Annotated in this window: 59 protein-coding genes (2 of these 59 cut by a window edge); 40 read left to right on the forward strand and 19 right to left on the reverse strand. The window is 60.8% G+C overall.

What is annotated here, in order from left to right:
* The 7 genes from PG897_RS05180 to deoD form a co-directional block, all read left to right on the forward strand.
* Positions 1-493 carry the 3' portion of a TatD family hydrolase gene (locus PG897_RS05180; RefSeq protein WP_043171437.1) on the forward strand. The gene continues 296 nt to the left of window position 1, outside the view, so only the last 493 of its 789 coding nucleotides appear in the window; its start codon lies beyond the left edge, outside the window; the stop codon is at positions 491-493.
* A gap of 213 nt (positions 494-706) precedes the next feature.
* Positions 707-1,981 carry a NupC/NupG family nucleoside CNT transporter gene (locus tag PG897_RS05185; RefSeq protein ID WP_005305106.1) on the forward strand — a complete coding sequence of 425 codons (1,275 nt, stop codon included), beginning with the start codon at positions 707-709 and terminating at the stop codon, positions 1,979-1,981.
* A gap of 125 nt (positions 1,982-2,106) precedes the next feature.
* Positions 2,107-2,277: a XapX domain-containing protein gene (locus PG897_RS05190; RefSeq protein ID WP_005305103.1), complete on the forward strand. Its 171-nt coding sequence runs from the start codon at positions 2,107-2,109 to the stop codon at positions 2,275-2,277.
* A gap of 390 nt (positions 2,278-2,667) precedes the next feature.
* The gene (deoC, locus tag PG897_RS05195; RefSeq protein ID WP_017783084.1) at positions 2,668-3,441 is read left to right on the forward strand and encodes a deoxyribose-phosphate aldolase; all 774 of its coding nucleotides are present in this window, start codon (positions 2,668-2,670) and stop codon (positions 3,439-3,441) included.
* A 109-nt stretch (positions 3,442-3,550) separates the two neighbouring features.
* Entirely contained in the window at positions 3,551-4,882 is a 1,332-nt protein-coding gene (gene deoA / locus PG897_RS05200; RefSeq protein WP_017787565.1) for a thymidine phosphorylase, read from the forward strand.
* Between the two features lie 14 nt (positions 4,883-4,896).
* Positions 4,897-6,105, forward strand: coding sequence for a phosphopentomutase (locus PG897_RS05205; protein WP_043171436.1), 1,209 nt, complete (start codon positions 4,897-4,899; stop codon positions 6,103-6,105).
* Between the two features lie 77 nt (positions 6,106-6,182).
* Positions 6,183-6,899 (forward strand): purine-nucleoside phosphorylase, encoded by a 717-nt coding sequence (gene deoD / locus PG897_RS05210; protein ID WP_005305092.1) that lies wholly within the window; start codon positions 6,183-6,185, stop codon positions 6,897-6,899.
* A 69-nt stretch (positions 6,900-6,968) separates the two neighbouring features.
* Here the strand turns inward: deoD and PG897_RS05215 are convergent, their stop codons facing one another.
* Together PG897_RS05215 and PG897_RS05220 are read right to left on the reverse strand one after the other, a co-directional pair.
* Complete coding sequence (locus tag PG897_RS05215; RefSeq protein WP_201880076.1) at positions 6,969-9,215, reverse strand: sensor domain-containing diguanylate cyclase; 2,247 nt, start codon at positions 9,213-9,215, stop codon at positions 6,969-6,971.
* A 60-nt stretch (positions 9,216-9,275) separates the two neighbouring features.
* A complete protein-coding gene (locus tag PG897_RS05220) occupies positions 9,276-9,884 on the reverse strand; it encodes an AhpA/YtjB family protein (RefSeq protein WP_005305087.1) in 609 nt (202 codons plus the stop codon).
* A gap of 120 nt (positions 9,885-10,004) precedes the next feature.
* Here PG897_RS05220 and serB point away from each other — a divergent pair, with 120 nt between their 5' ends.
* Both serB and PG897_RS05230 read left to right on the forward strand, forming a co-directional pair.
* Positions 10,005-11,015: a phosphoserine phosphatase SerB gene (gene serB, locus PG897_RS05225; protein WP_043171435.1), complete on the forward strand. Its 1,011-nt coding sequence runs from the start codon at positions 10,005-10,007 to the stop codon at positions 11,013-11,015.
* Between the two features lie 49 nt (positions 11,016-11,064).
* Positions 11,065-11,970: an alpha/beta hydrolase family protein gene (locus PG897_RS05230; RefSeq protein ID WP_043171433.1), complete on the forward strand. Its 906-nt coding sequence runs from the start codon at positions 11,065-11,067 to the stop codon at positions 11,968-11,970.
* A 115-nt stretch (positions 11,971-12,085) separates the two neighbouring features.
* Here the strand turns inward: PG897_RS05230 and PG897_RS05235 are convergent, their stop codons facing one another.
* Complete coding sequence (locus PG897_RS05235) at positions 12,086-14,464, reverse strand: PilZ domain-containing protein (RefSeq protein ID WP_005305078.1); 2,379 nt, start codon at positions 14,462-14,464, stop codon at positions 12,086-12,088.
* Between the two features lie 100 nt (positions 14,465-14,564).
* On the opposite strand from PG897_RS05235, the gene radA reads away from it, so the two are divergent.
* Complete coding sequence (gene radA, locus PG897_RS05240; RefSeq protein WP_005305075.1) at positions 14,565-15,929, forward strand: DNA repair protein RadA; 1,365 nt, start codon at positions 14,565-14,567, stop codon at positions 15,927-15,929.
* A 71-nt stretch (positions 15,930-16,000) separates the two neighbouring features.
* Here the strand turns inward: radA and PG897_RS05245 are convergent, their stop codons facing one another.
* Positions 16,001-16,381 carry a PilZ domain-containing protein gene (locus PG897_RS05245; RefSeq protein ID WP_005305070.1) on the reverse strand — a complete coding sequence of 127 codons (381 nt, stop codon included), beginning with the start codon at positions 16,379-16,381 and terminating at the stop codon, positions 16,001-16,003.
* Between the two features lie 101 nt (positions 16,382-16,482).
* Positions 16,483-16,968, reverse strand: coding sequence for an Rsd/AlgQ family anti-sigma factor (locus PG897_RS05250; protein ID WP_005305066.1), 486 nt, complete (start codon positions 16,966-16,968; stop codon positions 16,483-16,485).
* 97 nt (positions 16,969-17,065) lie between these two features.
* Between PG897_RS05250 and PG897_RS05255 the strand changes: the two genes are divergently transcribed.
* The 3 genes from PG897_RS05255 (at position 17,066) to PG897_RS05265 (ending at position 18,109) form a co-directional block, all read left to right on the forward strand.
* Positions 17,066-17,251 carry a hypothetical protein gene (locus tag PG897_RS05255; protein WP_128830359.1) on the forward strand — a complete coding sequence of 62 codons (186 nt, stop codon included), beginning with the start codon at positions 17,066-17,068 and terminating at the stop codon, positions 17,249-17,251.
* A 58-nt stretch (positions 17,252-17,309) separates the two neighbouring features.
* The gene (gene hupA, locus PG897_RS05260) at positions 17,310-17,582 is read left to right on the forward strand and encodes a nucleoid-associated protein HU-alpha (RefSeq protein WP_005305063.1); all 273 of its coding nucleotides are present in this window, start codon (positions 17,310-17,312) and stop codon (positions 17,580-17,582) included.
* Between the two features lie 101 nt (positions 17,583-17,683).
* Entirely contained in the window at positions 17,684-18,109 is a 426-nt protein-coding gene (locus tag PG897_RS05265; protein ID WP_010636148.1) for a hypothetical protein, read from the forward strand.
* 75 nt (positions 18,110-18,184) lie between these two features.
* Here the strand turns inward: PG897_RS05265 and PG897_RS05270 are convergent, their stop codons facing one another.
* Both PG897_RS05270 and dusA read right to left on the reverse strand, forming a co-directional pair.
* Positions 18,185-18,334 (reverse strand): hypothetical protein, encoded by a 150-nt coding sequence (locus PG897_RS05270; protein ID WP_010636149.1) that lies wholly within the window; start codon positions 18,332-18,334, stop codon positions 18,185-18,187.
* A gap of 2 nt (positions 18,335-18,336) precedes the next feature.
* Positions 18,337-19,323, reverse strand: a complete 987-nt coding sequence (gene dusA / locus PG897_RS05275; RefSeq protein ID WP_043171432.1) for a tRNA dihydrouridine(20/20a) synthase DusA — start codon at positions 19,321-19,323, stop codon at positions 18,337-18,339.
* A 138-nt stretch (positions 19,324-19,461) separates the two neighbouring features.
* Between dusA and zur the strand changes: the two genes are divergently transcribed.
* Genes zur through PG897_RS05290 form a run of 3 tightly spaced genes read left to right on the forward strand, consistent with a single transcriptional unit; the run spans position 19,462 to position 20,603 of the window.
* Entirely contained in the window at positions 19,462-19,920 is a 459-nt protein-coding gene (zur, locus tag PG897_RS05280; protein WP_005305041.1) for a zinc uptake transcriptional repressor Zur, read from the forward strand.
* Positions 19,910-20,371, forward strand: a complete 462-nt coding sequence (locus tag PG897_RS05285) for a chemotaxis protein CheX (RefSeq protein ID WP_005305039.1) — start codon at positions 19,910-19,912, stop codon at positions 20,369-20,371. The genes zur and PG897_RS05285 overlap by 11 nt, the downstream gene beginning before the upstream one ends.
* A 4-nt stretch (positions 20,372-20,375) precedes the next feature.
* On the forward strand, positions 20,376-20,603 hold the full coding sequence (locus PG897_RS05290) for a hypothetical protein (protein ID WP_005305036.1): 228 nt from the start codon (positions 20,376-20,378) through the stop codon (positions 20,601-20,603).
* A 64-nt stretch (positions 20,604-20,667) separates the two neighbouring features.
* On the opposite strand, the gene brnQ (PG897_RS05295) is transcribed toward PG897_RS05290, so the two are convergent.
* The 3 genes from brnQ (PG897_RS05295) to PG897_RS05305 form a co-directional block, all read right to left on the reverse strand.
* Complete coding sequence (gene brnQ / locus PG897_RS05295) at positions 20,668-21,945, reverse strand: branched-chain amino acid transport system II carrier protein (RefSeq protein ID WP_052248734.1); 1,278 nt, start codon at positions 21,943-21,945, stop codon at positions 20,668-20,670.
* Positions 21,946-22,338: 393 nt separating this feature from the next.
* Positions 22,339-23,646: a branched-chain amino acid transport system II carrier protein gene (gene brnQ, locus PG897_RS05300; RefSeq protein ID WP_005305030.1), complete on the reverse strand. Its 1,308-nt coding sequence runs from the start codon at positions 23,644-23,646 to the stop codon at positions 22,339-22,341.
* Between the two features lie 191 nt (positions 23,647-23,837).
* Positions 23,838-24,548 (reverse strand): tRNA1(Val) (adenine(37)-N6)-methyltransferase, encoded by a 711-nt coding sequence (locus PG897_RS05305; RefSeq protein WP_043171430.1) that lies wholly within the window; start codon positions 24,546-24,548, stop codon positions 23,838-23,840.
* 128 nt (positions 24,549-24,676) lie between these two features.
* On the opposite strand from PG897_RS05305, the gene srmB reads away from it, so the two are divergent.
* Positions 24,677-25,900, forward strand: a complete 1,224-nt coding sequence (srmB, locus tag PG897_RS05310; RefSeq protein ID WP_010636177.1) for an ATP-dependent RNA helicase SrmB — start codon at positions 24,677-24,679, stop codon at positions 25,898-25,900.
* Between the two features lie 176 nt (positions 25,901-26,076).
* On the opposite strand, the gene yaaA is transcribed toward srmB, so the two are convergent.
* The 3 genes from yaaA to tapT are packed head-to-tail and all read right to left on the reverse strand — an operon-like array spanning position 26,077 to position 29,054.
* A complete protein-coding gene (gene yaaA, locus PG897_RS05315) occupies positions 26,077-26,850 on the reverse strand; it encodes a peroxide stress protein YaaA (RefSeq protein ID WP_201880079.1) in 774 nt (257 codons plus the stop codon).
* Positions 26,851-26,881: 31 nt separating this feature from the next.
* Positions 26,882-27,991: a type IVa pilus ATPase TapU gene (gene tapU / locus PG897_RS05320; RefSeq protein WP_010636179.1), complete on the reverse strand. Its 1,110-nt coding sequence runs from the start codon at positions 27,989-27,991 to the stop codon at positions 26,882-26,884.
* A 28-nt stretch (positions 27,992-28,019) separates the two neighbouring features.
* Positions 28,020-29,054 (reverse strand): type IVa pilus ATPase TapT, encoded by a 1,035-nt coding sequence (gene tapT / locus PG897_RS05325; RefSeq protein ID WP_005305010.1) that lies wholly within the window; start codon positions 29,052-29,054, stop codon positions 28,020-28,022.
* A 39-nt stretch (positions 29,055-29,093) separates the two neighbouring features.
* Here tapT and PG897_RS05330 point away from each other — a divergent pair, with 39 nt between their 5' ends.
* From PG897_RS05330 to PG897_RS05350, 5 genes are read left to right on the forward strand one after another with little or no spacing between them, the layout of a single operon-like run.
* Positions 29,094-29,795, forward strand: coding sequence for a YggS family pyridoxal phosphate-dependent enzyme (locus PG897_RS05330; protein ID WP_201880082.1), 702 nt, complete (start codon positions 29,094-29,096; stop codon positions 29,793-29,795).
* A 60-nt stretch (positions 29,796-29,855) separates the two neighbouring features.
* Positions 29,856-30,680 carry a pyrroline-5-carboxylate reductase gene (proC, locus tag PG897_RS05335; RefSeq protein ID WP_017780457.1) on the forward strand — a complete coding sequence of 275 codons (825 nt, stop codon included), beginning with the start codon at positions 29,856-29,858 and terminating at the stop codon, positions 30,678-30,680.
* 40 nt (positions 30,681-30,720) lie between these two features.
* A complete protein-coding gene (locus tag PG897_RS05340; RefSeq protein ID WP_005305000.1) occupies positions 30,721-31,272 on the forward strand; it encodes a YggT family protein in 552 nt (183 codons plus the stop codon).
* Positions 31,272-31,571 (forward strand): DUF167 family protein YggU, encoded by a 300-nt coding sequence (gene yggU, locus PG897_RS05345; protein WP_005304998.1) that lies wholly within the window; start codon positions 31,272-31,274, stop codon positions 31,569-31,571. Before PG897_RS05340 ends, yggU begins: the two co-directional genes overlap by 1 nt.
* 18 nt (positions 31,572-31,589) lie before the next feature.
* Complete coding sequence (locus PG897_RS05350; RefSeq protein ID WP_005304995.1) at positions 31,590-32,009, forward strand: DUF4426 domain-containing protein; 420 nt, start codon at positions 31,590-31,592, stop codon at positions 32,007-32,009.
* Positions 32,010-32,072: 63 nt separating this feature from the next.
* Here PG897_RS05350 and PG897_RS05355 read toward each other — a convergent pair whose 3' ends face one another.
* Both PG897_RS05355 and PG897_RS05360 read right to left on the reverse strand, forming a co-directional pair.
* Complete coding sequence (locus tag PG897_RS05355) at positions 32,073-32,384, reverse strand: hypothetical protein (protein ID WP_017780459.1); 312 nt, start codon at positions 32,382-32,384, stop codon at positions 32,073-32,075.
* Between the two features lie 120 nt (positions 32,385-32,504).
* The gene (locus tag PG897_RS05360; RefSeq protein ID WP_201880085.1) at positions 32,505-34,109 is read right to left on the reverse strand and encodes a peptide ABC transporter substrate-binding protein; all 1,605 of its coding nucleotides are present in this window, start codon (positions 34,107-34,109) and stop codon (positions 32,505-32,507) included.
* 168 nt (positions 34,110-34,277) lie between these two features.
* Here PG897_RS05360 and PG897_RS05365 point away from each other — a divergent pair, with 168 nt between their 5' ends.
* Positions 34,278-34,985, forward strand: a complete 708-nt coding sequence (locus PG897_RS05365) for a ParB-like protein (RefSeq protein ID WP_201880089.1) — start codon at positions 34,278-34,280, stop codon at positions 34,983-34,985.
* 40 nt (positions 34,986-35,025) lie between these two features.
* Here PG897_RS05365 and PG897_RS05370 read toward each other — a convergent pair whose 3' ends face one another.
* Complete coding sequence (locus tag PG897_RS05370) at positions 35,026-35,685, reverse strand: CatB-related O-acetyltransferase (protein ID WP_201880092.1); 660 nt, start codon at positions 35,683-35,685, stop codon at positions 35,026-35,028.
* Between the two features lie 290 nt (positions 35,686-35,975).
* Here PG897_RS05370 and PG897_RS05375 point away from each other — a divergent pair, with 290 nt between their 5' ends.
* Positions 35,976-36,404 carry a DUF2753 family protein gene (locus tag PG897_RS05375; protein ID WP_005304979.1) on the forward strand — a complete coding sequence of 143 codons (429 nt, stop codon included), beginning with the start codon at positions 35,976-35,978 and terminating at the stop codon, positions 36,402-36,404.
* Between the two features lie 3 nt (positions 36,405-36,407).
* Here PG897_RS05375 and PG897_RS05380 read toward each other — a convergent pair whose 3' ends face one another.
* Positions 36,408-37,157 carry an enoyl-CoA hydratase-related protein gene (locus PG897_RS05380; protein WP_201880095.1) on the reverse strand — a complete coding sequence of 250 codons (750 nt, stop codon included), beginning with the start codon at positions 37,155-37,157 and terminating at the stop codon, positions 36,408-36,410.
* An 89-nt stretch (positions 37,158-37,246) separates the two neighbouring features.
* Here PG897_RS05380 and PG897_RS05385 point away from each other — a divergent pair, with 89 nt between their 5' ends.
* From PG897_RS05385 to PG897_RS05395, 3 genes are all read left to right on the forward strand, one after another.
* Positions 37,247-37,687, forward strand: coding sequence for a copper chaperone PCu(A)C (locus PG897_RS05385; RefSeq protein WP_201880098.1), 441 nt, complete (start codon positions 37,247-37,249; stop codon positions 37,685-37,687).
* A 93-nt stretch (positions 37,688-37,780) separates the two neighbouring features.
* A complete protein-coding gene (locus tag PG897_RS05390) occupies positions 37,781-38,410 on the forward strand; it encodes a TIGR04219 family outer membrane beta-barrel protein (protein WP_010636188.1) in 630 nt (209 codons plus the stop codon).
* A gap of 65 nt (positions 38,411-38,475) precedes the next feature.
* The gene (locus tag PG897_RS05395) at positions 38,476-39,156 is read left to right on the forward strand and encodes an SDR family oxidoreductase (RefSeq protein WP_005304962.1); all 681 of its coding nucleotides are present in this window, start codon (positions 38,476-38,478) and stop codon (positions 39,154-39,156) included.
* Between the two features lie 93 nt (positions 39,157-39,249).
* On the opposite strand, the gene PG897_RS05400 is transcribed toward PG897_RS05395, so the two are convergent.
* Both PG897_RS05400 and PG897_RS05405 read right to left on the reverse strand, forming a co-directional pair.
* Positions 39,250-40,974, reverse strand: coding sequence for a proline--tRNA ligase (locus PG897_RS05400; RefSeq protein WP_201880100.1), 1,725 nt, complete (start codon positions 40,972-40,974; stop codon positions 39,250-39,252).
* 135 nt (positions 40,975-41,109) lie between these two features.
* On the reverse strand, positions 41,110-43,119 hold the full coding sequence (locus PG897_RS05405) for a methyl-accepting chemotaxis protein (protein ID WP_201880104.1): 2,010 nt from the start codon (positions 43,117-43,119) through the stop codon (positions 41,110-41,112).
* A gap of 237 nt (positions 43,120-43,356) precedes the next feature.
* Between PG897_RS05405 and ruvA the strand changes: the two genes are divergently transcribed.
* The 13 genes from ruvA to ybgF all read left to right on the forward strand — a co-directional run.
* Entirely contained in the window at positions 43,357-43,971 is a 615-nt protein-coding gene (gene ruvA / locus PG897_RS05410; protein WP_005304953.1) for a Holliday junction branch migration protein RuvA, read from the forward strand.
* 8 nt (positions 43,972-43,979) lie between these two features.
* Positions 43,980-44,990: a Holliday junction branch migration DNA helicase RuvB gene (gene ruvB, locus PG897_RS05415; protein ID WP_005304949.1), complete on the forward strand. Its 1,011-nt coding sequence runs from the start codon at positions 43,980-43,982 to the stop codon at positions 44,988-44,990.
* A 935-nt stretch (positions 44,991-45,925) separates the two neighbouring features.
* The gene (gene cydA, locus PG897_RS05420) at positions 45,926-47,482 is read left to right on the forward strand and encodes a cytochrome ubiquinol oxidase subunit I (RefSeq protein ID WP_005304948.1); all 1,557 of its coding nucleotides are present in this window, start codon (positions 45,926-45,928) and stop codon (positions 47,480-47,482) included.
* A gap of 12 nt (positions 47,483-47,494) precedes the next feature.
* Positions 47,495-48,631 (forward strand): cytochrome d ubiquinol oxidase subunit II, encoded by a 1,137-nt coding sequence (gene cydB / locus PG897_RS05425; RefSeq protein ID WP_010636191.1) that lies wholly within the window; start codon positions 47,495-47,497, stop codon positions 48,629-48,631.
* 14 nt (positions 48,632-48,645) lie between these two features.
* Complete coding sequence (gene cydX, locus PG897_RS05430; protein ID WP_005304933.1) at positions 48,646-48,762, forward strand: cytochrome bd-I oxidase subunit CydX; 117 nt, start codon at positions 48,646-48,648, stop codon at positions 48,760-48,762.
* A complete protein-coding gene (locus tag PG897_RS05435; RefSeq protein ID WP_041203624.1) occupies positions 48,749-49,060 on the forward strand; it encodes a cyd operon YbgE family protein in 312 nt (103 codons plus the stop codon). The genes cydX and PG897_RS05435 overlap by 14 nt, the downstream gene beginning before the upstream one ends.
* 105 nt (positions 49,061-49,165) lie before the next feature.
* A complete protein-coding gene (gene ybgC / locus PG897_RS05440; protein WP_005304924.1) occupies positions 49,166-49,573 on the forward strand; it encodes a tol-pal system-associated acyl-CoA thioesterase in 408 nt (135 codons plus the stop codon).
* Positions 49,563-50,252, forward strand: a complete 690-nt coding sequence (gene tolQ / locus PG897_RS05445) for a protein TolQ (RefSeq protein WP_005304921.1) — start codon at positions 49,563-49,565, stop codon at positions 50,250-50,252. The genes ybgC and tolQ overlap by 11 nt, the downstream gene beginning before the upstream one ends.
* Positions 50,252-50,698 carry a protein TolR gene (gene tolR / locus PG897_RS05450; protein WP_005304918.1) on the forward strand — a complete coding sequence of 149 codons (447 nt, stop codon included), beginning with the start codon at positions 50,252-50,254 and terminating at the stop codon, positions 50,696-50,698. Before tolQ ends, tolR begins: the two co-directional genes overlap by 1 nt.
* A 5-nt stretch (positions 50,699-50,703) precedes the next feature.
* Positions 50,704-51,861 (forward strand): cell envelope integrity protein TolA, encoded by a 1,158-nt coding sequence (gene tolA / locus PG897_RS05455; RefSeq protein WP_017765796.1) that lies wholly within the window; start codon positions 50,704-50,706, stop codon positions 51,859-51,861.
* 94 nt (positions 51,862-51,955) lie between these two features.
* Positions 51,956-53,281: a Tol-Pal system beta propeller repeat protein TolB gene (tolB, locus tag PG897_RS05460; RefSeq protein ID WP_010636193.1), complete on the forward strand. Its 1,326-nt coding sequence runs from the start codon at positions 51,956-51,958 to the stop codon at positions 53,279-53,281.
* Positions 53,282-53,330: 49 nt separating this feature from the next.
* Positions 53,331-53,855 (forward strand): peptidoglycan-associated lipoprotein Pal, encoded by a 525-nt coding sequence (pal, locus tag PG897_RS05465; protein WP_005304908.1) that lies wholly within the window; start codon positions 53,331-53,333, stop codon positions 53,853-53,855.
* A 158-nt stretch (positions 53,856-54,013) separates the two neighbouring features.
* A protein-coding gene (gene ybgF / locus PG897_RS05470) for a tol-pal system protein YbgF (RefSeq protein ID WP_201880107.1) crosses the window boundary here: on the forward strand, positions 54,014-54,505 show its 5' portion. 318 nt of this gene lie beyond the right edge of the window; the window shows 492 of its 810 coding nt (coding positions 1-492); the start codon lies at positions 54,014-54,016; the stop codon falls past the right edge of the window.

Raw genomic sequence — 54,505 nt, forward strand, 5'->3', positions numbered from 1 at the left:
TCTACGCTCCCACGTGCCGCAGGAGGGACAGCTCGAGATGTTCGAGGCCCAGGTCGAACTGGCCAAGGAGCATGAGCTGCCCCTTATTGTCCATTCGGTGCGTGCCAACGACACGGTGGCCAAGATCCTCAGACGTCTGCGCCCGGCCTGCGGGGGCGTCATCCACGCCTTCAGCGGCTCCCTGCAGCAGGCAGAAGCGTTCTGGCAATTGGGATTTCGGCTCGGCATCGGCGGGGTCATCAGCTTTGAGCGGGCCAACAAGACCCGGGAGGCGGTGCGCGACATGCCGCTGGAGGCCCTGCTGCTGGAAACGGACGCCCCCGACATGCCGCTGCAGGGTCAGCAAGGGGCGCCCAACACCCCCGCCAATCTGCCAATAATTGCGCAACTGCTGGCCGATTTGCGGCAGCAGCCGCTGGCACATGTTGCCTCGGTGTTACATGAATCCACTCTGCGTACCTTCCAGTTGGGCAAGTCGAAAATTAACACCTGATTAACTGTTGCTAGCGACATGATAAAAAATGGGGGGAGTAAAAATCGTTTGCGGTCTAATTTGACGACCTCTAGCGCATTTCATGCTTATAAAATGTGACCAGCGTTCTACTTTGTCGCACCGTAATTAGTATAATGCGCACCCTTGATTGATGGCTTTGAGATACAAGTTGTTAACAAGCTGGAAGGTGCTACTAAAGAGGAAGTGTAAATAATGAATCTAATAATGGGTCTGGTAGGGATGGCAACGCTCGTCCTTATCGCGGTGCTGTTCTCCAGCAATCGCAAAGCAATAAGAGTGCGCACCGTTGCCGGTGCCTTTGCAATCCAAGCTGGCCTGGGTGCCTTCGTGCTGTACGTCCCGGTTGGTCGTGACATCCTGGTGGGTGTATCCGATGCTGTTTCCAGCGTCATCGGCTATGGCCAGAACGGCATCGAATTCCTGTTCGGTGGTCTGGTCAGCAACAAGATGTTCGAAGTGTTCGGTGGTGGCGGCTTCATCTTCGCCTTCCGCGTACTGCCGGTCATCATCTTCTTCTCCTCCCTGATCGCCGTTCTCTATTACCTGGGCATCATGCAGTGGGTCATCAAACTGCTGGGTGGTGGCCTGCAGAAAGTACTGGGCACTTCCCGTACCGAATCCCTCTCCGCCACTGCCAACATCTTCGTGGGTCAGACTGAAGCGCCGCTGGTTGTGCGTCCCTTCATCTCCAAGATGACCGACTCCGAGTTGTTCGCCGTCATGTGTGGTGGCCTGGCTTCCGTCGCCGGCTCCGTACTGGCCGGTTACGCCTCCATGGGCGTCAAGATGGAATACCTGATCGCCGCCTCCTTCATGGCTGCCCCGGGTGGTCTGCTGTTCGCCAAGCTGCTGGTGCCGGAAACCGAGACCCCGAGCTACGACGAGAGCAATGCCGATGGCGATCTGGAAGACAAGCCTGCCAACGTGATCGATGCCGCCGCTGCCGGTGCCTCTGCCGGTCTGCAACTGGCCCTGAACGTCGGCGCCATGCTGCTGGCCTTCATCGGTCTGATCGCCATGATCAACGGCATCTTCTCCGGTGTGGGTGGCTGGTTCGGTTATCCGCAACTCTCCCTGGAACTGCTGCTGGGCTGGATCTTCTCCCCGCTGGCCTTCCTGATCGGTGTGCCCTGGAGTGAAGCCGTCGTTGCCGGTTCCTTCATCGGCCAGAAGCTGGTGGTCAACGAGTTCGTGGCCTACCTGAACTTCGCCCCGTACCTGAAGGATGAAGTGCTGATCAATGGCGTGGCCATGTCCGACCACACCAAGGCCATCATCTCCTTCGCCCTGTGCGGTTTCGCCAACCTGTCCTCCGTCGCCATCCTGCTGGGTGGTCTGGGCTCCATGGCACCGAACCGTCGCGGCACCATTGCGAAATTTGGTCTGAAAGCCGTACTGGCCGGCTCTCTGTCCAACCTGATGTCCGCGACCATCGCAGGCTTCTTCCTGGCGCTGTCCGGCATGTAATATCAGCCTGACTGACAGGGTATAACCACGAACGCCACGGCATCTGCCGTGGCGTTCGTGTATGGAGCGGTGACAACCGTTTTCCTTTCTAAACTAATAATAAAATGAGTCAAATCGGAGGTTATATGAATGAAGTGCTACTGGCGATGGCAGCCGGCTTTATCGTTGGCTTGTTGTTTTCTTTCCTCAAATTGCCGATCCCGGCCCCGCCCGTACTGTCCGGGGTAATGGGGATCGTTGGAGTCTATCTGGGGGGCCTGGCATACTCCTGGATACTCACCCGTTTCTTCTCTTAACGCACTTTCCTGTACCGGATTTGCCAGATGTGAGGTACCTCTGAAAATGGCAAATCCGGCTTGCAAACAAGGGGTATCTCGGCTGAAATAGGCATTGCCAGCAGGGTGCTGGCATTGACTAATGCCCGATGAAATCGGGTGTTGGCGGTCAAATGGAATTGATTGGGAAGTCGGGTCAGACCTTGTCTGCCTTTCTCAAGTCTTCATGGAACCAAGTCCGCACTTTTGTAAGAAAGTGACAGGGCTCTTGCCTTATTTGCAGCCTATTGCCCGTGCAGTTGCGCTGCAATTCCATTCCCGTTTTTCCGGGAGTCGCGTCTTGCCGGTTGCGTTGCGACAGGCAGCACCATGCCCTGGAATTCGGACTACATCGAGACTTTGGAGAACAGAATGACTGATCTGAAACTGGCCGCCCAGCGCGCCCTGAATCTGATGGACCTGACCACCCTGAACGACGACGACACCGATCAGAAGGTGATCGACCTGTGCCGCAAGGCCAAGTCACCGGCCGGCCTGACCGCCGCCGTCTGCATCTACCCCCGTTTCATCCCCATCGCTCGCAAGACTCTGCGTGAGATCGGCGCTGCCGACGTGCGCATTGCGACCGTGACCAACTTCCCGCACGGCAACGACGACATCGAGATCGCCGTGGCCGAAACCCGCGCCGCCGTGGCCTACGGTGCCGACGAAGTGGACGTGGTGTTCCCGTACCGTGCCTTCATGGCCGGCAATGAACAGGTCGGCTTCGATCTGGTCAAAGCTTGTAAGGAAGCCTGTGGCGCCAACGTTCTGCTGAAAGTGATCATCGAGACCGGCGAGCTGAAAGAGGAAGCGCTGATCCGTCGCGCCTCCGAAATCTCCATCGACGCCGGTGCCGACTTCATCAAGACCTCCACCGGCAAGGTGCCGGTCAATGCGACCCCGATCGCTGCCCGCATCATGATGGAAGTGATCAAGGCCAAGAACCCGAAAGTCGGCTTCAAGCCGGCCGGTGGCGTGAAAGACGCCGCCGTGGCGGGTCAGTACCTGGCCATGGCCGAAGAGATCCTGGGCAAGGACTGGGTATCCGCCCGCACCTTCCGCTTTGGTGCATCCAGCCTGCTGGCCAGCCTGCTGGCCACACTGGGGCATGGCGACAAGCCGGCCAACACCAGCGGTTACTAATAGGTTGATGAGAGGGCGGACCTGGTCCGCCCTGTTTCGCCCCCACCATGCGGTGTGCGGGCAAGGATTCAGGCTTGTGTAACGCCAGCAATGGCGGAGGGAATGAAAGATGTTTTTGCCTCAAGAAATCATTCGCAAGAAGCGCAACGGTGAAGCGCTCAGTACCCAAGAGATTCAATTCTTCGTTCAGGGCATTACCAACAACACCATCGGCGAGGGCCAGATTGCGGCGCTGGCGATGGCGGTCTACTTCAAAGACATGACCATGGATGAGCGGGTTGCCCTGACCTGCGCCATGCGCGACTCCGGCATGGTACTGACCTGGGATCACCTCAATCTGGGTGGCCCCATCGTCGACAAGCACTCCACCGGTGGCGTGGGTGACGTCGTCTCCCTGATGCTTGGCCCGATGGTCGCCGCCTGCGGTGGTTTCGTGCCGATGATCTCCGGCCGTGGCCTGGGCCACACCGGCGGTACCCTCGACAAGCTGGATGCCATTCCTGGCTACCAGACCTCGGTCGACAACGATCGTTTCCTGAAAGTGGTGAAAGAGGCGGGTGTCGCCATCATCGGCCAGACCGGCGATCTCGCCCCGGCCGACAAGCGTATCTATGCGGTACGGGACATCACTGCCACCGTCGAATCCATCGCCATGATCACCGGCTCCATCCTCTCCAAGAAGCTCGCCTCCGGGCTGGAAGCGCTGGTGATGGACGTGAAAGTGGGCTCCGGTGCCTTCATGCCGACCTTTGAAGCATCCGAGGAGCTGGCCAAGAGCATAGTTGCGGTGGCCAACGGTGCCGGCTGCCGCACTTCAGCGCTCTTGACCGACATGAACCAGGTGCTGGCCTCCAGCGCCGGCAACGCGGTGGAAGTGCGCGAAGCGGTGCGCTACCTGACCGGTGAATACCGCAACCCGCGCATCCATGCCGTCACCATGGCGCTGTGCGCCGAGATGCTGATCTCCGCCGGCCTGGCCAGCGACGACAGCGAGGCCCGCCGCAAACTGCAGGCGGTGCTGGACAACGGCAAGGCGGCCGAGATCTTCGGTCGCATGGTGACCGGCCTCGGTGGCCCGAGCGACTTCATGGAGCGCTACGATCATCACCTGCCCAAAGCCGCCATCGTGCGCCCCGTCTATGCCGCCAACAGCGGTTTCGTGACCGCCATGGATACCCGCGAACTGGGTCTGGCCGTGGTCGCCATGGGCGGTGGCCGTCGCGCTGCCGGTGACAAGCTTGATTATGCGGTCGGTCTGACCGACTTTATCCGCCTGGGTCAAAGCGTTGAGGCAGACAAGCCGCTCGCCCTGATCCACGCTCAAACTGAAGAGCAATTTGCTCAGGCCGCCAGCATGGTGCAGGCTGCCGTCAAGATCGGTGATACCCAACCGGAGGCGCTGCCCGAGGTTTACCGTCGCATCGGTCTGGCTGATTTGTAACAAGGGGAAGTCCCATGAAACGTACCTTTATTCTGATGATGGACTCTTTCGGCATTGGCGCAGCCGCCGACGCCGACAAGTTCGGCGATGTGGGCGCCAATACCCTTGGCCATATCGCCAAGGCCTGTGCCGCCGGCGAACTCGAGGGCCGTGGCGCCCTCAATCTGCCGAACCTCAGCAAGCTGGGGCTGGGTCACGCGGGCGAACTCGCCAGCGGCACCTTCCCGGCCGGCCTGAACAAGGACGTCGAGGTAGTCGGTGCCTACGGCTTTGCCCAGGAGCTCTCCTCCGGCAAGGACACTCCGTCCGGTCACTGGGAGATCGCCGGTGTGCCCGTGCTGTTCGAGTGGGGTTACTTCCATGACCACCACAACAGCTTCCCGCAGGAGCTGCTGGACGCCATCGTCGAGAAGGCCGGTCTGCCGGGCTACCTCGGCAACTGCCACGCCTCCGGCACCCAGGTGCTGGATGATTTGGGCGAAGAGCACATGCGTACCGGCAAGCCGATCCTCTACACCTCTGCCGACTCCGTGTTCCAGATCGCTTGCCACGAAGAGACCTACGGCCTCGAGAAGCTCTATGAGCTGTGCCACATAGTGCGCGAGCTGCTGGAGCCCTACAACATCGGCCGCGTCATCGCGCGTCCGTTCGTGGGCAGCGGCAAGGGCAACTTCAAGCGCACCGGCAACCGTCACGACTACTCCGTGCTGCCGCCGGCGCCGACCGTGCTGGATTACATGAAGGAAGCGGGCGGCCAGGTGGTTTCCATCGGCAAGATCGCCGACATCTATGCCCAGCAAGGCATCACCAAGCAGGTGAAGGGCACAGGTCTGACCGAGCTGTGGGACAGAACCCTGGAAGAGGTGAAAGCGGCCGGTGACCAGACCATCGTCTTCACCAACTTCGTCGACTTCGACTCCTCCTACGGTCACCGTCGCGACGTGAAGGGCTACGCCGATGCGCTGGAGTACTTCGACTCCCGCCTGCCGGAGCTGTTCGAGCTGATGCAGGATGGCGACGTGGTGGTACTGACCGCCGACCACGGCTGTGACCCGACCTGGAGCGGCACCGACCACACCCGCGAGTACATCCCTGTGCTGTTCTACGGCAAGCCGGTCAAGGCCGGTTCCGTCGGCCGTCGCGAGACCTTTGCCGACATCGGCCAGAGCATCGCGGCGTACCACGGTCTGCCCAAACTGGCGTACGGTACCAGCTTCCTGTAAGTTACCCGCCCGTCGCCTCGGCGGCGGGCAACCAATAAAGACAATAAAACTCAACCTAGTGTGAAGGAATCAAGAGAATGGCAACTCCTCATATCAATGCGAAAGATGGCGCCTTTGCTGACACCGTGCTGATGCCGGGCGACCCCCTGCGCGCCAAGTACATCGCCGAAACCTTCCTGGAGAACGTCGAACAGGTGTGCGACGTGCGCAACATGTTCGGTTTCACCGGCACCTACAAGGGTCGTCGCATCTCCATCATGGGCCACGGCATGGGCATCCCGTCCTGCTCCATCTATGCAAAAGAGCTGATCACCGATTACGGCGTGAAGACCCTGATCCGCGTCGGCTCCTGCGGTGCCGTGCGTGAAGACGTGAAGCTGCGTGACGTGGTGATCGGCATGGGTGCCTGCACCGACTCCAAGGTGAACCGCCTGCGCTTCAAGGATCACGACTTCGCCGCCATCGCCGACTTCGATCTGGTTGCCAATGCCGTACAGGCCGCCAAGAACAAGGGCGTTGCCGTGCGCGTCGGTAACATCTTCTCCGCCGACCTGTTCTACACCCCGGACCCCTCCATGTTCGACGTCATGGAAAAATACGGCATCCTGGGTGTCGAGATGGAAGCCGCCGGCATCTACGGTGTGGCCGCAGAGTACGGTGCTCGCGCACTGACCATCTGCACCGTTTCCGACCATATCCGTACCGGTGAGCAGACCACTTCCGAAGAGCGTCAGCTGACCTTCAACGACATGATCGAAATCGCGCTGGATTCCGTCCTGCTGGGCGACAACTAATCCCCCTCGCGCATGAATAATGAAAACGGCGGCCCTCGGGCCGCCGTTTTGCATTTCAAGGATGGCAGATCAGAGGTCGAGGGCGAAGCGCCCCTTGCCGGCCTGTTTGGCCCGGTACATGGCGCTGTCGGCCCGGTGCAGCAGGTCGTCGATGTGACAATACTGGCCCGAATGGCAGATGGCTCCGCCGATGCTGCCGGCGAGGGGCAGCTGGTGGCCGGCCACGTCGGCCGGTACCGCCATGGCGGCCAGCAGACGTTCGCACAGGGCGGGCAGCTCCAGCTCCGGCTGGCGCAGGGCCGGCAGTATGATGGTGAACTCATCGCCGGCCAGGCGCGCCACCATGTCACCGGGGCGCACCTCGGCACTCAGCACGCCTGCGAAGCGCTGCAACAGGGCGTCGCCGACGTGGTGGCCGAGCTGATCGTTGATCCGCTTGAAGCCGTCGAGATCGAGAAACAGCAGCCCCAGGGTCTCGGCATTCTGACGCACTCGTTCCAGCTCCCGGGAGAGGCGCAGGGTGAAAGCGCGCCGGTTGGGCAGGCCGGTGAGGGGGTCGTGGGCCGCCTCGTGCTCCAGCTGGTTCTGCAGCGCCTTGAACTCGGTGATGTCGCTGCCGAGGATGTAGACCCCGGGCTCATCGCCCCGGCTCGGGATCATGGTGATCCTGAGATCCCGCGGGCCTATGGGCAGCTCGAAACGGTTCTCGAAGCTCACCTGCTCGCCGGCGAGGGCCCGCTCCAGATGGGCGATGGCCTGGCCATAGGCCGCCTCGCCGATCTCTTCCCGTACGCTCATCTCCCGTATCCGCTCGGGAGCCAGCCCGAAGTAGCGGCAGTAGGCCTGGTTGGCAAACAGGTAGCGCCCCTCGGGCGAGACCATGCTGATGGTGACCGGCAGGCCGTCGGTGATGGCCCGCAACCGGGCCCGCCCGCGCTCGATTTCCGCCAGCACCTGGCGGCGGGCGCTGATGTCGTGCAGGAACAGGGCGAGGCGCACCTTGCCGTCGAACTGGTAGCGCTCGGCGCTCACCTCGACCGGGATCTGGCGACCGCTACGGGTGCCGATGTCGCACTCCAGGCGGCGCTGTGCGCGCTCGGGATGGGTCAGCAGCGCCAGCAGAGGGTGAGCGCTGCCGAGCAGGGTGGGCAGGGTGCGTCCCAGCATCTCCTCGGGGTGCCAGCCGAGCAGGGTGGTGGAGGCCGGGTTCCAGCCGGTAATGACCAGCGCCTCGTCGAGCTCGAGGAAGGCGTTGCTGGTGTGCTCCAGCATGTGTTGCAGCCGGCGTTGCTCCTGCCAGAGGCGTTGCTGCACGGCACCGCGCTCGCGCATCTCGCCATGCAGTTGCTCCACCGTGCTCGACAGCTCACGGGTGCGCTCACGCACCTGCTGCTCGAGCCCCTGCTGCAGTTGCAGCAGCTCGGCCTCGACCTGCTTGCGCTCGGTGAGGTCGGCAAAGACGGCGATCATGTGGGGAGCCATGGTGCGGCTCTGGCACAGGGTCACACTGAGCTGGACCCAGCACAGGCTGCCGTCGGCGCGGATCATCCGCTTCTCCAGCCGGTAGTCCTGCCGCTGCCCCGCGAGCAGGGCGGTGAACAGGGCCAGCTCGCGCGGCAGATCCTCGGGGTGGGTCATGGCGTGCCAGGTTCGCGTCAGCATCTCCTGTTCGCTGTAGCCGAGCAGTCGCTCCAGCCCCGGGTTGGCCCGCAGCCAGCGTCCCTCGACCGACGAGAGGGCCATGCCCACCGACGACTGGTTGAAGGTGAGGGTGAACAGGTGCTCCTTGTCCTCCAGCACCTGGTTGAGGCTGCGTACCTGATGGCGCCTTTCCAGATCGTGCAGGGTGTTCTCCACCAGGCGGCCGAAGTCGTCGAGATCGCGACAGGCCTCCTCGTCGAGGTGGCGCGCTGCATGATCCACCAGACAGAGGGTGCCGAGCACCACGCCGTCCAGCGCCCGCAGTGGCCGGCCGGCATAGAAGACCACGTGGGGCTCGCCCGTCACCAGCGGGTTGTCGGCAAAGCGCGGGTCGTGCCTGGCATCCTGCACCTGCATGATGTCGGGGCGCAGGATGGCGTGGCCGCAAAAGGAGTGCTCCCGGCTGATCTCGCACAGGGTGACCCCGGTACGGGCGAGAAACCACTGCCGGTTCACGTCGGTCAGCGAGACCATGGCGATGGGCAGCGAGAAATGGCGGGTGATGAGCCGGGTCAGGCGATCCAGCTGGTCGATAGGCTCGCGGTCAAGCAAGCCCAGGATGCGGAGCCGTTCCAGTCGGCTCTCTTCATCCAAAGGAAGAGGGGGGGCAATCATACAGCGCTCCTGCTGGTGGCATTGCCTGGGTTGTATACAAGGCGATGAGGTCGCACCGTCTTATTGCGGTTCGACCGGTTTGCTTTTCTTCTTGTGCTTGCGCACCCGCATGTAGTTGCGGCGCACCCCGTAGGAGATGAGCAGCCCGGCCAGCAGGGCGACCAGCAGCATCAGCCGCTGTTTCTCCTGCACCACCTTGAGCCGGGTGTCCTTGTCCGCCAGCATCTGCTGCTCCTCCAGGGTAATGCGCAGATAGCCCAGCGTCTGCTCCCCATCCAGGATCTCCTGCACGAACTGGATGCGCCCCTTGCCCTGCTCGGGGACCGACTTGTTGTTGTCGCCGATGGGCAGCAGGCTGTCCAGCGGCACTGCATTGTCCGACTGGGCGAGGGGAATGCCGCGGGCATCGTAGAGGGTGACATCGAGGATCTCGGGCTCGGCGGCCAGATCCCGGGCCAGCCGCTCCAGCTCGCTGTTTTTCTCCTCCTTGATCCAGCGTTTCATGTCCCTGGCGGCATAGGCCACCAGTGCCTGGGCCCGGTTGCGCGCCTCGCTGTGCAGCGAGGCCTGGCTCTCGCCCTGCATATGAATGAGCACGGCGAGCACCCAGAGTCCGAGCAGGACACCGGCACCCAGACTGAGCACACGTTTGATGGGGAGATGACGCAAGCGTTGAGCCTTTTGCTGACAAGGAGTGGCGGGATCTTGGCGCTTGCCTGTACAAAAAGCAATACGCTACTCTGGGCCAGTTTTGTTAACCCCATGATCACCAAGGAAGGCGTTATCCCTATGTTGTTGTCCCAATTGCCCGCAGATATTTCAGAGTGGCCCGAGTGCCTGTCCGGCGCCCCCTGGTGGGAGGCGACGCCACAGGCGCTGCTGCCCGCCGCCAGTGCGCTGGATGGCGCCTGGCTGGTGCTGTTCGGTCGGACCCTTGGCGGCCACCATCTCGGCAGGCTGGCCGGGCTGCTGGCGCGGCACGGGCTGCAGGCACGACTCTATCCGCCCGCCATGCAGGCCGGGGTACCCCTGCTGCTGCTGGGCACGGATCGCTTCTCACCCGCTCTGGTACAGACGCTCAAGGGGGAGGAGTGGGATATCGATCTGTGTCATCTGCCGGCCCTGCCCAGTCTGGCTGAACCCGGCCTGCTGGTGATGGACATGGACTCTACCGCCATCCGCATCGAGTGCATCGACGAGATTGCCCGTTTGGCCGGGGTCGGCGAGCAGGTGGCGGCGGTCACTGCGGCCGCCATGCAGGGCAAGCTGGAGTTTTCCGACAGCCTGCGGGCCAGGGTCGCCCTGCTGGAGGGGGCACCGGTCACCATTCTCGACGAGGTGGCGGCCAACATGCCGTGGATGCCGGGCCTGCAACTGATGGTCGACACTCTCAAGCAGGCTGGCTGGAAGGTGGCGATCGCCTCCGGTGGTTTCACCCGTTTTGCCGGCCAGTTGCAGCGGGAGCTGGGGCTGGACGCCATCTTCGCCAACGAGCTGGCGGTGGTGGGGCCGCAGCTGACCGGCAAGGTGAGCGGGCGCATCGTCGATGCCACCGTCAAGGCCGAGGTGCTGCAGCAGCTGGCCGCGGAGTACGGCATCGCCACTGGCCAGACCGTGGCTGTCGGCGATGGTGCCAACGATCTCAAGATGATGGGGGTGGCCGGGCTCGGCATCGCCATCCACGCCAAACCGCTGGTGCGGGCCCAGGCGGCGGCCACCCTCAACCACCACGATCTGGAAGGGGTGATCTGCCTGCTTGGCGCCCTGACCTGCCGCCAGCAGCGCTGGGATCGGCGCTGAGCCCATCGGGCTGGACTCAACCCCACGTCACGGAGGACGTAGTCTCAAAATGGAACTGCAACAGCAATCCCTGTTTATTCCCTGCGGCGAACATAGGCTGCACGTTCGCCACATTCAGCCGCGGGTCGCGGTACATGGCGAGCCGATCCTGATGGTGCACGGCGCCATCGAGAACGGGCGCATCTTCTATACCGAGTCGGGCAAGGGGCTGGCCTGTTTTCTGGCCCGCCACGGCTATCAGGTCTATGTGGCCGATCTGCGCGGGCGGGGGCTTAGCACGCCGGCCATTGCCGAGCAGGCGGAACATGGCCAGCACGAGCTCATTACCGAGGACCTGCCGGCCCTGCACCGCTGGATTGCCGCCCGTCATGCCGGTTTCAAGCTGCACTGGATGGCCCACTCCTGGGGCGGCGTCATCATGGCATCGACCCTGGTGCGTTTTCCCGAGCTGGCGGAGCAGGTGGCCAGCCTGGTGTTCTTTGGTACCAAGCGCGGCGTGTCGGTACAAAATCCGGAGCGCTGGCTGAAGGTGGATCTGATCTGGAACCGGCTGGCCCCCTGGCTGGCCAGCCGCAACGGCTTCCTGGCTGCGCGCAGATTGAAGATAGGGGCGGATGACGAGCCGCTGCGCTACCTGCAGGAGACCATCCCCTGGGTCAAGTGTGGCCCCTGGCAGGATCCCAGCGACGGGTTCGCCTATGACGAGGCGGCCGCCCGGGTCAACTGGCCGCCGCTCTGGATGATCTCGGCCAAGGCGGACAAGGTGCTGGGTCACCCGACCGACGTGCGCCGCTTCAGTGCCGAGATGGGCTCGGCTGCACGCCATACCCGGCTCGGCCGGGACAACGGCAACCGGCTCGATTACGACCACATCAACATGCTGACTGCACCCCAGGCGCAGGAGGATCACTTCCCGCAGATCCTCGAATGGCTGCTCAACCCGCAGGCGGCCTGATGGGGGAACCCCCGGGGGGCTGGTAACCGCAATAATGCGAAAAAAAATGGCGGACCCAGGGTCCGCCATTGCTTGCTGCTTGGTGTAGCGCTGCCTCGAGTCGGCGCCCTCTTCTTTACTTGATGGGCGTCGTGATGCCGAGCCGGAACAGAGTTGCCTGGCTGGTATCGGTCAGCTCGCCAACCCCCACCACGCTCCACAGCTCCTCTTCCAGCTTCTTGGCCTTGTGAATGGCGAACTTGGCAATGTAGTCCAGCTCGTTGGCGATGAAGTTGGTATCGGGGCGGCCGGTACGGGAGATGCCGACCAGCACCGAGTAGAACTCCCCCTGGCGCAGCGCCTGCTCGATGAAGCTGCGCTTCTCCGCCACGTTCTGGAAGCTGCTGGCGAGCCGGCTGGTGAAGATGGGCAGGCCGGTCGCCGTCTGCAGACTGGCGATATAAACCTCCTCCTCCTGCGGCTGATCCTCGCGCTCGATGGCCCGCAGCGGGTTCATGATGAGCTGCTTGAGCAACTCCCCCTGGAACAGCGGGTAGAGGTTGTCCTGATCGCCCTGCTCGGCACAGGCCTTGAGCAGCCGCGACAGGCTGCGCGGCTGCGGCGCATGGCCGACCGAGGCCGGCTTGGGTGCACCCTTGAGCTTGTTGATGTAGACCGGGGTGCAGAAGACGTGGTGGGTATAGATGTTGCGCAGTGCCCGCGCCATGCCGCGATAACGGCGCTGCTCCTGGGCCGCTTTGAGCTTGTTCTGGTTGCTCTCGATCAGCAGCTTGAAGAACTGGCGGCCGGTGTGGCGCTCGGGATCCCCCTCGATGCACAGATGCAGCACGGTGCGGGTCAGGTTGATGCTGACCAGCCGGTAGGGGAGGCGTTGCAGATCCATGCTCTTGGAGAGTTCCTGCAGGCGCGGCAGGGCGATGGTGACTATGTCGTCCTTCGCTCCCTCGAACGGCTCTTCCAGCTCGATTTGCATGCCGTGGGCCGAGATGTCGCGGGTCCAGCCGAGCCAGGCCCGGCCATTGTGCTTGATGGCGACGGCGGTCTTGTGGATGTAGCGAGCCTCCTTGCGCAGCTGGACATAGTGCAGCGTCTCGATCTCGAAGGGGGCGGCACTGCTGTCGTGACCGAAGCGCTGCAGCTCGTTGGCGTTGTGCTGGCTGCTGGCGTCGAACTGGAACTCTTCCCGCTGGCTGTCGAGGCCGACTTGCTGCAGCAGGCCGACGTAGCTTATCTGCTTGAGCCGCTCCTGCAGCAGCATGTCCTGCAGCTGGGGACTCTCCTTGCCCTGCTGACTGGCCAGATCGGCCTCGTGCAGATCGCAGCGTTCCAGACTGAACTTGTAGACTCGCCAGCTGGGGCGACGGGCCCCGACCTGGAAGAAGAGCGACATCAGGCCGCTTTGCAGCAGCTCCTCCCGGGTGGCGGAGAAGAAGTAGAGGTGGCTGCGCACCGAGTGGGTAAAGCAGTAGATCAGGGTCTCTTTCAATTCTCCCTTCGCTGGCAACAGGGCTTGCATGCGGGTGGCCGAGAACAGGCTGGCGAGCATATCGCGGTTCTTGGCGTCGCGCCAATACTCCAGGATGTGCTGGTTGTTCTCGGTACGCAGGGCGATCTCGAGGCTGGGACTGTCGCCCGAGCCGAAGAACAGCGGCATGCCGGTCATGCGCGGCAGGTAGAACTGCTCATACCCCTTGATGATGGCGGCGGAGAGCAGGTAGTCGACGCTGACCCGGTAGCGGCTCTTGTTGCTCTCGATGAAATCGTTCAGAAACTGGTCGAAGGCCGGGTGCTCGCCAGTCTTGATCAGCCTGAGCCAGTATTTCCCCTCCTTGCTCTCTTCCCCGAGGATCTGGTAGCTGACCGAATGGTGCAGGACCGGGTTTGGGTGATCCCGCTCCAGCCCGGTGAAGAACACCTCGACCTGAGCGCCGGTCTGGTAGTTGGGCAGATAGGGCACCGAAACCCGGATCCCGCCTAGAGAGAGATCGGAACTCTTGGCGAACAGCTTGTCGCCATCGGCGAACTTGATCACCACGGGGGAGCTGAAGTGCATCCGCTCCTGGCGCCGGCCATAGTAGCTGGCAAAGGAGATGGGATTGACATCGTACTGGCGAAACGGGCTGACGGGGGGCTGGAGTTGGCCGTCGTTCTTGCCATGCTGGTATTTTTGCCAGTATTGCAGCGCTTCGTAGACCCCCAGGGTGTAGTCATCCTTGTAGAGGTAGCACTGGGACTGGAACAGGCCGATGGCCTCGGCCGGCATGAAATGGGTGATCCCTTCGAACTCGTGCACCAGGCACTCATCGCCCAGCTCGTCGCGCATGTCGATGACCCGGCGGCAGGGGGTGCATTTGCGTTTGAGCTCCATCTTGATCAGAAAACGGCTGTTGCTGTTCTCGTCCTGGGTCAGGCGATTGAAGATGTCATCGAAATCCTTTTCTCTGAGCAGAGGAATAAGTTGTTCAATCAGGTGCTGTTGTTGTTCTGATTCCATGTGTTCCTGCCACGGAAAGTCACTTTTCCGATTCTGGGTTTGATCTGTCGGTCGCAAACAAGTATATCAAGCAGGAATTCATCCTGTCCCCGAGTTATCCATGGCCAAAAACAAAACTGCCTATGTTTGTACCGAATGTGGCGCCGACTTCACACGCTGGCAGGGCCAGTGCAGTGAGTGCAAGGAGTGGAACACCATCAGCGAGGTGCGCCTCGGCTCGGTGACCCCGGGCAAGAGCGCCCGCTACAGCGGCTATGCCGGCGCCGTCGGCAGCCAGGTCCAGACGCTGGCGGAGATCGCCACCACCGAGATCCCCCGCTTCTCTTCCGGCTTCAAGGAGCTGGATCGGGTGCTTGGCGGCGGCGTGGTGCCGGGGTCGGCCATCCTGATCGGTGGCAACCCGGGGGCGGGCAAGTCGACCCTGTTGCTGCAGACCATGTGCGGCCTGGCCGAGCGAATGAAGACCCTGTACGTCACCGGTGAGGAGTCGTTGCAGCAGGTGGCGATGCGGGCATCGCGTCTCGGCCTGCCCACCGACAAGCTGCGCATGCTGTCGGAGACCTCGGTCGAGCAGATCTGCCTGATTGCCCAGCAGGAGCAGCCACAGATCATGGTCATCGACTCCATCCAGGTTATGCATGTGGCGGATGTGCAGTCGGCGCCGGGGTCCGTCTCCCAGGTGCGGGAAGCGGCGGCCCTGCTGACCCGCTATGCCAAGCAGAATCACGTCGCCATCTTCATGGTGGGCCACGTGACCAAGGATGGCACCCTGGCCGGTCCCAAGGTGCTGGAGCACTGCATCGACTGTTCCGTGCTGCTCGACGGCAGCCACGACTCCCGCTTTCGCACCCTGCGCTCCCACAAGAACCGCTTCGGGGCGGTCAACGAGCTGGGGGTCTTCGCTATGACGGGGCAGGGGATGCGGGAAGTGAGCAACCCTTCCGCCATCTTCCTCAGTCGCGGTGAGGAGCAGGCGCCCGGCTCCATCGTGATGGTGATCTGGGAGGGCACGCGTCCGCTGCTGGTGGAGTTGCAGGCGCTGGTGGACTACTCCCAGCTCTCCAATCCGCGTCGGGTGGCGGTGGGGATGGATCACAACCGGCTCGCCATGCTGCTGGCAGTGCTGCATCGCCACGGCGGGCTGCAGATGGCGGATCAGGATGTCTTCATCAACGTGGTCGGCGGGGTCAAGGTAGAGGAGACCAGTGCGGATCTGGCCCTGTTGCTGGCCATGGTCTCCAGTTTTCGCGATCACTCCCTGCCCAAGGATCTGGTGGTGTTCGGCGAGGTGGGGTTGTCCGGCGAGATCCGGCCCGTGCCGTCCGGCCAGGAGCGGCTGCAGGAGGCGGCCAAGCATGGCTTCCGCCGGGCCATAGTGCCGCACGCCAATGCCCCCAAGCATCCCATCGAGGGCATGGAAGTGGTGCCGGTCAAGAAGCTGGCCGATGCCCTGGAGGCCTTGTAATCGACATAGTGGCCGTAGGCAGGCAATAAAAAGGAGCGCAATGGCGCTCCTTTTTACATTGAATGTACCGCTCAGGGGTGAGGGTGTTCGAGATGTTCGCTCAGCAACTGTTCCAGCTCCCGGTGCAGCAACTCTTCATCGCCGACGTTGAGCTCGATCATCCGTTTGAGATGGGTGGCACTGTCGATGTCGATATGATGGCAGTAGAACCCAAGCTTCTTGCTGGCTTCATGGGTCAGCATGACCTGCATCTTGATCTCGATGTCACTGCCGCTCAGCACGAAGCTGAGTGAGTACTCTTTGTCGTCATTGCTTTCCCAGTCATCGGGCCGGATCAGCAGGGCGCCCTGCAGGGAAATATCGACCAGCTGGGTCCGCCATTTTTTATCGCCCTGGACGAGATCGGCCATGGTCAAGTAAAGGATCCGTGAAAAACGGCGACGCTCGGACATTCTCATCTCCTGTCAGCAATAGGTACGGGTGCTATAGGTCATGACATAGAGTGTAATGCACCTTGCACATCAGGATCTTGAACTGGCTCCGAAATTGGATATCAAACCTGTTGGGCGCTGAGTGACTCTACTACCTGCAGTGCCTTGATCAACCGATCTTCCTGCTTGAAACGATCTTCCAGCACGGGGCCAAGCTGGTTCAAGTCTTCATCCAGCAGCAGCATCTGGGCCTCGTCCGCGTTGCTGTACTTGTCGTTGAACTCCAGCGCGAACTCGGTGCAGGCGCGGATATGGGGGTAGATGCGCTTGGCCAGCTCCAGCTTGTCGCCGCTGGCCTGTTCGAAAGCGGTTACCACATGGTGGTAGATCTCGAAGTGGCCGGCGCTGACGTAGTCGACCAGCTGTTCGCAGAAACTTTGCAGTTCCACATGGCCCGGGAGCGAGCGCTGCTTGCTGTTGCGGGTGGGTTTCAAGCCGGCAAGCCGCATGTACTCGACCAGTAGTGCCTGTCTGGCGTCCAGCCAGTCATCGATAGCTCTGTGCTTTCCTGCCAATGCGCGTTTGGTTTGTTCCAGTTCAGTTAACATACTCCCTCCGTGGGGCATAGGCATGGAGTGCTATCGTGACAGGCCTCCGGCCTTTTTATGGACTGACGACACCTTCCTATAACTAGGGAAAATCCGGTTGACCGTCAATAGGGGCATGGGGATATTGTTACACCGGGTGGTGTTTTGGTTACAAGGCGCCATCATTTGCTCTCCTCTTCCCGTCAATTACGATCACGAAGGGGCGAGATATGTGACTATTTCCGCAGATCTTGATGAAAACCCCAGCATTCAAGCCAATCCGGCTGATAAAGCCTTTGCCTGAGTGTTTTTTTTTGAATAGAGTGGCCCGGTGCTAAATGCCCGATCATAAAGGAAATGTTATGAACAAAGCTCAACTTGTCGATGCAATTGCAGCCAAAGCAGATCTGAGCAAAGCTCAGGCCAAAGTTGCTCTGGAAGAGATCATCAATGGTATTACCCAGAGCCTGAAAGAAGGTGATGCTGTGCAGTTGGTGGGTTTTGGTACCTTCAAGGTGAACCATCGCGCTGGCCGTACCGGTCGCAATCCGCAAACTGGTAAAGAGATCCAGATTGCAGCCGCGAATGTGCCGTCCTTTGTGGCAGGCAAGGCGCTCAAAGACGCCGTCAAGTAATCCCCCAAAACCCGGCGCCAGCCGGGTTTTTTATTGCCATCGTCAGCGGAAATTGTTTCAGATACACTCAAGATATGGCGTGCGCTGTAGTGAGGTGGATGATGGAACAGAAAAATGCCATTCGGCAGGTTGCCGTGCCTTGGGCTCCGTCCCGCCAACTCCCCCCGGGCCTGGTTGTGGCCGAACTTCATCAGGATATCTGGAGCGATTCCCTTACCATCATGCTAGGCAGGGCTCGCAGCATCGATCTGCCGCCGCAGATCCTGTGCCGGGTCTATTTCCGGCATATCTTCGCGGTGCGGGTCATGGAGGATTGCGATCTGGCCGAGGGCAAGGATAGTCATGCCATCGAGGAGCAGATCCAGCTCATCACCCCGTCCCGGTTTGCCAGCTGGTTCCATCAGGAGTCGGACGGCCTGCACCTAGACGAGGATCTGCAGCACTATCGCATCTCGACCTGGGATTACTGCGCCGATGTGCTGACCTCCAGGGCGCCCGAGCTGCAGTTCGTGGACAAAGGCGATTAGCGAGGCTGAAGAGACAATAAAAAAACCGGCAACACTGAGTGTTGCCGGTTTTTTATTGGTCGATGCGGGGTGAGTTCAGCCGAGCAGCTGGTCCCGATGCAACCCCAGCACGATGAGCAGGCCGATGAAGTAGAAGGCGCTGATCTTGACGCCCAGGATGGCGAGCAGACCGGCGCAGAGTCGGACGATGGCCTTGTGCAGCCAGGAACCGGTGAAGCGGTACATGGTTACTCCGCCGCTTCGGTGGCGGCGAATTCCGGCACCTTGGCCATGGCATCCAGCACCACCTGGATATCTGCTCCTGGCTTGCAGGCATTTTCGCTCAGGTGACGGCGCCAGGCGCGAGCCCCCTGCATGTTCTGGAACAGCCCCAGCATGTGGCGGGTCATGTGGGAGAGATAGTTGCCCTTGGCCAGCTCCTGTTCGATATAGGGCAGCATCATCCGCACCACCTCGTGGCGACTCGGCACGGCGTTGTGCTGGCCGAATACTAGATTGTCCACCTGCGCCAGAATGTAGGGGTTCTGATAGGCCTCGCGCCCCATCATGACGCCATCCAGGTGCTGCAGGTGCTCGAGGGTCTGCTCCAGGGAGGTGACGCCGCCGTTGATGGCGATGGTGAGATCCGGGTAATCCTGTTTGACCCGGTAGACGCGGGGATAGTCGAGCGGCGGGATCTCGCGGTTCTCCTTGGGGCTCAGACCGCTCAGCCAGGCCTTGCGGGCATGGACGATGAAGGTATCGCAACCGGCGTCGCGCACCTGCTCGATGAAGGCCTGCAGAAATTCATATGAGTCCTGATCGTCGATGCCGATGCGGGTCTTCACCGTCACCGGAATGTCGACCAGGTCGCGCATCGCCTTGACGCAGTCGGCCACCAGTGCGGGCTCTCCCATCAGGCAGGCGCCGAAGCGGCCATTCTGTACCCGATCGGAGGGGCAGCCAACGTTGATATTCACCTCGTCATAGCCACGCTCCTCGGCCAGCTTGGCGCAGCGTGCGAGATCGGTCGGATTGCTGCCACCCAGTTGCAGGGAGATGGGATGTTCCTGCTCGCTGTACCCCAGGTAATCCCCCTTGCCGTGAATGATGGCGCCGGTGGTCACCATCTCGGTATAGAGCAAGGTCTGGCGAGTCATCAGACGATGGAAATAACGGCAATGCCGATCGGTCCAGTCCAGCATGGGGGCGATGGAAAAACGCTGCGCCTGCATAAAAATCATCCGGGTTGGCTAAACAAAGGGGGCGGATTTTACCACAACGTGAGGCAGCCCCAGAAAATGAATTTTGTCACCGCGCCAAAGGGGGCCCTGTGATAGTATCCGGCTAATAAAAAGGGTAATTGCGTGATCATGAATCAAGACCAACTTTTACAACGAGCCGAACGACTCTGCGAACAACGCGGGATCCGCTTCACCCCTACCCGACGTCAGGTGTTCAGGCTGCTGGCTGCCCATGGCAATGCCATCAGCGCCTATGATTTGTTGGCCCAGTTGCAGCAGACAGAGGCCCACGCCAAGCCGCCGACCGTTTATCGGGCGCTCGATTTTCTGCTCGAACAGGGTTTTGCCCACAAGGTGGAGTCGCTCAACGCCTTCATATTCTGCTGTCACTTCGACCATGCCCACCCGATGCAGTTGCTCATCTGTGACCAGTGCGGCGAGGTGGTCGAGCTGCATGATCCGGCGATCGATGGCGCGTTTTCCGAGCAAGCCAAGTTGCATGGCTTTACTATTACCAATAAGACGATTGAGGCACATGGCCAATGTGCTCGCTGTACGCCCACTGTAGGAAGTCAACATGAAGGCTGATTTTGTAAACCCGTTCCTGCTCTCCCTGCTCAATGTGCTCTCCACCATGGCACAGCTTGAGCTCAAGCCGGGCAAACCCAAGCGCAAGATGGACGAGCTGGCGCGCGGTGATGTCTCCGGCCTCATCGGCATGGTCGGCCCGCAGACCCGGGGATCCCTCTCCATCAGCTTCGAGAAGGGGCTGGCACTGGAGATCATGCGCCGCATGCTGGGCGAGGCGCCGGCCACCATCAATGAAGAGGTGACCGACATGGTGGGCGAGATCACCAACATGGTGACCGGCGGTGCCAAGCGCATGCTGGGGGAGAAGGGGTATGAATTCGACATGGCGACTCCCATCATCGTCTCCGGTCTCAACCACACCATCACCCATCGTGCCGACGGCACCAAGATCATGATGCCGTTTGAATCAGATTACGGTCGGGCAACCATCGAAATCTGCTTCGAGTAACCCTATGTGGAAAGCGCTGAAATGGTTCTTCATCGGCTGGGCCCTGCTGCTTATCCTATCTGACATCGAGATCACCACCTCGCTCTACAAGTACGAAGACAACCGGGTGCTCGTGAATTTTCCGCGTTGGCAGGCAGCACAGCCCTGGGGAACCTTTGAGTGGCATGCCGGGCGAGTTGAGACCCACTGGTACGGACTGGCCGGCAAACCCAAACCGGATCCGCTGCTGTAACGGCAGACCCCGCCCAACGAAAGAGGCCAGCTGATGCTGGCCTCTTTCGTTATTGGCTGACGGGTCAAGCGGCTTCTGCCGCCAGCGCCTCGCGGGGGCGTTGCAGCATGCCGAGGCCGCAGGTCAGCAAGGTCGGCAGCAACCAGGCCAGCCCCTTGTCGAACAGCGGCAGGAAGGCGAACGCATCCATCTGCATGCCGGCAGCGCCCAGCCCGTCCAGGCAGCCGAACAGGAAAGCCACCAGCAGCACGGCGCGAAACGCCAGCCGTGGTCGACCGAAACGGCCCTGTGCAAAGGTGACCAGCACCAGCGCGATGGCGACCGGATAGATGGCGACCAGGATCGGAATGGAGAGGCTGATGAGCTGGCTCAGCCCGACGTTGGCCACCATGATGGAGACGCATCCCATCAGCAGTACCCACTTGCGGTATGTCCAGCCGGCCAGACCGTGGAAGTAGTCGGCGCTGGCGCAGAGCAGGCCGACCGCGCTGGTGAAGCAGGCCAGGGTAATGATGGTGGCCAGGATCAACTGACCGGAGTGGCCAAACAGGCTCAGCACGTAGGCGTTGACGATGGCGCCGCCATTGTCGACGCTGGTCACCACGCCTGCTGCGCTGTTGCCGAGGTAGAACAGGGAGATGTAGACCGCCGAGAGACCAACCGCCGAGATGAGCCCTGCGATGGTCAGGTACTTGAACTGGCTCGGGTAGTCTTCGATCCCCCTGCGTTGCAGCAGGCCGATGATGAGGGCGCCAAACATCAGGGAGCCGAGGGTATCCATGGTGTTGTACCCCTCCAGCATGCCCTTGATGAGCGGCGTATCCATATAGTCGCCGCTGGCCTCTGGCTGGGTGCCTTGCGGGTCAACCAGGACCCCGATCGCCAGGATCAGCAGCATCACCATCAAGACAGGGGTCATGTATTTGCCCACCGCATCCAGCAGCCTGCCTCGGTTCAGCGATACCAGGATCACCAGTGTGAAGAAGAGCAGGCTGTAGAGCAGCAGACCGTGCTGGCCGGCGTCACCCAACCAGGGCTTGAGCCCCATTTCATAAGCCACCAGGCCGGTACGGGGGGTGGCGAAGGCCGGCCCCATGATGATGTAGATGGCAATGGCCAGCGCCGTGGCTGCCCAGGTCGGCAGATGGCGGGTCATCGCCGTCCAGCCACTGCTGCCCTGTCCGGCGCTGCCTCTGGCAACGGCGACCAGGGTCAGCAGAGGCAGACCCACCGCCGTCAGCAGAAAACCGACCATGGCGGCCAGCAGATGCTCACCGGCCATGAAGCCGGCCAGCGGTGGAAAAATGATGTTGCCTGCCCCTAGATAGAACGCAAACGTCATAAAACCCAGTCCGAATATGTCGGACAACTTCAGTGATTTCGTCAAACCTGACCTCATCTGCCTTATCAGCTTGTTCTTGTTGATTGCACCCACTGCCTGGCAGATAACCGGATAACAATGCTTCCCTCTCCTGTGCCATCGGAAGATTGTCACAGGAGTACCGTCTTGAGCATAAAGAAGAGATATTTGATCTCAATCACACATTAATATCTTGAAACAATTTAGTTGGCCAGAATAAATCACCGATAGAACTGCAGTTGGCGGAAGCGAGAGGGCAGAGCGGGAAAGGGCGTGTCTGCATGGCATAGCTGACGGGAAACCATGCCGGGCGAGATGGCACACAAACAAAAGAGCCTGCACAAGGCAGGCTCTTTGACATGGGCGGGAGCGAAATCAGGCGGCTTCGGCAGCCAATTTCTCGCCGGAGCGTACCAGCATCCCGAGGCCACAGGCCAGCAGAGTCGGCAGCAACCAGGCCAGGCCCTTGTCGAACAGCGGCAGGAAGGCGAAGGCATCCATCTTCATGCCGGCGGCACCCAGGCCGTCCAGGCAGCCAAACAGGAAGGCAACCATCAATACGCCACGGAACACCAGGCGCGGGCGACCGAAGTAACCCTTCAGGAAGGTGACCAGTACCAGCGCAACCGCAACCGGGTAGATGGCGACCAGCACCGGGATGGAGAGGCTGATGAGCTGGCTCAGACCCACGTTGGCCACTACGGCGCAGATGACGCCCAGCAAGACCACCAGCTTCTTGTAGCTCATGCCGGTGAGGTTGTGGAAGAAGTCCGAGCAGGCGGAGATCAGACCCACGGCGGTGGTGAAGCAGGCCAGGGTGATGATGGCGGCCAGGATGAACTGACCCGGCTGGCCGAACAGGCTCAGTACGTAGGCGTTGACGATGGCGCCGCCGTTGCTGACGTCGGTGGCGACGCCGGCAGCCGTATTGCCCAGCTGGAACAGGGAGACATAGACCACGGAGAGGCCGATGGCGGAGATGATGCCGGCGATGGCCAGGTACTTGAACTGGCTACGGTAGTCCTGGATGCCTTTCTGGCGCAGCAGGTCGACGATCAGGGCACCGAACATCAGGGACGCCAGGGTGTCCATAGTGTTGTAGCCTTCCAGGATCCCTTTCACGAAGGGGCCGTTCTGATAGTCACCGGAAGAGACGGGCATGGAGCCTTGCGGCGCCACGAATACACCGATGGCCAGAGTCAGTAGCAACAGCATCAGCAGCGGAGTCAGGTATTTGCCGATGGCGTCCATCAGCTTGCCCTGATTCAGAGAGACCAGAATGGCCACCCCGAAGAACAGCACTGTGTAGGCAAACAGGCCGGCTTGGCCCATGTCGCCGATGAAGGGTTTGAGGCCCATCTCGTAGGCCACCAGACCGGTACGGGGGGCGGCGAAGGCCGGGCCGATGATGATGTAGATGGCGACGGCCAGTGCGGTGGCCACGCCGGCCGGCAGCAGCTTGGTCATGCCGGCCCAGCCGTTGCCGGCCTTGGCGACGGCAATGATGGTGATGAGGGGCAGACCCACGGCGGTCACCAGGAAGCCCAGCATGGCCAGAGAGAGGTGCTCACCCGCCATGTAGCCGGCCAGCGGCGGGAAGATGATGTTACCGGCGCCCAGATAGAACGCGAAGGTCATGAAGCCCAGTCCGAGCACGTCGGACAATGTGAGTGATTTCGTCAAGTTCAACCTCGTCTGTCTTGTAAACTATTGCTTGTTATAGTTTTTTATTGGTCGGTGACCGGCGTTGTTCAGGGGTAAAAAAAAGGAGCCCCGCTTGTTTTTTCATCGTAACCAGTGGTTTGAGCTGGTCTGGAGCGGGCGCTCGTTTAGGAGTCAGCATAATGGCGTGAAAAAATAGTTCAAGACGAAATTTACATCTTCAAATAGAAGGGGCTGGTCAGTTGGATATATCTGTCGGAATAGGTTCCCTCAGCAGAATGGATCACAATTTCACCCCTATCACACCTGTTTAATCCTCTGCCAAGTAGCAATAAAACACGATTTGCCTCTTTTCCCGCCCTGGTGATAACAGCTGTATAACAAACGGCATGCAGATCATAATCCGCCGAAATGCATAAAATTTCATCGGCCATGACCGTCGGCACGACCAGTGCGACCTGACCATCGGGGGTCAGCAAGCGGTCGCAGGCGGCCAGCAGAGCATGGCTGTCGAGGGCGCCGGTATGGCGGGCCATCGCCCTGGCCGGATCGCGAAATGACTGGCCCGCCCCGAAGTAGGGGGGGTTGGCGACGATGAGATCGTAAGGGTCGGCCTGATACCCCTGAATGGCGCTCTCTATGATGGTGACCCGCCGCGGCCAGGGGGAGGCGGCTGCGTTCTCGCGGGCCTGCTGCGCCGCATGCTTATCCAGCTCCACCGCATCGATGCGGCAATCGGCGTGGCTGCGTTGGGCCAGCATCAGGGCGATGAGGCCGCTGCCGGTGCCAATGTCGAGGATCCGGCGGGCCTTGCCGAGCGGTGCCCAGGCGCCCAGCAGAATGCCGTCGGTGCCCACCTTCATGGCGCAGCGATCGTGCTCGACGTGAAACTGTTTGAAGGTAAAACCGCTGTTTCGTGCCATCCGACTCCCGTCCTGTACCCGCCTCGCAGAAAATGGTCGGCGATTATAGCGGCTAAGGCACAGTCACCATAGGAGCCGACGACATAATCGCCTATAATCTGCCGTTTCCTTAATGACCGAGTATTGCCATGAGCCAGTCCTTTGATGATTTCGACCTGAATCCAGCCCTCAACCGGGCCTTGGCCGAGATGGGTTTCACCCGCCCCACCACCATCCAGCAGATGGTGCTGGAGCCAGCCCTGGACGGCCGCGATATTCTGGCATCCGCCCCGACCGGCACCGGCAAGACCGCCGCCTTCCTGTTGCCGGCGCTCCAGCATCTGCTGGACTTCCCGCGCCGCAAGCCGGGCCCCTGCCGCATGCTGGTGCTGACCCCGACCCGCGAGCTGGCGCTGCAGGTGACCGCTCACGCCAAGGCGCTGGCTGCCCACACCAATCTCAGCATCGAGACCATCATTGGCGGCGTCAGCCACGAAGAGCAGCTGCCGGCCCTGACCAAGACCACCGACATCGTGGTGGCCACCCCGGGTCGTCTGCTCGAGTACATCGAGAAAGAGGAGTTCGAGAGCCACGACATCGAGGTGCTGGTGCTGGATGAAGCGGATCGCATGCTGGACATGGGCTTCATCAAGGACGTGAACCGCATCGTCGAAGAGGCGCGCTATCGCAAGCACACCATGCTCTTCTCTGCCACCCTGGAAGGGGCAGGCCTCGAGAAGTTCGCCAGCGAGATCCTCAAGGAGCCGGTGGAGCTGCACGCCGAGCCGCCGCGCAGCGAGCGTCGCCCCATCACCCAGTGGGTTCACTTGGCCGACGACGCTGCCCACAAGCTGGCGCTGCTGGTGCACATCCTGAAGAACCCGGAAACCCAGAAGGCCATCATCTTCGTCAAGACCCGCGAGCGGCTGGCGGAGCTCTCCGGCCAGCTGCAGGCGGCGGGCGTGCCCTGCGCCTGGATCCGTGGCGAGATGGAGCAGGCCAAGCGCATCGAGTCGATCCGCAAGTTCCATGAAGGGGAGGTGCCCTTCCTCATCGCCACCGACGTTGCCGCCCGCGGCATCGACCTGCCGAATGTCAGCCATGTAATCAACTACGACATGCCTTATGGCGCCGATGTTTACGTTCACCGTATCGGCCGTACCGGCCGCGCCGGCAACCGCGGTTGTGCCATCAGCCTGGTGGAGGCCCACGACATGGCCATGGTGGCCAAGATCGAACGCTACACCGAAGAGCGCCTCAAGCGTCGGGTGATCGACGAGCTGCGTCCCAAGCACAAGGAGGCGCGGGTGCCGGTGAAGAAGAAAAAGCCGAAGGACGACAAGAAGAAGTCTGCCAAGAAGAAAAAGAAGTAAGCCTGCCCGCCACAACGGCCATCCCCGGATGGCCGTTGTGCTTTTTGGCGTTTGATGGGTCAGATGTCGGGCAGAAAAAAGCCGACGCATAAACGTCGGCCAATAAAAAGTGCTTACAACAGAGGATTCACCTATTCAGACTGGAGGATCCTGAAATTGGTTCCCTCGGGTCGTAATTAATTTTCAGCGCGTTTGAACATCAGGGTGTTGGCGTCGGACTCTTCCGGTACGAAGTAGTAGCCATCGGTGTTGAACCCGGTCAGCTGTTCCACCTTGGTGAGTCGGTGCTTGATGATGTGACGGGCCATCATGCCGCGCGCCTTCTTGGCGTAGAAGCTGATGATCTTGAACTGGCCGTTCTTCTCGTCCTTGAACATCGGCGTGATGATGCGCCCCTGCAGGGCCTTGGGGCGTACCGACTTGAAGTACTCGTCGGAGGCGAGATTGATCAGCACCTCGTCCCCCTGGGCGGCTAGCGCCTTGTTCAGGTGTTCGGTGATGATGTCGCCCCAAAACTGATAGAGATCCTTGCCGCGCGCGTTGTCGAGCCGAATGCCCATCTCCAGCCGGTAGGGCATCATCAGATCGAGCGGACGCAGCACCCCGTAGAGACCAGAGAGCATGCGCAGATGGGCCTGAGCGAAGTCGAGATCCGCCTCGCTGAAATCTTCCACCGCCAGCCCCGTGTAGACATCCCCCTTGAACGCCAGCAGTGCCTGACGGGCGTTGGCCGGGGTGAAATCAGGCTGCCAGTCGGCAAAACGGGCGGCGTTGAGGCCGGCCAGCTTGTCGCTGATCTTCATCAGGCTGGCGATCTGGTCCGGGCTCAACTGGCGGGCACGGCCGATCAGTTCGGCGGAGTGGTCCAGCAGCTCGGGTTGGGTGAAACGGGAAGTCACCAGCGGCGACTCGTAGTCCAGCGTCTTGGCCGGGGAAACCACAATCAGCATAACGATCCTTTATAGCAGTGACGCACGCCCCTCATTCATCCAGGGTGACGTTGTCGAGTGTGCCTGAACCCAGCTGTTCTCGGCCCGACAGCTTGATCAGCAGTCGCAGGTCGTTGGCCGAGTCGGCATGGGCAAGGGCCTCACTGTAGCCAATTTGGCCGGCACAGAACAGGGCGAACAGCGCCTGGTCGAAGGTCTGCATGCCGAGTTCGGTGGACTTGGTCATCACCTCCTTGAGGCGGTGCATCTCCCCCTTGCGGATGATGTCGGTGATGAGCGGGGTGTTGAGCAACACCTCGAAGGCGGCAAAACGACGCCGTCCATCCGGGCTGGGCAGCAGTTGCTGGGCCACGATGGCGCGCAGATTGAAGGAGAGATCAAACAGGAACTGACGGTGTTTCTCCTGGGGCACCAGGTGCAGGATGCGATCAAGCGCCTGGTTGGCGTTGTTGGCATGCAGGGTGGCGAGGCAGAGGTGACCGGTCTCGGCGAACTGCAGGGCAAACTCCATGGTCTCCTGGCTGCGGATTTCGCCGATCAGGATAACGTCCGGCGCCTGACGCAGCGAGCTCTTCAGCGCCACGTCGAACGATGCTGTGTCTATGCCCACCTCGCGCTGGGTGATCAGGCTGCGGCCGTGCTGATGCACGAACTCCACCGGATCTTCCACCGTCAGGATGTGGCCGTCCACATGCTGGTTGCGATAGCCGATCATGGCCGCCTGGGTGGTGGACTTGCCGGCGCCGGTGGCACCGACGAACAGCACCAGTCCGCGCTTGGCCAGGGCTATCTCCTGCAAGATGGGGGGCAGTGCCAGCTCGTCGAAGGTGGGGATGCGGGTCTCAATGCGGCGCAGCACCATGCCCGGCAGCTCCTGCTGCCAGAAGGCGCTGACCCGAAAACGGCCAAGCTCCTCGCGGTGGATGGCGTAGTTGGCCTCCTTGGTGCGCAGGTAGCGCTCGAAGTGCTCCGGGCTCAGGGTCTCCTTCACCAGCGCCAGTGCCCTTGCCTTGTCGAGGGGCGCTTCTGCCAGCGACTGCAGGTGGCCATTGACCTTGAGGGTCGGCGGCGTGCCGACCGTGATGAACAGATCCGAGCCTTTGCGGGCGACCAGCTCGGTCAGCAGGGCATCCAGATTCATAACGACTCCTTCCCTAGATTCGTCGTGGTTAGATGGTGTTGGGATCGACCGCCTTGGCCTTGGCATCCAGCGCCGCCACCATGCCGCGGCTCACCAGCTGCTTGAGGCTCTGATCCATGGTCTGCATGCCGTGGGTCATCCCGGTCTGGATCACCGAGTAGAGCTGGGCGATCTTGTCCTCCCGTATGAGGTTTCGCACGGCAGGAATACCCATCATGATCTCGTGGGCCGCTACCCGGCCGCCGCCGATGCGCTTGAGCAGGGTCTGGGAGATGACCGCCCGCAACGATTCGGAGAGCATGGAGCGCACCATGTCTTTTTCCGCACCGGGGAAGACGTCGATGATCCGGTCGATGGTCTTGGCCGCCGACGAGGTGTGCAGGGTGCCGAACACCAGGTGACCGGTCTCGGCCGCGGTCATGGCCAGACGAATGGTTTCCAGATCGCGCATCTCGCCCACCAGTATGATGTCCGGGTCTTCCCGCAGCGCCGAGCGCAGGGCGTTGCTGAAGCTCTTGGTGTCGCGGTGCACTTCCCGCTGGTTCACCAGGCAGCGCTTGTTCTCGTGCACGAATTCGATGGGATCCTCGATGGTGAGGATGTGGTGATGGAAGTTCTCGTTGATGTAGTTGACCATGGCCGCCAGGGTGGTGGATTTGCCCGAGCCGGTTGGGCCGGTCACCAGTACTAGGCCGCGGGGGTATTCGGCAATCTTGCGGAAGATCTCCGGGGCATCCAGATCTTCCAGGCTCAGCACAGTACTGGGGATGGTCCGAAATACCGCGCCGGAGCCGCGCGCCTGCTGGAAGGCGTTGACCCGGAAGCGAGCGAGGTTCGGCACCTCGAACGAGAAGTCCACCTCGAAGTTCTCTTCCAGTTCCTTGCGCTGGTGGTCGTTCATGATGTCATAGATGAGGGCGTGTACTTCCCGGTGCTCCAGGGCGGGCAAATTGATCTTGCGAACCTCGCCATCAACCCTGATCATCGGGGGAACCCCGGCCGAGAGGTGTAGATCCGAGGCTTTATGTTTTACACTGAAAGCCAATAACTCTGTGATATCCATAGATTTGTCATTCTCCCATCACAAGATCACGAACGAAACATGAGCCAGATTGCCGAGCACCTGCTTCAGGTAAAGGAACGTATTGTACAAGCCGCCAGCCGCGCTGGCCGACGCGGCGATCACATCCAGCTGCTGGCGGTCAGCAAGACCAAACCGCTGGAGGCCGTTTGCGAGGCCTATGCCGCCGGTCAACGCCGCTTCGGCGAATCCTACGCCCAGGAAGCGGCCACCAAGATAGATACCCTGCGTGAGCAAGGGACCTGTACAGACATAGAGTGGCACTTTATCGGCCCGCTGCAATCGAACAAGTCCAAGCTGGTGGCCGAGCGGTTCGACTGGGTACAGAGCGTGGACAGAGAGAAGCTGATCGAACGCCTCAACAACCAGCGCCCGACCGGGCTCGCGCCGCTAAATGTCTGTCTGCAAATCAATATTAGCGGAGAGAGCAGTAAATCCGGAACGTCGGAACAAGAGATTTTCCGTCTGGCCGAACTGGTCTCCCGCTGCGAGCGGCTGCGGCTGCGCGGTCTGATGGCCATTCCGGAGCACACCAGCGACGAGGTGGTACTGGCTGCCCAGATGGTGCGCATGCAGACTCTGTTCACCGAGCTTGCGCGACAATACCCGGGCGTGGACACCCTCTCGATGGGGATGACCGAGGATCTCGAACTGGCGATCGGCCACGGCAGCACCATGGTGCGGGTCGGTACCGCCATCTTCGGTGCCCGCGACTATTCATGAGCAGGAGCCCGTGATGCGGTGCATGCGGGCTCTGCTTTCTTCAGATCACAGGAGTGTTTGATGCAGTACAGAACCCTCGCCTTTATCGGGGCAGGCAACATGAGCCGCAGCATCATTGCCGGCCTGGTTCAGGCGGGCTACCCGGCTGACCGGATCATTGCCGCCAACCCAAGTCGGCCCAAGCTGGATGCGCTGGCTGGTGACTACGGCATTCGCGTCACCCAGGACAACGCCGAGGCGGCCCGGGCGGCCGAAGTGATCGTGCTGGCGGTCAAGCCGCAGCTGATGGCGGCCATGCTGAGCGCGCTGGTGACGGCGCTGGGCACGCTGGAGGGCAAGCTGCTCATCTCCATCGCCGCCGGCATCAAGGTGGCACGGCTGGCCGAAATGGCGGGCGGCCACGGCCGGATCATCCGCACCATGCCGAACACCCCCTCTCTGCTGGGGCTGGGCATGACCGGGTTGTACGCCCCGCCCGGCATCGAGCAGGCCGATCGTGAGCTGGCCGAGCAGATGATGCAGGCGGTAGGCAAAACCCTCTGGGTGGAGCAGGAGTCCGGCATCAACGGCGTCATCGCCGCGGCCGGCAGTGCGCCTGCCTACTTCTTCCTGTTCATGCAGGCCATCGCCGAGGAGGCCGAGGCCATGGGCTTCTCCCCCGAGCAGGCCCGCCTGCTGGTGCAGCAGACCGCCCTTGGCGCGGCTGCCATGGTCGAGCAGAATCCCGAGCTGTCGCTGCAGACCCTGCGCGAGCAGGTGACCAGCAAGGGCGGCACCACCGCCGAGGCGATCAAGACCTTCCAGCAGCAGGGGCTGATGCCGCTGACTGCGCAAGCCATGCAGGCAGCCGTTGCCCGGGCCGGCGAAATGGAAACCCTGTTCTGAACCCGATTTTCGTTACTCTCAGTTGCAACCTGGAGCCCAGATGAACACTGCTTACTTTCTGATTAATACGATTTTTGACCTCTATCTCATGGTGGTGCTGTTGCGCGTCTGGTTGCAGTGGGCCCGTGCCGACTTCTACAACCCCATGAGCCAGATGGTGGTCAAGCTGACCAATCCGCTGGTGGTGCCGCTGCGCCGGGTCATTCCCGGGCTGGGCGGGCTGGATCTGGCCTCGGTGCTGCTGGCGCTGCTGATCGCCTTCGCCAAGCTGGCGCTGCTCAAGAGTATGAACGTGCTGCTGGCCGACTGGCTCACCCTTAGCCTGTTTGCCGCCCTCACCGTGCTGAAGAAGGCCGGCTCCATGATCTTCTGGGTGCTGCTGATCCGCGCCATCCTGAGCTGGGTCAGCCAGGGTCGCAACCCCATCGAGTACGTGATGCACCAGCTGACCGAGCCCTTCCTGGCCCCTATCCGTCGCATTCTGCCGGCGCTGGGCGGGCTGGATCTCTCCGTGCTGGTCGCCTTTATCGGGCTGCAGGCCATAAACTATCTGTTGGGGGATCTGTTCGGCCAGCTGTGGTGGATGATTTGATGGCAGCCGTCCTGCGGGAAGGGGATGAGCTGGTATTGCATCTGATGATCCAGCCCAAGGCGAGTCGGGATCAGATCGTCGGATTGCACGGAGAAGAGTTGAAAGTGGCCATCACGGCGCCGCCGGTGGATGGTCAGGCCAACAGCCACTTGATCAAGTATCTGGCCAAGCAGTTCAAGGTGGCCAAGGGGCAGGTTCGCATCGTGCGGGGGGAGCTGGGACGGCACAAGACGGTCGCCATCGAGGCGCCCAGGCAGATCCCCGCCGAGGTCAGTGCCCTGCTGGACAATCAGGGTTAACACGAGAAGGATGACACCATGAAAACAGCCTGGATAAGCTGCCTGCTGGCACTGTTGCTGACCTTGCCCCTGCGGGCCGAACAGATGAAGGAGCTGGGCCCCTGGCAGGTGCACTACAGCGCCTTCAACTCCAGCTTCCTCACCCCCGAGGTGGCCAAGGCCTATGGCCTGGAGCGCAGTCGCTATAACGGCATCGTCAACATCGCGGTGCAGAACAAGCAGGGGGTGGCCCAGGCGGTGGGGATCACCGGCGAGGCCAAGAACCTCACCGGCACCATCCGCAACCTGACCTTCCAGGAGGTCAAGGAGGGCAACGCCATCTACTATCTGGCGGTGCTGCCCTATCGCAACGAGGATACCTACCAGTTCACCCTGAAGATCATGGGGGAGGGGCAGCAGCAGACGCTGACCTTCCAGCAGACCTTCTACGTCGATTGATGCCGGCAGCCACCTTACTCTGAAAAAAAGCCCCGAACGCAGGTTCGGGGCTTTTTTATGACTTTATGACGGCGAGTCGGTCGGCGGGGTGAAGTCGTGGATCTCCCCCAGTCGCGGGGTGAAGCGAGGATCCTGATCCCGGTTGTGTTCCACCCACTCCATGGCCTGGCAGAAGCTCTCCCGCTTCGAGAACTCGCTGCGCACCTGGTCGATGGCCCGCTCCGCGCTGCGCCGTTCCATCTTGCTGGCCTTGCGGTCGCTGAACTGTTGCTGCTGGGCCAGCATCCATTCGGTGAAGGCCTGGCGGCACTGTGTTTCGCTGGCCGCCTGGGCGGGCAGGGTCAGCAGCAGAGAGAGCATCAATACAAAACGCATAACAAACCGGTGATTGAGGGGGTGGTTGCCTGAAAGGGCGGCATTTTATGCCGAAAACTTGAGCATGAACAGGGGGTGATGGCAGAAGATTGGGGCCGGCATGGCCGGCCCCGGGCAGGATCAGTGCTTGATCAGGTAGAGCTGGCGGCTGTAGGCCACGTCTTCCGGATTGTTGATGGGGTAGCCCTTGAGCCAGGGCTTGATCAGCCGGGCGTTGGTGTACTGATAGATGGGGGCGATCGGCGCCTCCTCCTGCAGTACGGCCTCGGCCTCATCGAACAGGCGGGCCCGTTCACGGGGATCCTGACTGTTGGCCGCCTTGGCCAGCAGGGCATCGTAGCCGGCGTTGGCGAAGCGGGCCATGTTGCCGCTGTGGTGGGAGCCCCACAGGCCGAGGAAGGCTGATGGATCGTTGTAATCGGCCACCCAGGAGGAGCGGATCACCTCGAACTGGCCGCTCTGACGGCTGTCGAGATAGCTCTTCCACTCCTGATTGGTGAGTTCGACCTGGGCCCCCAGCTTCTGTTTCCACAGGTTGGCGATGGCCAGCGCCATCTTCTTGTGCACCTCGGCCGTGTTGTAGAGCAGGGTCAGCTTGAGCGGGTTGGCCGGGCCGTAGCCCGCCTCCTTGAGCAGGGCTCTGGCCTTGTCGTCGAGGACTTGTTGACTGCTGCTGGAGAGCAGGTTGGCCTTGGGCTCGAAGCCGGCGACCACGTCCGGGGTGAAGTGATAGGCCGGTTTCTCACCCGTACCCAGGATCTTGTTGGCGATGAGGCCCCGATCGATGGTGTAGGAGAGCGCCTTGCGCACCCGCACATCGTTGAGGGGGGCGCGCTGGGTGTTGAAGGCGTAGTAGTAGGTGCCGAGCTGATCCGGGGTATAGACCTCGCCCGGGATCTGCTCCATCAGCTTGTGATACTGCTCCTTGGGGAAGGACTCGGTGATGTGCAGGTCGCCGGCCAGGTAGCGGTTGGTGGCCGCACTCTCCTGGTTGATGGGCACGAAGGTGACCCTGGTCAGCACTGTATGGGCGCGATCCCAGTAGTAGGGGTTGGGGGTCAGCTCCAGCTTCTCGTTCACCACCCGGTGACTGAGCACGAAGGCGCCGTTGCCGACCAGCTTGCCGGGCTGGGTCCACTGGTTGCCGTATTGCTCCATGCTGGCACGATGCAGCGGCGACAGGCTGGGGTGGGTCAGCAGGCTCAGGAAGTAGGGCACCGGCTGGGAGAGGGTCACCTGCAGGGTATGCTGGTCGAGGGCCTTCACGCCGAGTTCCTCGGGGGCCAGCTTGCCGGCCACTATGTCGTCCACCTTGTCGAAGCGGGCCAGCTGGGCGAACCAGGCAAAGGTGGCGGCCTCTTTGGGATCGACCAGTTTGCGCCAGCCGTAGACGAAGTCGGCGGCCTGCACGGGATCGCCGTTCGACCAGCGTGCGTCCGGGCGCAGATGGAAGGTGAAACGTTGATTGCCCTGGTTGTCCCAGCTGGCGGCCACCCCGGGCAGCACCTTGCCGTCCGGCCCCTGGGTCAGCAACCCCTCGTAGAGATCCCGCAGTACCTGCAGCTCGGGCAGGCCGACCAGCTTGAGCGGACTCAGGCTCGCCGGTTCGTCTTTCAGATGACGCACGACGGCCTGTTCGGCGGCGAGCTGGGTGCCGGGCGGAACATCGGCAGCCTGGACACAGGCACTGCCCAGCAGGGCCAGCAGGAGACTCCATCCTTTCATGGTTAATCCTTCAAATAGTGTGAAGCGGGGAGAAAACTCGGCGATAAGTGGTCGCCGACAGACGGGAAATCATGATATCCCGTTTGCTGGTCAGACCGCCAGTATGAGTCCCTAGGCGGGGGACGTTGGCACCCACGTTGACTCTCAATCCGGGGAGAGGAGCAAGCGATGAGAACATGGATCCTGTTGGCCCTGGCCATCAGTCAGGGGGCCTGGGCGCTGGCGCCGTGCGAGCGGCAGAGCCAGGTCGGCAGCTGGTGCGAGGCAAACATCGCCGCGCTGCACCCCACCCAGGGGGGCGTGGGCCAGATCCAGGTCGACAACACCCAGGCCGAGATGACGGGCAAGAGCGCAAAACAGCTCGACAAGGTGATGAAAAAGAAAGAGATCCCCATCGTCATCGCGCCCGATGGCGGCTACTGGCTGGTGGACAGACACCATCTGACCAAGGCGCTGTGGCAACTCGGGGTGAAGCAGGTTCGGGTCAAGGTGATCGCCAGGCTGCAGGACAAGGCCAGCTTCTGGAGTCAGATGCAGGGCAATCATTGGGCCTGGCTCAAGGACGAGCAGGGGCGGCCTCTCACGCCGGAACAGTTGCCGAGCCGCATCGACCTGCTACCCGACTACCCCTATCGCACCCTGGCCGGGTTGCTGCAGGATGCAGGCTATTTCGACAAGCGGGAGCAGGTCTACTTTGTCGAGTTCGCCTGGGCCAGCTGGCTTGGCCGGCAGATGGACTGGCTGCCGATCGACAGCACCAACCTGGCGGATCGCCTCTATCAGGCCAAGCGGCTGGCGTGCAGCAACAAGGCGGCCGATCTGCCCGGCTACCCCGGCAAGCAGTGCCGGGTCAATCCGCCCGATAGCGGCAACTGAGCGACAGGATGAAAGCGGGGGGCCATGGCCCCCCGCTGCATCATGATCGGCTCTCGCCCCAGCGGGCGGCAGCCTGTTCCAGCAGGGCCACCTCGCCTTGCTGGATCAGTGGCAGCAGGGCCTGTACCTGTTCATCTGGCCACTCCCACCAGGCCAGCGCCTGCAAACGGGCAATCTCGTCCTTCTCAAAGCGCATCCTGATCACTCGGGCCGGGGTACCGGCCACCATGGCATAGGGCGGCACATCCTGACTGACCAGGGCACGTGCCGCTATGATGGCGCCGTCGCCGATGGTGACCCCCGGCATGATCATGGCGTCCATGCCGAGCCAGACATCGTTGCCGATGCGGGTGTCGCCGGCCGGGCGGTAGCTGCGCCGGAGCGCCTCCACATCTGAAAATGGATAGGTGCTGATGAAGGCCGTGTTGTGAGTCTGGTTGCCCCCCATGATGATCTTCACCCCGGCGGCTATTTGCACATAGTCGCCGATGTGAAGCTGATCGATGTGCCAGAGCGGCTCCCAGCCGCTCTCCTGGCTGCGGCTGAAACGGTCGCCGTGCAGATAGCGCACGGCATGCTCTTCAAAAGTGCCGTCCCAGGCGCCGGAGTAGTAGCTGTGCCGTCCCTTGAGATGGATGTTGGGGTTGCTCACCGTCAGATGCAGGTATTCGACCTGCGACCAGTGTTGGCAGGGTTTCATGGCTGTTTCCTCGTTCAAATGGATAGGGGTGGATGACGCGAGGAGCGCAGCTAATAGATCCAGACCAGCAGGCGGGGCACGCACAGGGTCGAGCAGCCCAGCGCCTGGGGTAAACGGGGTCGCAGCATGGGAAGAGGGATCCTGAAAGATGAGCGCCCATGGTAAGCCATGCCGGGGCGGGAGCCAAGCCGTGCACCGCCAGCTGGTCAAAACCTGCACAAAATATCGGGTTGATATTCATTCTCAACTGGGCATGATAAAAGTCCCACCCATCAACCTGGGAGATCGGCATGACCCATCAAATCTGGCAGCGTTACATGCTGGAGGCTGAAAATGCGCTGGGCGCCGGCGCGCTCGGCACCGCCATCTGCCTCTATCAACAGGCCCTCGCCGAGGTGTATGAACTGAGTGACGGCGATCTGGATGAACTGGCCAGCATGCGGGTGGCGACCTGCCATCGGCTGGCCGATTTCTGGCGCGCCATGGAGGAGCCGGCCTACGAGCTGCGCTACCTCAAGCTGGCCTCCGAGCTGGTCACTGCGCTGGTGCCCCAGTGTCCGAACCGGGAGTGTGAATCCCTCATCAGCGAACTGGGCTGCTGCCGGGCGGCGCTGCTCTCTTTCCTCAAGCGCCACCCCAATCCCGACATCGCCCGCTTGATCCAGTTGCAGGATCAGGTGCAGGGCTGCGAGCTGATCGGCCGTTTTCGCCTCAACTGAGGATCATTTACGGCCCTTGAGGCGCTGGGCGATCCGCATCTGTGCCTCTTCCCCCTGCAGGGCGAGGGAGAAGGCGCGCGCCTCCAGATCGATGACGAAGTGCACCGCCTGCCTGAGCTCCTGCTTGAGCAGCGCCTTGCTCTTTTGCAGCGCCCCGGGCGCCTTGGCTGCCAGCTTCAGACCCTGCTCCCTGGCAAAGGGGTGCAGGGCTTCGGCCGTCAGCACCCGGTTGGCGAGCCCGAGTCGCAGTGCCTCGTCGGCATTGATGGCTTCGGCCAGCAGCAACAGCTCCGCCGCCTTCAGGTGACCCACGCTGCGCGGCAGCAGCAGGCTGGAGGCAAACTCCGGCACCAGCCCCAGCTCGACGAAGGGCAGTTGCAGACGAGCATTGTCGGCCAGATAGACCAGATCGCAGTGCAGCAGCAGGGTAGTGCCGATGCCGACCGCCGCACCGCCGACCGCGGCGATCACCGGTTTGGGGAAGTCGGCCAGGGTATGCAGAAATTGCAGGATGGGGTCGTCGGGATCCAGCCCCGTCTTGCCCATGAAGTCTGCCAGATCATTGCCGGCGGTGAAGCAGTCGGGCTGCCCCTGAATGAGCAGGGCATGGATGGCGTCATCCTCCGTCGCTTGCCGCAATGCCTCGGTGAGCGCACGATACATGGCGGTATTGAGGGCGTTGCGCTTGTCGGGGCGATTGAGGGTCAGAGTGAGCAAGCCATCCTGCTGCTCGGCAATGATAATGGGGTCCATGTCTAAATCCTTGTTATTGCTGGCTGTCAAAGGCTTACCGCTGCGGTAAGCTTTGTTGCGTTTAACAACATCATAAAAGGATTTCAACCATGTTTAAACGTGCGTTCTATTCCCTGCTGGCCCTGGGACTGGCCGCTCCCGCCCTGGCCAAGGTCGAGGCCGTCGACGGTTATGTGCGCCTGCTGCCGCCGGGCTCTCCCAATACCGCCGCCTTCCTGGTGCTGAAGAATGATGCCGATCAGCCGGTCAAGCTGGTGGCTGCCGTCTCGCCCGAGGTGGGCCGTGCCGAGCTGCACACTCATCTGCACGAGAACGGCGTGATGAGGATGCGCCAGGTCGAGAGCATAGAGGTGCCGGCCAAGGGGGAAGTGGCGCTCAAGCCCGGCAGTTTCCACATCATGCTGTTCGAGGTGCGTGAGCTCTCCCAGGGCACCCCTTTCCCGCTGACGCTGACCATGGATGATGGCCAGCAGCTGGAGCTGAACCTGCCGGTGAAGCCGGTTGAACCCATGGCAGGCATGCAGCACTGACATTAATGGACGCTTGTTCAGCTTTTTACACTGTGTATTCCCGTCGCTCTGGGTAAAATGATGGCCTTTCCAGTCCAACAAGAGAGTAACGTGATGAAGAAGACCTTGATTGCCGGTTGTGTGCTGGCCCTGTTCAGCCAGGCTGCCATGGCTGCCGATGACTGGCGTTTTGCCGCCGGTGCCGATGTATGGAATGCTCAGGGCAGCGGCCAGATCAACGGTGTCGGGGCCAATGGCAGCTACGACGAGAACTACAACTGGAGCGGCTACCTGCAACTGGAGCACGGCATCATCCTGCTGCCCAACGCCAAGTTCGAGATCTCCGATTTCGGCACCAGCGGCGGCGCCCTCAACAACGATCTGATGGCCTATGACCTGAGCCTCTACTATCGCCTGTTCAACAACGATCTGTTCCAGATCGACCTGGGTCTGACCGGTCGTCGCTACGATGGCGATTTCAACACCCAGCACTACTCCTATGACAAGGACGTGCTGATGGCCTACACCGGCGCCGAACTGCGCATCCCGGGTACCGGCTTTGCCGCCTTCGGCGATGCCCGCGTGCAGGATGCCGACAACTACGACTACCGTCTGGGTGGCTCCTACAAGTTCGCGACCGTACCGCTCAAGGTGCGTGCCGGCTGGCGTGATGCGAGCATGGACTTCGATCGCGTTGACCAGCGGGTAGACGGCTGGTTCATCGGCGGCGAATTCACCTTCTAAATACCGGCAATCTCTGGTGACGATGCCCTCATCATCCCGATGGCGGCATCCGGCGAGGAACGAACATGGGTCATATCATAGTGACGGGTGCGGGGTCCGGCTTGGGCCGCGCCTTGACCATAGGTCTGGTTGAACGGGGCCATCAGGTTTCCATGATGGGGCGTCGTTATCAGAAGCTGCAGGAGCAGGAAGCCTTGCTCGGCAAGGCGGTGATCGGTATTGCCGCCGATCTGGCGCACCATGAGGAAGTGGATGTCGCCTTTGCCGCCGCGGTGGAGTGGGGCGGCCTGCCTGAGCTGGTGCTGCATTGCGCCGGCGTGGGCGAGTTCGGCCCGGTCGGCGTCTATACCGCCGAGCAGATCCGCAGGGTGGTGGAGAGCAATCTCATCTCCACCATTCTGGTGGCCCAGCAGACGGTGCGCCTCATCGGCGACAAGGGCGGGGTGCTGGCCAACGTGCTCTCTTCCGCCGCCCAGGTGGGCAAGGCCAACGAGAGTCTCTACTGCGCCTCCAAATGGGGGATGCGCGGCTTTCTCGAATCCTTGCGGGCCGAGCTGAAGGGCTCGCCGCTGCGGCTGGTGAACCTCTATCCGAGCGGGATCCGCAGTGAATTCTGGGACAACTCGGATCACGTGGACAGCAGCGGCTTCATGACCCCGGAAGATGCCGCCGCCTACATGCTGGATGCACTGGAAGCCAGAAGCAGCTGCCACGTGACCGATCTCTTTATCGGTCGCAATCCCTGACAAAAGGCTGCCGTCATCCGGTTGCCATCGTCAGAAGACAGAAACAAAAAGCGCGCCATCGGCGCGCTTTTTTTATACCAGCGAGGGGCGGGATTAACGGCCCAGCTTGGCCTTGAGCATGGCGACGATGTCGCTGATGGCCACTTCCTGCTTCTCGCCGGTGCGGCGGCACTTGTATTCCACCACGCCGTTGTCCATGCCGCGCTCGCCGATGACGATGCCGTGAGGCACGCCCAGCAGCTCCATGTCGGCGAACATCACGCCCGGACGCTCTTTACGGTCGTCGAACAGCACGTCGACACCGGCGGCCTTCAGCTCGGCATAGAACTGCTCGGCCAGCTCGGCGACGCGCACGGACTTGTGCATGTTCATCGGCACGATGGCCACTTCGAACGGGGCGATGGCATCCGGCCAGATGATGCCGTACTGGTCGTTGTTCTGCTCGATGGCGGCAGCCACCAGGCGGGAGACCCCGATGCCGTAGCAACCCATCTCCATGGTGACGGACTTGCCGCCTTCGTTCAGCACGCTCGCCTTCATGGCTTCGGAGTACTTGGTACCCAGCTGGAAGATGTGGCCCACTTCGATGCCGCGCTTGAGCAGCAGCTTGCCCTGGCCGCACGGGCTCGGGTCGCCTTCCACCACGTTGCGCAGGTCGGCAACTTCATAGGTGGCGATGTCGCGATCCCAGTTGGCACCGGTCAGGTGGAAGCCGGTCTCGTTGGCGCCGCAGACGAAGTCAGCCAGGTGGGCGGCGCTGCGATCGGCGATGATGCGACCGGCAAAGCCGACCGGGCCGATGGAGCCAGCGTCACAGCCGGCGGCTGCCTTGATCTGCTCGTCATTGGCGAAGGTCAGCGGGTTGGCGACACCCGGCAGCTTCTCGGCCTTGATTTCGTTCAGCTCGTGGTCGCCACGCAGCACCAGCGCGATGACGGCCTGGTTGCCGTGCTCGTCCGCTTCGCCCAGCACCAGCAGGGTCTTGGCGACGGCGCTCGGGGCCACGCTCAGGAAGGCGGCCACTTCGTCGATGGTGTGGACGTTCGGGGTCACAACCTTGGTCAGGGCTGCGGTGGCTGCGGCGCGCTCGCCAGCCGGCGCCAGCGCCTCGGCCATCTCGATGTTGGCGGCGTAATCGGAGCTGTCGGAGAAGGCGATCAGGTCTTCACCGCTCTCGGCCAGCACCTGGAATTCGTGGGAGCCGGTACCACCGATGGAGCCGGTATCGGCCTGCACCGGACGGAAGTTCAGACCCATGCGGGTGAACGCCTTGCAGTAGGCGGCGTGCATCTTCTCGTAGGTGTCGACCAGGGAGGCCTTGTCGATGTGGAAGGAGTAGGCGTCCTTCATCAGGAACTCGCGGCCACGCATCACGCCGAAACGGGGGCGAACTTCATCGCGGAACTTGGTCTGGATCTGGTACAGATTCAGCGGCAGCTGCTTGTAGCTGTTCACTTCGTAACGGATCAGCGCGGTGATCACCTCTTCGTGGGTCGGGCCCAGCACGAAGGGACGGTTGTGACGGTCGGTCAGACGGCACAGCTCGGGACCGTAGTCATCCCAGCGGCCGGACTCCTGCCACAGCTCGGCGGGTTGTACCACCGGCATGGAGACTTCGATGGCACCAGCATTGTTCATCTCTTCGCGAACAATGTTCTCGATTTTTTTCAGAACCCGCAGACCGGACGGCAGCCAGGCATACATGCCGGAGGCCAGTTTGCGGATCATGCCGGCGCGCAGCATCAGCTGATGGCTGATGATCTCGGCGTCGGACGGGGTTTCCTTGAGAGTGGAAAGCAGATATTGGCTGGTACGCATCGCGGTAGACCTTAGCTAAGACGGGCGGCGGGGCCCTGGATAATTTCAAGAGCGGAATTTTAACAGGACGGGCCCTGCGGCCCAAGGGCTAAATTCGTACGATGGGAGAAAGCGGGGGCATCGCCCCCGCTGCGGTCAGACCCGAAATTGCGACAGCAACCGCTGTTGCAGCAGGCTGGCCTGATGGAGAGAAGAGGCGAGCTGCAGGCACTCCTGCGCCTCCTGCTCGCCAGTCTGGGCCTGCTGGCTGATGCCGGAGACCTTGTCCGAGGTGTGGCTCAGGGTATGGGAGAGCTGGCCGGTGGCGTCCGCCACCTGCTGCACCATGTCCGCCAGGTGGTCGATGGCGCCTTCCACCTTGAACAGGATCTGCTTGGTGTTGTCGGAATCCGCCATGCCCGACTCCACCGTCTTCAGGTTGCGCTGCATCATCATATAGGCGGTTTCGGTCTGCTGCTGGATGCTGTTGATCACCTCGTTGATCTCGGCGCTGGAAGAGGCGGTGCGATTGGCCAGGGTGCGCACTTCGTCGGCCACCACCGCAAAGCCGCGGCCCATCTCGCCGGCCCGGGCGGCCTCGATGGCGGCGTTGAGCGCCAGCAGATTGGTCTGCTCGGAAATGCCGCTGATGGTGGAGATGATCTGGCCTATCTGACTGGCCTGCTCCTTGAGGGCGTTGATGGCGGTGGCGCATTCGCCCACCTCCATCACCACCCGCTGCATGCCCGCGCTGGCGGAGGATACATACTGGCTGCTCTCGGTGGTGAGCTGGCGCACCTCGTTGGCGTTTTGTGCCGCCAGGCTGCAGTTGTCCGAGATGGTGGTGGCCACCTGCACCATCTGCTCGCTGTCATGGTGCAGCGCCTGGGCATGTTCGGCCGTCTGGCGGCTGCTCTGGCTGATGGCCTGAACCCGGTTGACCGAGGTGTGCACGTGCTCGCTGATGTGCTGGTTGTTGTCCATGGTGGAGCTGATCATCTTCTGCAGCTTCTCGATGAAGCGATCCACGCTGCCGGCCAGCGAGCCGATTTCGTCGTCACGCCTGAGGTTGATGCGGGCGTTGAGATCCCCTTCACCGGCTGCGATGTCCTGCATGCGCCGATTGACCTGCAGTAGGGGCCGCACGATGGCGCGCACCAGCCAGAAGCCACACAGGGTCACGATCAGCAGGCTGAACAGCAGGCCGCCCAGGATCAGACTCTTGGTATGGTTGATGATGGTGTTGAGCTGACCCACCTGATCCTCGACCGTGGCATCGCCCTTTGCCTCCACGTCGACCAGCAATTTCTTGAGCTGATCGGCGCTGCGCTCATAGCTGATCAGCTGGCGTTGATATTCGCCAAGGGCTGCCATCCACTGCACCATCAATTGCTGAACCTCGGTTTCCAGCGCCCGATACTGGGTTGCCAGCGACTGGCCGGCAAACTCTCCCTCAGCGGGCACGTCAAACAGTCCGCTGGCCAGCATGGCGTCGACCGCCTCCCGGTAGAAGCGGGTCGCCTCCTCCATCTCGCTCTGGATGGCGGGGGTGAGCCCTTCGCTCTGCATCTTCTCCAACGCATAGAGCTGACGGAGGAAGCCTATATTGGCCTCCATGCCGCCATCGGCCGCTTGCCAGCGGGTTGCCAGTCCGCCATTCCAGCTGATGGCCTGATCCGGTGACTGGGTGAGGCTCTCGACCGCGCCATCACCCACCACCTCGAGCTGGGTCGAGAGGCGGGACATGCGTTCAGAACTGGCGCGCAGCGCCTGATCGAGGCGGGTAAACGTCTGGTAGAGCGCCAGCAGCTGTTCCTGCTGCTGCTGGTAGACCTGATGCTGCTGGTTCATGGTGTTGATGGCGGCGTCATCGATGAGCCGGCCTTCGCCCACCCGGCGCATGGCGTCGGTGGTGGCGGTTCTGGCCTGCTGCAGCTCCTGCTCGTCGAGGGGCATGCCTCTGAGCATCTTCTGGATGTAGAGCGACTGGTTGCCGAGCTCGATGGAGCCCTCCATGGCGCCGTCTGCAGTCTGCCAGGCGGCACCCAGCACATAGGAGAGCAGATCCGCCAGCCGCTGGCTGCCATACCAGCCGACGACGCCCATGCCCAGCGTGCAGCTGAGCAGAATGGCCAGCCCCAGGTTCGATGTGGTGACGATTTTCATGATTAAGGACCTTCCTTGGCTCCAAACAAACCCAATTTAGTGTTTTATCAGTGGCAACAAAATGCCATGCCAGATGGAAAATAAAGTTGTTGCCCGGCTCGGATCCAAGCATGGCTTGGAACGCACGAATGTGCCGAAAATCCGCTGCGGTCCCGCCGCCCTATGCTGGATACTTATCCAGTTATTCTTTATGCTATGAGCCAATTTACAGATAGCTGGTTTGGCGAGGAGAGAGCCGTGATTGGTCGCTTGAGAGGCGTAGTCATTGAGAAACAACCCCCCGAGGTATTGCTGGAGGTCGGGGGCGTGGGCTATGAGGTGCACATGCCCATGAGCTGCTTCTATGATCTGCCCGAGATCGGCAAGGAAGCGGTCATTCACACCCACTTCGTGGTGCGGGAAGACGCCCAGCTGCTGTACGGCTTCAATCACAAGCAGGAGCGGGCGCTGTTTCGCGAGCTGATCAAGACCAACGGGGTCGGCCCCAAGCTGGCGCTGGCCATCCTCTCCGGCATGACCGCCACCCAGTTCGTGCTGAGTGTCGAGCGCGAGGAGATAAGCTCCCTGGTCAAGTTGCCAGGGGTTGGCAAGAAGACTGCCGAGCGACTGGTGGTGGAGATGAAGGACAGGCTCAAGGGGTGGGTCAGCCACGATCTCTTCTCGCCGGCCGAGATCACCCTGCCCGCGAAGGAGAGTGCCCTGCGGGCGCCGGATTCGAGCGAAGAGGCCGCCAGTGCGCTGGTAGCACTCGGCTACAAGCCGCAGCAGGCCAGCCAGATCGTCAGCAAGGTGGCGGTGGATGGCATGTCGGTGGAGGATATCATCCGTGAAGCGCTGCGCAGCCTGGTGTGAGGTAGAGAATGATTGAAGCGGATCGCCTCATTTCCGCCGCTGGCGGGCGTGAGGAAGAAGTCATCGATCGGGCCATCCGACCCAAGCTGCTGGCCGATTACACCGGCCAGGATCCGGTCTGCGAACAGATGGAGATCTTCATCGCGGCGGCGCGCCAGCGCGGCGAGGCGCTCGATCACCTGCTGATCTTCGGCCCGCCCGGGCTTGGCAAGACCACGCTCGCCAACATAGTGGCCAACGAGATGGGGGTCAACATCAAGACCACCTCCGGTCCCGTGCTGGAGAAGGCCGGCGATCTGGCGGCGCTGCTCACCAACCTCGAGCCGAACGACGTGCTGTTCATCGACGAGATCCACCGCCTCAGCCCGGTGGTGGAGGAGGTGCTCTACCCGGCGATGGAGGATTACCAGCTCGACATCATGATTGGTGAGGGGCCGGCGGCTCGCTCCATCAAGCTTGACCTGCCCCCCTTCACCCTGATCGGCGCGACGACCCGGGCCGGTTCTCTCACCAGCCCTCTACGGGATCGCTTCGGTATCGTGCAGCGCCTCGAGTTCTACAACGTCAGGGATCTGACCGACATCGTCGCCCGCAGCGCCCGTTGCCTCGGGCTCGACATGACGGAAGACGGTGCGCTGGAGGTGGCGCGTCGCTCGCGCGGTACGCCGCGAATTGCTAACCGTTTGTTGCGCCGGGTGCGGGATTTTGCCCAGGTGAAATCCGACGGCCGGATTGACGGACCCATAGCGGCCCGAGCCATGGACATGCTGGACGTGGATAACGAAGGGTTCGACTTCATGGACCGCAAGCTATTGTTGGCTGTCATAGATAAGTTTCTGGGGGGGCCGGTGGGGCTCGACAACCTGGCTGCGGCCATCGGCGAGGAGAAGGACACCATCGAAGATGTGCTCGAACCCTATCTGATCCAGCAGGGCTTCCTGCAACGTACACCCAGAGGGCGGATCGCGACACCAAGAGCTTATGCGCATTTTGGCCTGCAAAGGCCAGATGAAGGGTAAAAACAGCTGATTGAACAAAAAACCGCCTTCAAGGGCGGTTTTTTGTTATCCGGGCAAAAAAAAGCCCACTGCGGATGCGGTGGGCAAAGACAATTCAGGATGGATGTTCACAGACAGTGAGTGCGTCTGGAGACAGACCGGTAAAAAACGGAATGAGCCGTCGCGAGGCCTCAGAGTCGGTTCATTTGATAGAGCTGAACGAACGAAAGCTTGTAGTAACGGATGGTTTTAGCAACAAACTTTTTCATCTTTAATTCCAATAGACAGGTTCGAAATGTTCATCGAATACGTACCGGGAACCCAGATTGACCGGCCTGTATCCAAGGGTATGCCCTCACTGCGAGGCGCATTGTAGGAGCTCTGTCTGACTCGGACAAACAAGAAAAATTACCCATCTCAGATTAGATTAACTAATCATTTGATGGTCTTGTCGAATTAGCATGGATATGCGTTTTTATTGGTTTTTAATTAGTTTTATTCTGGCTGGGGACAAGCGAGGGAAACATGATGAAAACACCCTTGAGAGTTGTTTTTTAACAGAAGCATTACTTATTTGTTTCAAGATTAAAGTTGATTTAAATCAATGATTTGCGATTTTTATTTTTTTGTGACCCAGCTCTCTAAAATAATTGGAAAGGGTCGTGAAAATGCCTTTGAAAGGCATGTATTGATGGTGGTTTTACATTGATTTCAATCAAATAAAGGTGATATAAAACTCAGGTCATTATGGGCAGGAATAAAGCAAGCTTGATTGTTTTGTAATTGTTAAACATTAGCTTTTTTTGTTCCCTATTATTGCCTTGTTGTTAATGTGGTGGCAGTCGAATCCGGTCGTCAGTGCAAAACTGGAACATGACCGATAATTCGGGGACTTCCAACGGAAGCTTTGTCTTAAAACTTAAAATAGCCGTGCCAATAATCGGTGAGGAAACATCATGATTGCTGAGCATGTGGTAGACCTATCGCGGTTCCAATTCGCTGCGACAGCCCTTTATCACTTCCTGTTTGTGCCCTTGACGCTCGGAATGGCCTTCATTCTGGCGATCATGGAGTCTGTCTATGTGATGACCAACAACCCTGTCTACCGGGACATGACCAAGTTCTGGGGCAAGTTGTTTGGTATCAACTTTGCCCTCGGGGTCACCACAGGGCTGACCATGGAGTTCCAGTTTGGTACCAACTGGGCCTACTACTCCCACTATGTCGGCGATATCTTTGGGGCCCCGCTGGCCATCGAAGGTCTGATGGCATTCTTCCTGGAATCCACCTTCGTCGGTATGTTCTTCTTCGGCTGGGATCGGCTCTCCAAGCGTCAGCACCTGGCTGCGACCTGGTTGATGGCGCTCGGGACCAACCTCTCCGCGCTCTGGATCCTGGTTGCCAACGGCTGGATGCAGAACCCGGTCGGTGCCGAGTTCAACTTCGAAACCATGCGCATGGAGATGGTGAGCTTCGCCGATCTGGTGTTCAACCCGGTTGCCCAGGTGAAGTTTGTCCACACAGTGGCGGCAGGCTATACCACTGGCGCCATGTTCGTGCTGGGCATCTCTTCCTACTACCTGCTCAAGCATCGTGACGTGGCCTTCGCCCGTCGCTCCTTCGCCATCGCGGCCGCATTCGGCATGGCGTCCATCCTCTCCGTGCTGATCCTCGGTGACGAGTCCGGCTACGAGACGGGTGAAGTGCAGAAGGTGAAACTGGCGGCCATCGAGGCCGAGTGGAACACCGAGCCTGCGCCTGCTTCCTTTACCCTGTTCGGCATCCCGAACCAGGAAGAGATGCGCACCGACTACGCCATCAAGATCCCTTATGCCCTCGGCATCATCGCCACCCGTTCGCTGGACGGTCAGGTGACCGGTCTCAAGGATCTGAAGAGCGAGCACGAGCTGCGTGTGCGCAACGGCATGACCGCCTACGACCTGTTGACCAAGCTGCAGTCCGGCGACAAGTCTGACGATACCCGCGCCCGCTTCGACGAGGTGAAGCAGGACCTGGGTTACGGTCTGCTGCTCAAGCGCTATACCTCCAACGTGACCGACGCCACCGACGAGCAGATCAAGGCCGCCGTGGATGACTCCATCCCGCAAGTACTGCCGCTGTTCTTCGCCTTCCGCATCATGGTTGCCTGCGGCATGCTGATGCTGGTGCTGATTGGCCTGGCCTTCTATGACAGTACCCGTCACAAGATCGGCGAGCGCAAGTGGCTGCTCAAGGCGCTGCTGTACGGCATCCCGCTGCCCTGGATCGCCATCGAGTGTGGCTGGTTCGTCGCGGAATACGGTCGTCAACCCTGGACCATCGCCGAAGTGTTGCCGACCTCGGTCTCGGCCTCCAACGTGCCGGCCTCCGAGATCTGGTTCTCCCTTATCGGGATCTGCCTGTTCTACACCGTACTGCTGATCATCGAGATGTACCTGATGTTCAAGTACGCGCGTCTGGGCCCAAGCAGCCTGAAGACCGGCAAGTACCACTTCGAACAGAGCAAGGCATAAGGAGAGCAACCCATGTTTGATTACGAAATGTTGCGCCTGGTCTGGTGGGTGCTGGTCGGCGTCCTGCTGATTGGCTTCGCCATCACCGACGGCTTCGATATGGGGGTGGGCGCACTGCTCCCCTTCGTCGGCAAGAAAGATGTTGAGCGTCGGGTGATGCTCAACACCATGGGCCCGCACTGGGAAGGGAACCAGGTCTGGCTGGTGACCGCCGGTGGTGCCCTGTTTGCAGCCTGGCCCATGGTGTATGCGGCAGCCTTCTCCGGCTTCTACATCGCCATGATCCTGACCCTGATGGCCCTGTTCTTCCGCCCGGTCGGTTTCAAGTACCGTTCCCTGCGTGAAGATGCCAAGTGGCGCAGCAACTGGGACTGGGCGCTGTTCGTCGGTAGCGCGGTACCGCCCATCGTGTTTGGCGTGGCGTTCGGCAACCTGCTGCAGGGCGTGCCGTTCGACTTCAACCAGTTCATGATGCTGACCTATCATGGCAACTTCTTCGGTCTGCTCAATCCGTTCGGCCTGTTGGCCGGTCTGGTGAGCCTGTTCATGCTGGTCACCCAGGGCGCTACCTGGCTGATGATGAAGACCGATGGTGAAGTGCTGGCCCGCTCCCGCACCGCCGCCATGATCTGCTCGCTGGTGACCCTGGTGCTGTTCGCACTGGCCGGTTTCTGGGTCAGCGGCATGGAAGGCTATGTGGTGGTCAAGGCGGCCGCGACCGATGCCGTCTCCAATCCGATGAACAAGGAAGTGGTGCGTCAGGCCGGTGCCTGGATGAACAACTACAGCCTCTATCCCTGGATGATTGCAGCACCCGTGCTGGGTCTGGCGATGAGCCTGCTGACGTCGCTGTTTGCCAAGCTGAACAAGGGCTGGCTGGCGTTCACCTGCTCCTCCCTGGCGATTGCCGGCGTGATCCTGACTGCCGGCTTCTCCATGTTCCCGTTCGTGATGCCCTCAAGCCTTGAGCCGTCACTGAGCCTGACCATGTGGGATGCCACCGCTTCTCTCAACACCCTGCGGGTGATGACGGTAGCGGCCGCCATCTTCGTACCGATTGTGCTGGGTTATACCCTGTGGACCTACATCAAGATGTTCGGCCGGGTGACCAGCAAGCACATCGAAGACAACCAACAATCGCTCTACTAAGAAGGTGCCCTGATATGTGGTATTTCACCTGGATCCTGGGTCTGCTGCTGGCTTGTGCATTCGGCATCATCAATGCGCTGTGGCTGGAACACACCGAGAACATGGATCGCCAGATCGATGAGAACAAGTGATCGACTCGCCCGGTTGGCTGCTCCTCTGGAGCGCCAACCCTGGCAGGGGTTGATGCTGGTAGCGGCGGCCCTGTTGGCCGTCGCTATTTTACAGGCCCCCAATCTGGTGGCCGCCAACACCAGCGAACATGGCCTCTGGCTGGCGCCCTGGCTGATGTGGGCGGTCTGTTGCGGGGTCATGCACGGGCTGGGATTCCATCCCCGCAGCCTCGTCGGTCGCGTGCTGTTTTTCCCCTGGCTCGCCTTGCCCAGTTTGTTGTACGGGCTCTGGCTGACTCAAGGCTATTTCCTTTCATAAAAAACGGGAGGAGGCAGGATTTCCCTGCTTCCCCCTGCTTCTTTCCTATTCAGCCCTGCGCTATGATAGCCCCCCATCTGACTGTCGTATGGATCACAGATTGTTATGGGGGAAGTCTCTGAGTTTCCGGTGCGTGTCTACTACGAAGACACCGATGCCGGGGGCATCGTCTACAACGCCAATTATCTCAAGTTTATGGAACGTGCTCGCACCGAGTTCCTGCGTGCTGGCGGCATCGAACAGGATGTCCTGCTGGGCGCCGGGTACGCGTTTGTGGTGAGTCGAACAGAGATCGATTTCCGCTCGGCGGCCCGTTTTAATGAGCTTTTGACTGTATTGACGCAAGTGACCGAAGTGAAACGCGCCTCCATGCGCTTCTCACAACGGATACTGGCGGCTGATGGACGACTGATCACCCAGGCCATGGTACAGATAGCCTGTGTCAGTCATCCGCATATGAAACCTGTTGCAATACCTGAAAATGTGAAGGGAGTGCTGTTAAGTGCACGCTGAAATTTCGTTTATTGGCCTGTTTTGGCAAGCCAGCCTGTTGGTAAAACTGGTCATGATGACCCTGATGGGCATGTCGGTCGTCTCCTGGGCGCTGATCATCCAGCGTTCCAAGGCCATCAAGGCAGCCAATATCGCATCGGAGCAGTTCGAAGACAGATTCTGGTCCGGGGTTGACCTCAACCGTCTCTACCAGGAGTCCTCTTCCCGCCGCGACGACATCGAAGGCATGGAAGACATCTTCTACTCCGGCTTCAAGGAGTATGCCCGTCTGCTCAAGGCCGGCGCCCGTGGTCAGGATGCGGTGATGGACGGTACCTACCGTGCCATGCGCGTCTCCCTCTCCCGCGCGGTGGACGATCTCGAGTCCAACCTGCCGATCCTGGCGACCATCGGCTCCATCAGTCCCTATATCGGTCTGTTTGGTACCGTCTGGGGGATCATGAACGCCTTTATCGCCCTGGGGCAGGTGCAGCAGGCGACCCTGCAGATGGTGGCCCCCGGTATCGCGGAGGCGCTGATCGCCACCGCCATGGGTCTGTTTGCCGCCATCCCGGCCGTTATTTTCTACAACCGCTTCTCCAACAAGGTCGAGCGGCTGGAGAACGCCTACGCCAACTTCATGGACGAGTTCACCACCATTCTGAACCGTCAAATTGCTCAGCAGCAGGGTGATCAGTAATGCAAACCTATCAGCGGATCCGGCGCAAGAAGGTGGCCGAGATCAACGTGGTTCCCTATATCGACGTCATGCTGGTGCTGCTTATCATCTTCATGGCGGTGACGCCCGTGATCACGCAAGGGGTCAAGGTTGACCTGCCGCAGGCGGAGTCCGAGCAGCTGCCGGAAGATGCCAAGCCGCCCTTCATCGTCAGCGTCAATACCGAAGGCGAGTACGTCATCAAGGCCGGTGAGGCCGAAGACGAACCCGTCCCGAGCGGGACGCCCGAGGCGATGCAGCAGTACATCACCGAGAAAGCCATGGGTTACCTGGCCATCAACCAGAACGCCCCCGTGGTGGTGGCCGGTGACAAGTCGGTGCGCTACGAAGAGGTGATCCTGCTGATGGTGGCCCTCAAGAAAGCCGGTGTGCCTCAGGTCGGCCTGATGACAGATCCGGTGAACTGACGGAGATGGATGTGAAGCGTGGTATTTCCGGTTATCTCATCGCGTCGCTTCTGCTGCACCTGATCATCGGCATCATCCTGTTTGTCGGGCTCGACTTCAGCAAGCCGAAGCGACCCGAGTCGAAGGGGCAGATCGTCAATGCCGTCATGCTCGACGAGAACTTCCTCAACGAGCAGGCCAAGCAGATCCAGCAGCAGAAGGCTCAGCCCAAGCCGCAGAAGGTAGAGAAAGAGAAGGATAAGGAAGACACGGACATCGCCAAGCGCGAGCTGGCCCAGCAGCAGGAACGGTTGCGGATTGCAGAGGCCAAGCGCAAGGAGGCCGAGGAGGCCACCCGCAAGGCCGAAGTAGAGAAGCAGAAGAAGCAGGCCGAGCAGAAGCAGGCGGAAGAGAAGGCCCAGAAAGCCGAGGAAGCCCGCAAGCTCGAAGAGCAGAAGGCCAAGAAGGCGGAGGCCGAGCGCAAGGCCGCGGAAGAAGAGAGCAAGGCGCTGGCGCTGAAGAAGAAAAAGGAACAAGAGAAGAAAGAGGCCGAAGAGAAGGCCAAGGCTGAGGAGGCCAAGGCCAAGAAAGCGGAGGCCGAAAAGAAAGCCAAAGCCGAAGCCGAGAAAAAGGCGAAGGCAGAAGCGGACAAGAAAGCCAAGGCGGAGGCCGAGCAGAAGGCCAAGGCTGAAGCCGAGAAGAAAGCCAAGGAAGAGGCGGCCAAGAAGGCAAAAGCTGACGCAGAGAAGAAAGCCAAGGCGGAGGCCGACAAGCAGGCCAAGATCGCGGCTGAACGCAAGCGCAAAGCGGCCGAGGAGGCCAAGCTGCAAAAAGAGATGGAAGACATGATGCAGCAGCAGCTGGCGGCTGAGGCCAATGCCCGCAGTCAGGCGGCATCGGCGGCGGCCAAGGGTGAAGTCGACAAATATGCGGCGCTTATCAAGGCGACTGTTGAGCGATATATGATTTTGGATCCCACCATGCGGGGCAAAACATGTACTATCGGCGTACGTCTTGCGAGCACTGGCTTTGTCATCTCGGTAGATAACGGCCAGGGTGACCCGGCGGTATGTCGTTCCGGCAAAGCAGCCGTACTGAAGGCCAATCAGTTGCCGGTACCCAAGGATCCTGCGGCATTCGAGATGTTGAAGGAGTTCAACCTCAAGCTGGAACCTAACATCTAGCACTGATGGCGAGGGGATCGAGTAAGGTGGTTGGCAGCGTCTTGCCGAGAAAGGAAGTTAATCTCTCATTATTTTGGAACCGAGTGTTTAAGCCATGATAAGAAAAGTGTTTTTTGCTTTGGTTGGCTGTTTGTTGCTGGGTCAGAGCGCCCAGGCGGCCTTGGACATCGTCATCACAGGCGGTATCGACAGTGCACGACCGATCGCCGTCGCCCCCTTCAAGTGGGAAGGCAATGGCCAGCTGCCGCAGGACATCGCGGAAGTGGTCTCCAACGATCTGATGCGCAGCGGCAAGTTCAGACCGCTGGCCCGTGGCCAGATGCCGCAGACCCCGAGCTCCAGCGGTGAAATCAACTTCGCACCCTGGGCCTCCCAAGGCGTCGAAGCCGTGGTGGTCGGTTCCATCGCCGCCGTCGGCGACGGTACCTACAAGGTCAACTTCGAGCTGGTCGACGTGCTCAAGGGCCAGCTGGCCAAGACCCAGGGCGGCGAGAGCAATGGCTACATCCTGGACAGCCGGATGGCGACCATCCCGGGTGCCCAGATGCGCCAGTTTGCCCACCGCATCTCCGACATCGTCTACGAGCGGCTGACCGGCGAGCGCGGGGCCTTCCTGACCCGTCTGGCGTACGTCTCCGTGCAGCAGGGTACCCAGTTCCCGTATCAGCTGCGGATCTCCGACTACGACGGTTACAACGAGAAGACCCTGCTGCGTTCCCGCGAGCCGCTGATGTCCCCAGCCTGGTCGCCGGATGGCAGCAAGCTGGCCTACGTGAGCTTCGAGAACCAGAAATCCGAAATCTACGTGCAGGACATCTACACCCAGCAGCGCAGCCTGATCACCAGCTTCCGCGGCATCAACGGGGCGCCGGAGTGGTCTCCGGATGGTCGTCGTCTGGCTATCGTTCTCTCCAAGGACGGGTCACCGAATCTCTATGTCGTTGATGTTGCTAGCAAGCAGCTGACCCGCGTCACAACCAGCCGGGTAATCGACACCGAACCCTCCTGGATGCCGGACGGTCAAAATTTGCTGTTCACCTCTGAACGTGGTGGCAAACCCCAGATTTATAGCGTAAATTTGGCGACTGGCATGACTCGCCGGATGACCTGGGAAGGTGAATCCAACCAGGGTGCGTCCATTACTCCTGATGGCAAAATCATGGTGATGGTGACCCGGGTTCAGGGGCAATACCGTATCGCCCGTCAGGATATGGAAAACAATGCCCTGCTGGTCCTTACCCAGAGCGCGCTGGATGAGTCGCCAAGTGTGGCTCCCAATGGCAGCATGATCATTTATGCCACCATCTATCAGGGTCGTAAGAGTCTCGCGTTGGTGTCGACTGATGGTCGCTTCAAGGCTGTGCTTCCGACCAGTAGCGGTGAAATTCGTGCACCAGCTTGGTCGCCCTTCTTGAATTGATAAAAATCCAATTGTTTTTTGTTTTGTTATAAAGGTTTAAGGAAATAGCATGCAACTCAATAAACTGCTCAAGGGTTTGGCCATCGCACTGCCACTGTTCACCCTGGCCGCTTGTAGCTCCTCTTCTGATTCCGACGCCGCTGGCGCCGAATCAGGCATGACCGACGGCATGGGCGGTGTACAAACCGGTGGCGCGAACGGCATGTTGTCCCCGGAAGAGCAGATGCGTCAGAAGTTCGAAGCGCTGCAGCGTGACAACGTGATCTACTTCCCGTTCGACGGTTACGACATCCAGGGTCAATACGCCGACCTGCTGGATGCCCACGCCAGCTACCTGCGTGAGCGCCCGAGCGTCAAAGTACTGATCGAAGGCCACGCCGACGAGCGCGGTACTCCGGAGTACAACATCGCGCTGGGCGAGCGTCGTGCCAAGGCTGTTGCCAAGTATCTGCAAACCCTGGGTGTGCAGGCTGAGCAGCTCTCCATCGTCAGCTATGGCGAAGAGAAGCCGCTGGATATGTCTCACACCGAGGATGCCTTTGCCAAGAACCGCCGTGCGGTCCTGGTTTACTAAGGTTTGAATCGAACGAAGTTCGTTTATATGCAAGCGGCCATTTCGATGGCCGTTTTATTTGCACTAAACGCCAAGGTTTGATCCGAATGAAATCTGTATAAGCGAGCGACGATGGCGCTGGCCGTTTTATTTGCACTAAACGCTAAGGTTTGATCCGAATGAAATCTGTGTACAAGCAAGCTGCTGTTGCGCTGGCCGTATTGGTTGCTATGAATGCGCAAGCTGCGGCACCGGTGAGCGATCTGAGCGGTGACTCGGGTGGCGGGGTTGTCCTAAGCGGCAACAACGGCGCCATCGTGCCCACCGGCAGCCTGGAAGACAGGGTTGCCCTGCTGGAACGCACGCTCAACGCCCGTCTGCGCCTGCAGGCCGATTTGCAGCAACAGGTGGATGCCCTGCAAGGGGAGGTCTCCGAGCTGCGTGGCCAGCTGGAGCAGCAGACCTACCAGATGGAACAGTCGCAGGAGCGTCAGCGCCAGCTCTATCAGGAGCTCGACAAGGTGGCCAACAGCCAGCCTGCTGCTACGCCAGCAGCCCCGGCAGCCGCCGCTGCGAGCGCGACGCCGGCCGCCGCGGCCAACTACTCCACCAACCAGAACGAGAATCAGGCCTATGATGCGGCCGTGAACATGGTGCTCAAGGAGAAGAAC

Origin of the sequence: Aeromonas sp. QDB20, from assembly GCF_027707805.1 — a bacterium.
Taxonomy (GTDB): Bacteria; Pseudomonadota; Gammaproteobacteria; order Enterobacterales; family Aeromonadaceae; genus Aeromonas; species Aeromonas dhakensis.

What these genes read in the sequence shown, in the direction of transcription:
- PG897_RS05185 (WP_005305106.1), top strand. Translation starts at nt 707, where the DNA reads ATGAATCTAATAATGGGTCTGGTAGGGATGGCAACGCTCGTCCTTATC.
- PG897_RS05190 (WP_005305103.1), top strand. Translation starts at nt 2,107, where the DNA reads ATGAATGAAGTGCTACTGGCGATGGCAGCCGGCTTTATCGTTGGCTTG.
- deoC (WP_017783084.1), top strand. Translation starts at nt 2,668, where the DNA reads ATGACTGATCTGAAACTGGCCGCCCAGCGCGCCCTGAATCTGATGGAC.
- deoA (WP_017787565.1), top strand. Translation starts at nt 3,551, where the DNA reads ATGTTTTTGCCTCAAGAAATCATTCGCAAGAAGCGCAACGGTGAAGCG.
- PG897_RS05205 (WP_043171436.1), top strand. Translation starts at nt 4,897, where the DNA reads ATGAAACGTACCTTTATTCTGATGATGGACTCTTTCGGCATTGGCGCA.
- deoD (WP_005305092.1), top strand. Translation starts at nt 6,183, where the DNA reads ATGGCAACTCCTCATATCAATGCGAAAGATGGCGCCTTTGCTGACACC.
- PG897_RS05215 (WP_201880076.1), bottom strand. Translation starts at nt 9,215, where the DNA reads ATGATTGCCCCCCCTCTTCCTTTGGATGAAGAGAGCCGACTGGAACGG.
- serB (WP_043171435.1), top strand. Translation starts at nt 10,005, where the DNA reads ATGTTGTTGTCCCAATTGCCCGCAGATATTTCAGAGTGGCCCGAGTGC.
- PG897_RS05230 (WP_043171433.1), top strand. Translation starts at nt 11,065, where the DNA reads ATGGAACTGCAACAGCAATCCCTGTTTATTCCCTGCGGCGAACATAGG.
- PG897_RS05235 (WP_005305078.1), bottom strand. Translation starts at nt 14,464, where the DNA reads ATGGAATCAGAACAACAACAGCACCTGATTGAACAACTTATTCCTCTG.
- radA (WP_005305075.1), top strand. Translation starts at nt 14,565, where the DNA reads ATGGCCAAAAACAAAACTGCCTATGTTTGTACCGAATGTGGCGCCGAC.
- PG897_RS05245 (WP_005305070.1), bottom strand. Translation starts at nt 16,381, where the DNA reads ATGTCCGAGCGTCGCCGTTTTTCACGGATCCTTTACTTGACCATGGCC.
- PG897_RS05250 (WP_005305066.1), bottom strand. Translation starts at nt 16,968, where the DNA reads ATGTTAACTGAACTGGAACAAACCAAACGCGCATTGGCAGGAAAGCAC.
- hupA (WP_005305063.1), top strand. Translation starts at nt 17,310, where the DNA reads ATGAACAAAGCTCAACTTGTCGATGCAATTGCAGCCAAAGCAGATCTG.
- PG897_RS05265 (WP_010636148.1), top strand. Translation starts at nt 17,684, where the DNA reads ATGGAACAGAAAAATGCCATTCGGCAGGTTGCCGTGCCTTGGGCTCCG.
- PG897_RS05270 (WP_010636149.1), bottom strand. Translation starts at nt 18,334, where the DNA reads ATGTACCGCTTCACCGGTTCCTGGCTGCACAAGGCCATCGTCCGACTC.
- dusA (WP_043171432.1), bottom strand. Translation starts at nt 19,323, where the DNA reads ATGCAGGCGCAGCGTTTTTCCATCGCCCCCATGCTGGACTGGACCGAT.
- zur (WP_005305041.1), top strand. Translation starts at nt 19,462, where the DNA reads ATGAATCAAGACCAACTTTTACAACGAGCCGAACGACTCTGCGAACAA.
- PG897_RS05285 (WP_005305039.1), top strand. Translation starts at nt 19,910, where the DNA reads ATGAAGGCTGATTTTGTAAACCCGTTCCTGCTCTCCCTGCTCAATGTG.
- PG897_RS05290 (WP_005305036.1), top strand. Translation starts at nt 20,376, where the DNA reads ATGTGGAAAGCGCTGAAATGGTTCTTCATCGGCTGGGCCCTGCTGCTT.
- brnQ (WP_052248734.1), bottom strand. Translation starts at nt 21,945, where the DNA reads ATGACGTTTGCGTTCTATCTAGGGGCAGGCAACATCATTTTTCCACCG.
- PG897_RS05305 (WP_043171430.1), bottom strand. Translation starts at nt 24,548, where the DNA reads ATGGCACGAAACAGCGGTTTTACCTTCAAACAGTTTCACGTCGAGCAC.
- srmB (WP_010636177.1), top strand. Translation starts at nt 24,677, where the DNA reads ATGAGCCAGTCCTTTGATGATTTCGACCTGAATCCAGCCCTCAACCGG.
- yaaA (WP_201880079.1), bottom strand. Translation starts at nt 26,850, where the DNA reads ATGCTGATTGTGGTTTCCCCGGCCAAGACGCTGGACTACGAGTCGCCG.
- tapU (WP_010636179.1), bottom strand. Translation starts at nt 27,991, where the DNA reads ATGAATCTGGATGCCCTGCTGACCGAGCTGGTCGCCCGCAAAGGCTCG.
- tapT (WP_005305010.1), bottom strand. Translation starts at nt 29,054, where the DNA reads ATGGATATCACAGAGTTATTGGCTTTCAGTGTAAAACATAAAGCCTCG.
- PG897_RS05330 (WP_201880082.1), top strand. Translation starts at nt 29,094, where the DNA reads ATGAGCCAGATTGCCGAGCACCTGCTTCAGGTAAAGGAACGTATTGTA.
- proC (WP_017780457.1), top strand. Translation starts at nt 29,856, where the DNA reads ATGCAGTACAGAACCCTCGCCTTTATCGGGGCAGGCAACATGAGCCGC.
- PG897_RS05340 (WP_005305000.1), top strand. Translation starts at nt 30,721, where the DNA reads ATGAACACTGCTTACTTTCTGATTAATACGATTTTTGACCTCTATCTC.
- yggU (WP_005304998.1), top strand. Translation starts at nt 31,272, where the DNA reads ATGGCAGCCGTCCTGCGGGAAGGGGATGAGCTGGTATTGCATCTGATG.
- PG897_RS05350 (WP_005304995.1), top strand. Translation starts at nt 31,590, where the DNA reads ATGAAAACAGCCTGGATAAGCTGCCTGCTGGCACTGTTGCTGACCTTG.
- PG897_RS05355 (WP_017780459.1), bottom strand. Translation starts at nt 32,384, where the DNA reads ATGCGTTTTGTATTGATGCTCTCTCTGCTGCTGACCCTGCCCGCCCAG.
- PG897_RS05360 (WP_201880085.1), bottom strand. Translation starts at nt 34,109, where the DNA reads ATGAAAGGATGGAGTCTCCTGCTGGCCCTGCTGGGCAGTGCCTGTGTC.
- PG897_RS05365 (WP_201880089.1), top strand. Translation starts at nt 34,278, where the DNA reads ATGAGAACATGGATCCTGTTGGCCCTGGCCATCAGTCAGGGGGCCTGG.
- PG897_RS05370 (WP_201880092.1), bottom strand. Translation starts at nt 35,685, where the DNA reads ATGAAACCCTGCCAACACTGGTCGCAGGTCGAATACCTGCATCTGACG.
- PG897_RS05375 (WP_005304979.1), top strand. Translation starts at nt 35,976, where the DNA reads ATGACCCATCAAATCTGGCAGCGTTACATGCTGGAGGCTGAAAATGCG.
- PG897_RS05380 (WP_201880095.1), bottom strand. Translation starts at nt 37,157, where the DNA reads ATGGACCCCATTATCATTGCCGAGCAGCAGGATGGCTTGCTCACTCTG.
- PG897_RS05385 (WP_201880098.1), top strand. Translation starts at nt 37,247, where the DNA reads ATGTTTAAACGTGCGTTCTATTCCCTGCTGGCCCTGGGACTGGCCGCT.
- PG897_RS05390 (WP_010636188.1), top strand. Translation starts at nt 37,781, where the DNA reads ATGAAGAAGACCTTGATTGCCGGTTGTGTGCTGGCCCTGTTCAGCCAG.
- PG897_RS05395 (WP_005304962.1), top strand. Translation starts at nt 38,476, where the DNA reads ATGGGTCATATCATAGTGACGGGTGCGGGGTCCGGCTTGGGCCGCGCC.
- PG897_RS05400 (WP_201880100.1), bottom strand. Translation starts at nt 40,974, where the DNA reads ATGCGTACCAGCCAATATCTGCTTTCCACTCTCAAGGAAACCCCGTCC.
- PG897_RS05405 (WP_201880104.1), bottom strand. Translation starts at nt 43,119, where the DNA reads ATGAAAATCGTCACCACATCGAACCTGGGGCTGGCCATTCTGCTCAGC.
- ruvB (WP_005304949.1), top strand. Translation starts at nt 43,980, where the DNA reads ATGATTGAAGCGGATCGCCTCATTTCCGCCGCTGGCGGGCGTGAGGAA.
- cydA (WP_005304948.1), top strand. Translation starts at nt 45,926, where the DNA reads ATGATTGCTGAGCATGTGGTAGACCTATCGCGGTTCCAATTCGCTGCG.
- cydB (WP_010636191.1), top strand. Translation starts at nt 47,495, where the DNA reads ATGTTTGATTACGAAATGTTGCGCCTGGTCTGGTGGGTGCTGGTCGGC.
- cydX (WP_005304933.1), top strand. Translation starts at nt 48,646, where the DNA reads ATGTGGTATTTCACCTGGATCCTGGGTCTGCTGCTGGCTTGTGCATTC.
- PG897_RS05435 (WP_041203624.1), top strand. Translation starts at nt 48,749, where the DNA reads ATGAGAACAAGTGATCGACTCGCCCGGTTGGCTGCTCCTCTGGAGCGC.
- ybgC (WP_005304924.1), top strand. Translation starts at nt 49,166, where the DNA reads ATGGGGGAAGTCTCTGAGTTTCCGGTGCGTGTCTACTACGAAGACACC.
- tolR (WP_005304918.1), top strand. Translation starts at nt 50,252, where the DNA reads ATGCAAACCTATCAGCGGATCCGGCGCAAGAAGGTGGCCGAGATCAAC.
- tolA (WP_017765796.1), top strand. Translation starts at nt 50,704, where the DNA reads ATGGATGTGAAGCGTGGTATTTCCGGTTATCTCATCGCGTCGCTTCTG.
- tolB (WP_010636193.1), top strand. Translation starts at nt 51,956, where the DNA reads ATGATAAGAAAAGTGTTTTTTGCTTTGGTTGGCTGTTTGTTGCTGGGT.
- pal (WP_005304908.1), top strand. Translation starts at nt 53,331, where the DNA reads ATGCAACTCAATAAACTGCTCAAGGGTTTGGCCATCGCACTGCCACTG.